At 68.6% G+C, this 46,924-nt stretch carries 42 protein-coding genes and 2 pseudogenes (1 of these 44 running past the window's edge); 13 read left to right on the top strand and 31 right to left on the bottom strand.

Annotated features, from left to right (window positions below; all coding sequences use genetic code 11):
• A pseudogene (locus AC5Y3P_RS06105) lies at positions 1 to 454 on the top strand (hypothetical protein); the annotation flags it as partial.
• Between the two features lie 33 nt (positions 455 to 487).
• On the opposite strand, the gene AC5Y3P_RS06100 reads toward AC5Y3P_RS06105, so the two are convergent.
• The 3 genes and pseudogenes from AC5Y3P_RS06100 to AC5Y3P_RS06090 form a co-directional block, all read right to left on the bottom strand.
• Positions 488 to 1,147, bottom strand: a complete 660-nt coding sequence (locus AC5Y3P_RS06100; protein ID WP_500044985.1) for a biliverdin-producing heme oxygenase — start codon at positions 1,145 to 1,147, stop codon at positions 488 to 490.
• A gap of 181 nt (positions 1,148 to 1,328) precedes the next feature.
• Positions 1,329 to 1,892, bottom strand: a pseudogene (locus tag AC5Y3P_RS06095) (TetR/AcrR family transcriptional regulator); the annotation flags it as partial.
• A gap of 34 nt (positions 1,893 to 1,926) precedes the next feature.
• Positions 1,927 to 2,937, bottom strand: a complete 1,011-nt coding sequence (locus tag AC5Y3P_RS06090) for an oxygenase MpaB family protein (RefSeq protein WP_500044984.1) — start codon at positions 2,935 to 2,937, stop codon at positions 1,927 to 1,929.
• Between the two features lie 61 nt (positions 2,938 to 2,998).
• Here AC5Y3P_RS06090 and AC5Y3P_RS06085 point away from each other — a divergent pair, with 61 nt between their 5' ends.
• The gene (locus tag AC5Y3P_RS06085; protein ID WP_500044983.1) at positions 2,999 to 3,610 is read left to right on the top strand and encodes a TetR/AcrR family transcriptional regulator; all 612 of its coding nucleotides are present in this window, start codon (positions 2,999 to 3,001) and stop codon (positions 3,608 to 3,610) included.
• Positions 3,611 to 3,641: 31 nt separating this feature from the next.
• A complete protein-coding gene (locus AC5Y3P_RS06080; protein ID WP_500044982.1) occupies positions 3,642 to 4,961 on the top strand; it encodes an adenylate/guanylate cyclase domain-containing protein in 1,320 nt (439 codons plus the stop codon).
• A 1-nt stretch (position 4,962) separates the two neighbouring features.
• Here AC5Y3P_RS06080 and AC5Y3P_RS06075 read toward each other — a convergent pair whose 3' ends face one another.
• From AC5Y3P_RS06075 to macS, 4 genes are all read right to left on the bottom strand, one after another.
• Positions 4,963 to 5,391 (bottom strand): Dps family protein, encoded by a 429-nt coding sequence (locus AC5Y3P_RS06075; protein WP_500045001.1) that lies wholly within the window; start codon positions 5,389 to 5,391, stop codon positions 4,963 to 4,965.
• 170 nt (positions 5,392 to 5,561) lie between these two features.
• Positions 5,562 to 7,424, bottom strand: coding sequence for a DUF2339 domain-containing protein (locus AC5Y3P_RS06070; RefSeq protein WP_500044981.1), 1,863 nt, complete (start codon positions 7,422 to 7,424; stop codon positions 5,562 to 5,564).
• A 57-nt stretch (positions 7,425 to 7,481) separates the two neighbouring features.
• A complete protein-coding gene (locus AC5Y3P_RS06065; RefSeq protein ID WP_500044980.1) occupies positions 7,482 to 8,150 on the bottom strand; it encodes a response regulator in 669 nt (222 codons plus the stop codon).
• The gene (gene macS, locus AC5Y3P_RS06060; protein ID WP_500044979.1) at positions 8,140 to 9,306 is read right to left on the bottom strand and encodes a MacS family sensor histidine kinase; all 1,167 of its coding nucleotides are present in this window, start codon (positions 9,304 to 9,306) and stop codon (positions 8,140 to 8,142) included. The genes AC5Y3P_RS06065 and macS overlap by 11 nt, the downstream gene beginning before the upstream one ends.
• A gap of 65 nt (positions 9,307 to 9,371) precedes the next feature.
• Here macS and AC5Y3P_RS06055 point away from each other — a divergent pair, with 65 nt between their 5' ends.
• From AC5Y3P_RS06055 to AC5Y3P_RS06030, 6 genes are all read left to right on the top strand, one after another.
• Complete coding sequence (locus AC5Y3P_RS06055; RefSeq protein ID WP_500044978.1) at positions 9,372 to 9,941, top strand: HdeD family acid-resistance protein; 570 nt, start codon at positions 9,372 to 9,374, stop codon at positions 9,939 to 9,941.
• An 80-nt stretch (positions 9,942 to 10,021) separates the two neighbouring features.
• Positions 10,022 to 11,572 (top strand): cytochrome ubiquinol oxidase subunit I, encoded by a 1,551-nt coding sequence (locus AC5Y3P_RS06050; RefSeq protein WP_500044977.1) that lies wholly within the window; start codon positions 10,022 to 10,024, stop codon positions 11,570 to 11,572.
• Positions 11,573 to 11,597: 25 nt separating this feature from the next.
• Positions 11,598 to 12,638 (top strand): cytochrome d ubiquinol oxidase subunit II, encoded by a 1,041-nt coding sequence (cydB, locus tag AC5Y3P_RS06045; protein ID WP_500044976.1) that lies wholly within the window; start codon positions 11,598 to 11,600, stop codon positions 12,636 to 12,638.
• 62 nt (positions 12,639 to 12,700) lie between these two features.
• A complete protein-coding gene (gene cydD / locus AC5Y3P_RS06040) occupies positions 12,701 to 14,299 on the top strand; it encodes a thiol reductant ABC exporter subunit CydD (RefSeq protein ID WP_500045000.1) in 1,599 nt (532 codons plus the stop codon).
• Positions 14,286 to 15,968, top strand: a complete 1,683-nt coding sequence (gene cydC / locus AC5Y3P_RS06035) for a thiol reductant ABC exporter subunit CydC (RefSeq protein WP_500044975.1) — start codon at positions 14,286 to 14,288, stop codon at positions 15,966 to 15,968. Before cydD ends, cydC begins: the two co-directional genes overlap by 14 nt.
• A gap of 11 nt (positions 15,969 to 15,979) precedes the next feature.
• Positions 15,980 to 16,489, top strand: a complete 510-nt coding sequence (locus AC5Y3P_RS06030; protein WP_500044974.1) for a DUF4190 domain-containing protein — start codon at positions 15,980 to 15,982, stop codon at positions 16,487 to 16,489.
• 4 nt (positions 16,490 to 16,493) lie between these two features.
• Here the strand turns inward: AC5Y3P_RS06030 and AC5Y3P_RS06025 are convergent, their stop codons facing one another.
• From AC5Y3P_RS06025 to AC5Y3P_RS05970, 12 genes are all read right to left on the bottom strand, one after another.
• Positions 16,494 to 17,381 carry an acyl-CoA thioesterase domain-containing protein gene (locus AC5Y3P_RS06025; protein WP_500044972.1) on the bottom strand — a complete coding sequence of 296 codons (888 nt, stop codon included), beginning with the start codon at positions 17,379 to 17,381 and terminating at the stop codon, positions 16,494 to 16,496.
• A 13-nt stretch (positions 17,382 to 17,394) separates the two neighbouring features.
• Entirely contained in the window at positions 17,395 to 18,813 is a 1,419-nt protein-coding gene (gene pyk / locus AC5Y3P_RS06020) for a pyruvate kinase (protein ID WP_500044971.1), read from the bottom strand.
• Between the two features lie 79 nt (positions 18,814 to 18,892).
• Complete coding sequence (locus tag AC5Y3P_RS06015; protein ID WP_500044970.1) at positions 18,893 to 20,395, bottom strand: glutamate synthase subunit beta; 1,503 nt, start codon at positions 20,393 to 20,395, stop codon at positions 18,893 to 18,895.
• Positions 20,388 to 24,971 (bottom strand): glutamate synthase large subunit, encoded by a 4,584-nt coding sequence (gltB, locus tag AC5Y3P_RS06010; protein WP_500044969.1) that lies wholly within the window; start codon positions 24,969 to 24,971, stop codon positions 20,388 to 20,390. Before gltB ends, AC5Y3P_RS06015 begins: the two co-directional genes overlap by 8 nt.
• A 188-nt stretch (positions 24,972 to 25,159) precedes the next feature.
• On the bottom strand, positions 25,160 to 25,582 hold the full coding sequence (locus AC5Y3P_RS06005; RefSeq protein WP_500044968.1) for a DUF2752 domain-containing protein: 423 nt from the start codon (positions 25,580 to 25,582) through the stop codon (positions 25,160 to 25,162).
• Complete coding sequence (locus tag AC5Y3P_RS06000) at positions 25,572 to 25,988, bottom strand: TM2 domain-containing protein (protein ID WP_500044967.1); 417 nt, start codon at positions 25,986 to 25,988, stop codon at positions 25,572 to 25,574. The genes AC5Y3P_RS06005 and AC5Y3P_RS06000 overlap by 11 nt, the downstream gene beginning before the upstream one ends.
• A 70-nt stretch (positions 25,989 to 26,058) precedes the next feature.
• Positions 26,059 to 28,299, bottom strand: coding sequence for a prolipoprotein diacylglyceryl transferase (lgt, locus tag AC5Y3P_RS05995; protein WP_500044966.1), 2,241 nt, complete (start codon positions 28,297 to 28,299; stop codon positions 26,059 to 26,061).
• Complete coding sequence (gene trpA / locus AC5Y3P_RS05990; RefSeq protein WP_500044965.1) at positions 28,296 to 29,105, bottom strand: tryptophan synthase subunit alpha; 810 nt, start codon at positions 29,103 to 29,105, stop codon at positions 28,296 to 28,298. Before trpA ends, lgt begins: the two co-directional genes overlap by 4 nt.
• Positions 29,102 to 30,364 (bottom strand): tryptophan synthase subunit beta, encoded by a 1,263-nt coding sequence (gene trpB, locus AC5Y3P_RS05985; RefSeq protein ID WP_500044964.1) that lies wholly within the window; start codon positions 30,362 to 30,364, stop codon positions 29,102 to 29,104. Before trpB ends, trpA begins: the two co-directional genes overlap by 4 nt.
• A 33-nt stretch (positions 30,365 to 30,397) precedes the next feature.
• Complete coding sequence (trpC, locus tag AC5Y3P_RS05980; RefSeq protein WP_500044963.1) at positions 30,398 to 31,216, bottom strand: indole-3-glycerol phosphate synthase TrpC; 819 nt, start codon at positions 31,214 to 31,216, stop codon at positions 30,398 to 30,400.
• 101 nt (positions 31,217 to 31,317) lie between these two features.
• Entirely contained in the window at positions 31,318 to 32,016 is a 699-nt protein-coding gene (locus AC5Y3P_RS05975) for a TIGR02234 family membrane protein (protein WP_500044962.1), read from the bottom strand.
• Positions 32,013 to 33,533: an anthranilate synthase component I gene (locus AC5Y3P_RS05970; RefSeq protein ID WP_500044999.1), complete on the bottom strand. Its 1,521-nt coding sequence runs from the start codon at positions 33,531 to 33,533 to the stop codon at positions 32,013 to 32,015. The genes AC5Y3P_RS05975 and AC5Y3P_RS05970 overlap by 4 nt, the downstream gene beginning before the upstream one ends.
• 106 nt (positions 33,534 to 33,639) lie before the next feature.
• On the opposite strand from AC5Y3P_RS05970, the gene AC5Y3P_RS05965 reads away from it, so the two are divergent.
• The 3 genes from AC5Y3P_RS05965 to AC5Y3P_RS05955 are packed head-to-tail and all read left to right on the top strand — an operon-like array spanning position 33,640 to position 35,459.
• Entirely contained in the window at positions 33,640 to 34,104 is a 465-nt protein-coding gene (locus AC5Y3P_RS05965) for a peroxiredoxin (RefSeq protein ID WP_500044961.1), read from the top strand.
• Positions 34,104 to 34,541, top strand: coding sequence for an SRPBCC family protein (locus AC5Y3P_RS05960; RefSeq protein WP_500044960.1), 438 nt, complete (start codon positions 34,104 to 34,106; stop codon positions 34,539 to 34,541). Before AC5Y3P_RS05965 ends, AC5Y3P_RS05960 begins: the two co-directional genes overlap by 1 nt.
• Before the next feature lie 6 nt (positions 34,542 to 34,547).
• Positions 34,548 to 35,459 (top strand): carbon-nitrogen hydrolase family protein, encoded by a 912-nt coding sequence (locus AC5Y3P_RS05955; protein ID WP_500044959.1) that lies wholly within the window; start codon positions 34,548 to 34,550, stop codon positions 35,457 to 35,459.
• A gap of 164 nt (positions 35,460 to 35,623) precedes the next feature.
• Here the strand turns inward: AC5Y3P_RS05955 and hisI are convergent, their stop codons facing one another.
• From hisI to nadA, 12 genes are all read right to left on the bottom strand, one after another.
• A complete protein-coding gene (gene hisI / locus AC5Y3P_RS05950) occupies positions 35,624 to 35,974 on the bottom strand; it encodes a phosphoribosyl-AMP cyclohydrolase (protein ID WP_500044958.1) in 351 nt (116 codons plus the stop codon).
• Positions 35,971 to 36,753: an imidazole glycerol phosphate synthase subunit HisF gene (gene hisF, locus AC5Y3P_RS05945; protein WP_500044957.1), complete on the bottom strand. Its 783-nt coding sequence runs from the start codon at positions 36,751 to 36,753 to the stop codon at positions 35,971 to 35,973. The genes hisI and hisF overlap by 4 nt, the downstream gene beginning before the upstream one ends.
• Positions 36,750 to 37,568, bottom strand: a complete 819-nt coding sequence (locus AC5Y3P_RS05940) for an inositol monophosphatase family protein (RefSeq protein ID WP_500044956.1) — start codon at positions 37,566 to 37,568, stop codon at positions 36,750 to 36,752. The genes hisF and AC5Y3P_RS05940 overlap by 4 nt, the downstream gene beginning before the upstream one ends.
• Before the next feature lie 4 nt (positions 37,569 to 37,572).
• Positions 37,573 to 38,316: a bifunctional 1-(5-phosphoribosyl)-5-((5-phosphoribosylamino)methylideneamino)imidazole-4-carboxamide isomerase/phosphoribosylanthranilate isomerase PriA gene (gene priA, locus AC5Y3P_RS05935; protein ID WP_500044955.1), complete on the bottom strand. Its 744-nt coding sequence runs from the start codon at positions 38,314 to 38,316 to the stop codon at positions 37,573 to 37,575.
• Positions 38,313 to 38,933, bottom strand: a complete 621-nt coding sequence (hisH, locus tag AC5Y3P_RS05930) for an imidazole glycerol phosphate synthase subunit HisH (protein ID WP_500044954.1) — start codon at positions 38,931 to 38,933, stop codon at positions 38,313 to 38,315. The genes priA and hisH overlap by 4 nt, the downstream gene beginning before the upstream one ends.
• The gene (gene hisB / locus AC5Y3P_RS05925) at positions 38,930 to 39,538 is read right to left on the bottom strand and encodes an imidazoleglycerol-phosphate dehydratase HisB (RefSeq protein WP_500044953.1); all 609 of its coding nucleotides are present in this window, start codon (positions 39,536 to 39,538) and stop codon (positions 38,930 to 38,932) included. The genes hisH and hisB overlap by 4 nt, the downstream gene beginning before the upstream one ends.
• Positions 39,535 to 40,680, bottom strand: a complete 1,146-nt coding sequence (locus AC5Y3P_RS05920; RefSeq protein ID WP_500044952.1) for a histidinol-phosphate transaminase — start codon at positions 40,678 to 40,680, stop codon at positions 39,535 to 39,537. The genes hisB and AC5Y3P_RS05920 overlap by 4 nt, the downstream gene beginning before the upstream one ends.
• Complete coding sequence (hisD, locus tag AC5Y3P_RS05915) at positions 40,677 to 42,005, bottom strand: histidinol dehydrogenase (protein WP_500044951.1); 1,329 nt, start codon at positions 42,003 to 42,005, stop codon at positions 40,677 to 40,679. Before hisD ends, AC5Y3P_RS05920 begins: the two co-directional genes overlap by 4 nt.
• 79 nt (positions 42,006 to 42,084) lie before the next feature.
• Entirely contained in the window at positions 42,085 to 43,032 is a 948-nt protein-coding gene (locus AC5Y3P_RS05910) for a sensor domain-containing protein (protein ID WP_500044950.1), read from the bottom strand.
• Positions 43,033 to 43,274: 242 nt separating this feature from the next.
• Positions 43,275 to 44,132 (bottom strand): carboxylating nicotinate-nucleotide diphosphorylase, encoded by an 858-nt coding sequence (nadC, locus tag AC5Y3P_RS05905; protein ID WP_500044998.1) that lies wholly within the window; start codon positions 44,130 to 44,132, stop codon positions 43,275 to 43,277.
• Positions 44,129 to 45,745 carry an L-aspartate oxidase gene (locus AC5Y3P_RS05900; RefSeq protein WP_500044949.1) on the bottom strand — a complete coding sequence of 539 codons (1,617 nt, stop codon included), beginning with the start codon at positions 45,743 to 45,745 and terminating at the stop codon, positions 44,129 to 44,131. The genes nadC and AC5Y3P_RS05900 overlap by 4 nt, the downstream gene beginning before the upstream one ends.
• On the bottom strand, positions 45,742 to 46,785 hold the full coding sequence (nadA, locus tag AC5Y3P_RS05895; RefSeq protein WP_500044948.1) for a quinolinate synthase NadA: 1,044 nt from the start codon (positions 46,783 to 46,785) through the stop codon (positions 45,742 to 45,744). The genes AC5Y3P_RS05900 and nadA overlap by 4 nt, the downstream gene beginning before the upstream one ends.
• A gap of 47 nt (positions 46,786 to 46,832) precedes the next feature.
• Here nadA and AC5Y3P_RS05890 point away from each other — a divergent pair, with 47 nt between their 5' ends.
• Positions 46,833 to 46,924, top strand: the start of a protein-coding gene (locus tag AC5Y3P_RS05890; RefSeq protein ID WP_500044947.1) for an NUDIX hydrolase. The gene runs 601 nt beyond the window's last position; 92 of the gene's 693 nt are visible here — the first part of the coding sequence; it begins with the start codon at positions 46,833 to 46,835; the stop codon falls past the right edge of the window.

Below are 46,924 nucleotides of genomic sequence, written 5' to 3'. Positions count from 1 at the left end.
GTTGCGCACCTTCTGGACCGACTGGACCGATCGCCAACTACCCGACGGCACCATCATCTGGACCAGCCCCACCGGCCACCAATACCGAACAATTCCGGGCTGCCGTCTGCCGCTGCCGGACTTCGACACCACCACCCCGGCGCCGACCAACTATCAGCCTCCGCCGACCACCCCCAGCCAGGGTGACCGCGGCCTCAGGATGCCCACGCGTCGACGCACCCGTGCCGCCGAAACCGCCCAACGCCGCAAAACCGAACGCGCCCACAACAACGCCACCCGCAAAAAACACCGAACACCACCGCCCAAAGAACCAACCCAAGACCAACGACCAGGACTGGAACAGGAAGCAGGACTGGAACAGGACCTGCCGGCTGAGCAGAACCCGAACACCCAGGCCGACAAAGACACCCGAAGCCCCAACGTCAGCAACGACCCCAACAAACCACCGTTCTAAACGAAGGCGTCCCGATGGAAGTGCGACGAAATATCAGCGCCGATAGGCAGGCAGCTTTTGGCCCAGTTCGGCGAACAGTGTGTGGTTCAACCGGAACGCAAGCTTCACTTCGTCGACCACCCGTGCGGTGTCGGCGGCGTCCAGATCGAGACCATCCAGTTTGGCGCGGTACGCGTCCTTGTAAGGCTTTGCCCGCAAGGGGAATTCATAGAAATTCAGCCCGGCACCACCGAGCTCGAAGGTGCGATCCAGAATGCGGCCGATGGCTTGCCCGCCGGACAGGTCACCCAGATACCGGGCGTAGTGATGAGCGATCAGATCGCCGCCCCAGCTGCGACCTGCAATACGGTCGCGATAGGCCGCCGCGGCCGGAGAATCGACTTCGCGCGACACCCCCGGTGCCCAATGGTCTAGATCCGCATCGATCGCCGCCACCCGCTCCAGCGCCGGGTCGTACACGGCCGCCACCAACGGGTCATTCCGATGATCGCGCACCGCCTCCTCCATGGCCGCATAGATCAGCCGCAACCGGAGCAGATAATCGACGTAACCCTGCTCGTTGACCCGGCCGTCGAGCAGCTCGGAAACGAACTTCGAATTCTCGGCATCGTCATGCTCGGCAGCCGAACCCGTCTTCATCGCCACCGACAGCGAGTCGGTCGCTTCCGGTACAGAGGTGGCAGCAACAGTCATACGCGCTCCGTGTCGTCTATCGAGGAACTTCGAGTGACAAAGCGTCAGAACGATACTGACAACTCGTCAAAACCTAACACGATTTCGTCGGCAACTGCTGCCTACCCTGGCGCGGCCGGACCTACACGCCGAGCCCGCCGGCAACCCGGCTTCGATTGAGTTCGGCACACTGAACCGCGCTCGGCGGAAGACCGACGGCACGCAGCACGAAGGCCTCGACGGCATCCGATGCCAAATGTCGCGGCGCCAAGCAGGCGTGGATCAACGACATGGTCACCGCGGGTTCGTCGACGACGAAATCCCCTGCCGCGACGCCATCGGCCAAGATCTCGCGCAGTACGGCTTCGATCGCCACCACATGATCGCGGATGGCCAGCCGGGTCTCCTCGGACAACGCGCTGTACAGCTGGTTCCCCAGTCCGATGTGGAACTGCTGGCCGGCACCGAGCTGATGGCGCACATAAACGGCCAGCCGGTCCGCGGGCGCCTGGACACCGGCCAGCGCGGCGCGTAGCCCGTCGATGTAGCGCGCGGTCTCATCCGAAGCGAACGCCACCACGACGGCCTCTTTGTCAGCGAAGTGGTGGTAGATCGCAGTGCGCCCGATCCCGGCCGCGGCCGCCAACTTGGCCATCGTGATGGCATCGAAGCTGTGCTCGGCCATCAGCGCCGCGAACGCGTCGAAAACACGACGCCGAACCTGCTCGCGGTGCTCCTCGACCGAGGAAGCGCTGATCCTGGGCACGCCGCGACTCTAGTCCGGCACCTCAGCGACGGCGTCAGGCCATCTGTTCGACCTGGGTCCGGCTACGCGCCGGGTCCGACCCGAGCACATAGCTCGGCGACGTCGGTTTGGCCAGCCGCCCCGCGCGGACCCGCTGCCGAGCCTGCTGGAACTCCGGCAGCGGTCCCATCGCCAGATGGACGCCGTTGATCACCGACCACACCGACGCCTGCCGCAAGGTCCGCTCGATCGGGTTGGGCGTGCGGTGCATGACCATCGCAGCAGCCCAACTGGGCATGGTGTCGCGGACCGCCCAGTCCAAGAAGTCACCCCCGGGCGGACCCGCCGGCCCGTTGGCTCCGCCCAGGTTGGAATTGGTGGCCATGGCGGCGCCGTAGGTGAGCGCCAGCTTGGGCAGATAGGACTTCAGGCAGTCCAGCGTGTCGGCCTTGGTCTCCGGCAGATCCGTCCCACCCAGGGCATGACCCACCTTGACGAACTCCCGGTAATACCGGTCGATCTTCTTGCCCCGCAACGGATTCGGATGGTAGTACTCATGCGCGGTGCCAATCCCCCACACCACCGTCGCGTAGTTCCAACGCAGCCATTCCGGGTCGTCGGCGTCGTAGCGCAAGCCGTCGGGCCGCTGCCCCTTGATGGTGTGATGCATGGCGCGCACGGTGCTGGTCACGCGTTCGGCGGTCTCGGTCGAGCCGTAGGCGGTGGCGATGAAGAAGGAGACCGAATGCCCCAACCGGACCGCCGCACCTTCCGGGTCGATGTGCAGATGCGTGACGCCGTCGGTGCCGTCGCCCACCAACCGCGAGTGCTGGATCCCCATCCAGAAGATGCTGGGGTCGAACCGCTCCAGGTAGGCCGCGCACTGCAGGCCGAAGATCAGCGCCGGAGTGTGCGAGTGCACATGCCAGACCGCACTGCCCGGACCGAACCAGCCCGGGTCGCCCTGCGGTCCGGCGAAGTCGAGTCCGCGGAAGTAACGACTGCGGATCTCGGCGTCGTAGAACGACGTGATGCGTTGCTGCAAGAGCTGATGGGGCAGGTGCATCTCCCAAGCCTACAATTTTGGATACGCATGTGGCCAGACCTTCGGCGGTTACGCTCATGCCATGTCGAGTCCCACCCGGTGGGCCGGCGTTCCGTTGACCGACCGGCGCGCCGAGCGCCGCACTCTGCTCACCGACGCCGCCTACTCGCTGTTCGGCGCTGGTGGCGAGGCCGCGGTCTCGGTCCGCTCCGTATGCCGGGAGTGCGCACTGCACACCCGCTACTTCTACGAGAGTTTCAGCGACATCAACGAGTTGCTCGGCGCGGTCTACGACAAGGTCTCGGCCGAACTCAACGCCGAGGTGACCGCCGCCATCGCTGACGCCGACGCAGCAGGTCACTCCGATGCTGCCCGGCTGGCGGCCGGGATCCGCACCGTGCTGGGCTTCAGCTCGGCAGATCCGCGCCGGGGCCGGGTGTTGTTCACCGACGCCCGCGCCAATCCGGTGCTGGCGGCCCGACGCGAGCAGGCCCAGGACGTGCTGCGGCAGATGCTGCTCGCGGCGCACCGGGAAGTGCACCCGCGCACCGCACCGGTCGCCACTCAGGTGGCCGCCGCGATGTACACCGGCGCGATGGCCGAGTTGGCTCATCAGTGGTTGTCCGGCAACCTCGGCGAGGATCTCGACGCCGTCGTCGGGCATGCCGTCCGGTTGGTCTTGGCGACTACCTGACCGGCGGCAACTGCGGCGCTACGCTGAAACCGTGGCGAACAAGTGGTGCGCCGCGGAAGCACTGACGAACGCCCAAGTACGCCAGTCGCACATGTGCGCCCCGGCCGCCGACGCGCACTATGCCGACCGCATTGACCGGCAGCACCGAGTGCTGATGATCACCACCAGGATCGCGGCCCTGGTGGCCGGCGGGTTCGGCATCTTCCAACTGCTGGTAACCGATAACCCGCGGGTGCTCGTGCTGTGCGTGCTCAACCTGGCCTCCGCGGCGGGCTTCCTGCTGATTCCGCTGCTGCGCCGGTTCGGCGAGTTGGTCGCGCCGCTGGCGTTCGTGGCGCTGGCCTACGGCTCGCTGGCCTTCATCACGGTGACCTCCGGCACCGGTGGGGGCCTGCTGCTCTACTACCCGGTGGCAGCGACGATCGTGGTGCTGGTGTTGGGCATCGAGCGCATCCGGTTGGCCGGTGCGCTCGCCGCCATCGGGGTGCTGACCGCCATCGCGTTGCGCCTGACCACTCCGTACAGCACTGGGCTGCAACCGGATTGGACGTTGTCGGTGGCGTTCACGACGTCGGTGATCACTGCGTCGGTGATGGCGTTCTCGGCGGTCTGGTACGCGCTGCGGGAGACGGCCCGCGCCGAACGAGCCATGCAGCAGGAGTACGAACGCTCAGAACGCTTGTTGGCCAACATCCTTCCGACCAGCGTGGCCGAACGCCTCAAAGACCCCGAGCACGCCATCATCGCCGATCGTTACGACGATGCCTCGATCCTGTTCGCCGACATCGCCGGCTACACCGAGCGGGCCAGTCACATGGCGCCGGCTGACCTGGTCGCGTTCCTGGATCAGCTGTACACCGAGTTCGACCGGATCGCCGACGCGCACGGATTGGAGAAGATCAAGACGACGGGTGATTCGTACATGGTGGTCAGTGGCGTACCCGACCAGCGGTCCGATCACCTCGAGGCGCTCGCCGCCTTCGCCTTGGACATCGCCCGAACGGTCGACACCATGCGCGACCCCACCGACGCTCCGGTGCCGATGCGGATCGGCATCGCCGCCGGGCCCGTGGTGGCCGGCGTGGTGGGTGCGCGAAAGTTCTTCTACGACGTGTGGGGCGACGCGGTCAACGTGGCTTCCCGGATGGAGAGCACCGATCAGGCCGGCCGCATCCAGGTCCCAGATGCGGTGCGCGCCAGGCTCGCCGACACCTTCGAGTTCGAGGAACGCGGCGAGATCAACGTGAAGGGCAAGGGTTTGATGCGGACCTGGTATCTGCTGGGACCGCGGAATACCCACCCGGAGACGACAAACCGCCGACCGGATGACCGGTCGGCGGCGCTGCCGTGAGTTAGACCTTGCGGTTCTCCGAAGCGATCAGCCAGGCCAGCTTCTCCAACTCGATGATGTGCTGGTGTAGCAGGTCGGCAGTACTCGGATCCTCGGCGTCGACGGCGTCGTGCACGTCGCGCATGGTCGCGACGGCGGCCTGAATCCGGGTGGTGATCATGTCGACCACCTCGGCGGTGTTCTGCTCGTGCGGCGGGAACTGCGGCAGCGTCGTGGTGGCTGCCACGGTGTCGGTCCGGCCGTCGGGCAGGCCGTAGAAGGCGCGCATCCGCTCGGCGATCTCGTCACTGGCTAGTCGTACCGCGTCGACTAATTCGTCGAGCTGCAAGTGCAAGTCGCGGAAGTTGGTGCCGACGACGTTCCAGTGCGCCTGCTTGCCCTGCAGCTGTAGTTCGATCAGGTCCACCAGGACCCGCTGCAGGCTGTCCATGAAGATGGGCGACGGCGCAAAGCCGGAAATCTCCGCGGCTTCGCGTCGGTTGTTCTTGACGATGGTGTTCGAAACAGACATGAACACATCTCCTTTCGTCCTGAGGGCTTATAAGGTGTAACGCCGAGTCACACCGAAACCTTCCGTCGCAGAAGGTGAGACTGGTCACTTCATGAGCTGTGGTTGCGGTCTTGGGCCGCCAGGCTGCGGGCGTAACCGGCACCCATGCCGAGCAGGATCAGACCGACCACGATGAAGGCCGCCACCCGGAACATACCGTCGAGCGTGCCCAGATCGAACAGGAACAGTTTGGCAGTGGCCGCCGCCGTCAGCGCCAGACCACCGAGCAGCGGCACGGTGCGCGCTTCTCGATCCGGAACCCGCAACGCCACCACGAAAAGTGCTGCCGCAGCGCCGATCCAGCAGATCGTCGCGGCCATGTGGCCGGCCAGGAAACCAGCTCCGGTGCCGCCGAGCAGCACCCCCGCGGTGACCGTGAAGGTCGTCACCGCATAACCGCCGACGATCGCGAGGGTGGCCCAGATCCATTGCGTGGCTTCCGAACTCCGAGACCGTTCCAGCAACGCCCAGGCGATCGTCGCGGCAGCGGTCACGGCCAACACCGAGCTGGTCAAGATGGTGGCCGCCAGCGCGCCGGAGGGTTGCCAGGGGCGGAGCAGCGCCTCCGGCGACGCATAGCTCAGATAGCCCAGGCCACCCAGGACCGCGTACCCCGACGCCGCCCACAACGCAGCAGCATGCCGACGGGCGCCCAGCCCGATGACGGTCGCCATGCCGAGCAGCACCGGAACCACCACCGGCCCGTCGAAGGCGACGGTCACCGCGACCACACCCGCGACGGCCGCCAGACCGGACCAGACTCGAGCCACCGGACCCGTCGTTCCGGGCAGATTGGGCCCTGCCGCGACGACACCGAGCAGCGCAACGGCGATCGCCGCCGCGATCGACGCGGCCGGCACCGCTGGCACTGCGATTCCGGTCAGCAACGCCGGGCCCACACCGCCGGCACCGATCAGTGCCAGCATCACTCGCTTGCCGGGTGCCGCACTCGGCAACAGCACCACGGTGGAGACCACCGCCAGGATCGCGGCGACGACGGCGGCGCCGGCCAGCAACCCGGCGCTCTCGGTCGAACCCCACGCCGCTGAGGCCAAGGCACCCGCCACCGGCAACGTCACCGCGACGGTCCGGGCCGCGTGCATCCAGACCCAGTCCTTGCCCACCTGCACCGGCAGCGCGGCGGCCGACAGCACGATCATGAACCCCACCGCCAGCAGGGTGACTCCGCCGGTGATCACCGGTGCCAGCACGATCAGCGGGACGATCACCAACAGCGCCAACTGCTGGGAATCCCAAACCCGGGCCAGCAGCAGACCACCGCCACCGATCAGCGATGCCAGCAGCAGACCCGGAACCGGCGGCAGCCACTCGTAGATCGTGGTGAGCGCCAAGACGTCCAGGTAGGCCGCGGCCAATCCGGTGGCGGCCAAGGCGATGGCACCGGTGCGACCGCCGGGCCGGCGATTCCACCAGACCGCGGCTCCCACCAGCGCACCCGCGAACAGCGCGCCACCCGCGACCCGGATCTCCGGGCGCAGCAGGCCGGCCTGCGCGGCGAGCACGAGCAACAACACGACGCCGACCAGCGTGACGGCGACCCCGGCCACCGCGAGCAACTTCCCGATCCAGCCCTGATCGGTGTCCCCGCGCAGACGTTCGGTGATCGGCGGGCGCGGCGGTGCGGGTCGCGTGGGCCGCACCGGAGGGTACGCCGACGGCGGCGGCGGAAACGTCGGCTGGGGATAGGGGTAGGGCATCGGGGCGGCCGCCGCGACCGGGGGTGGCGGCTGGGTTGGCATCGGCATCGGGGCGGCGGTGTGCAGCGGGTCCGGCGTCACGACGAAACTCTGTTGCAGTTCGGTGAGTTTGGCGCCCATCCGCGCCAGGTGCGTGGAGATCGCGCTGAACTCTTCGGACAGTGCCTGAACGGCGGCCTGCTGTTGCACAGTCATACCGAAATGGTCGCGCGGCACCGCGCACCGGCGAATGAGTAGGACTACCGGACCGGGCTAGGTAGTTCCCGGATCTTTGTCCAGGCCGTGCTCGATCGCGTATCGGGTGAGTTCGACGCGGTTGGCCAGCTGCAGCTTTCGGAACGTGGCCTGCACGTGGTTCTCCACGGTGCGGTGGCTGACCGAGAGTTTGGCCGCGATCTGCTTGGCGGTCAAACCCTTGGCGACGTGGCGCAGCACCTCGGTTTCGCGCTCGGTCAGGGTGGGCCCGTCCTTCTTGGGTTTCTGCGCGATGCGCCGGTACTCGCCGAGCACCAACCCGGCCAGCCCGGGGGTGAACACCGCCCGACTCGCCGCCGTGGCAGTCACTGCTTCGGCCAACTCGGCCCGGGAGGCGCTCTTGACCAGATAGCCGGTCGCACCGGCCTTGACCGCCTGCAGCACGTCGTCGCGTTCACCGGAGGCCGACAGCACCAGCACCCGCGACGTCGGCGAGACCTCGAGCACCTGCGCGGTGGCGCTGACACCGTCGCCGTCGGCCAGGTTCATGTCCATCACGACCACGTCGGGGCGCACCACGGCGGCGCGGCGGCGGGCCGCGGCGGCGCCGTCGGCCGTCGCGACCACCTTGAAACCATCGGCTTCCAGATCTCGGGCCACCGCATCACGCCAAATCGGGTGGTCGTCGACCACCATGACGGTCAGCGGCTTGGGTTCATCGGTCATCGTGGACTCCGTCCTCCGTCCGCTGCCGGGGCACCGTGAGTTCCCATTCGGTGCCGTCACCGACTTCGGAATGTAGTGCAGCCGTTCCGCCCAGGGCTTCCAACCGGCCGACGATCGATTTCGTGATCCCCATCCGTCCGTCGGCGGCGGCCTGGGCCACCCGGCCGGCCGGAATACCGACGCCGTCGTCGCGCACGCTGACCGTCACCGCGTCGCCGAGATCTTCGACCAGTAGATAAGCGCGTGCATCCGGACCGGCGTGCAGGCGGACGTTGTCCAGGATGTTGCCGACCGCGGCGTCCACTTCCTCGGCCACCGGCCCGGGCAGGCGCACCGCAGTGCCGGGGACGCTGACCGTGACGCGCTCTCCGGAGCGACGGTTCATCGCCGCGCGCAGATCCACCCACTCGGCGCTGGCGGACAGCTGATGATCGGCGGGCACGTCGGCGGCGCTGACCAAGCGTCGCAGCGCACGTTCCTGCTCACCGGCCAGCACGGCGAGTTCGGCTGCCGGACCCCCGATTTCGCGTCCGCGCTTGGCGACCAGGGCGAGTACCTGGATGACGCCGTCGTGCACCTGCCGGGCGAGTCGCTCGCGTTCGGCCACCGCAGCCGAAATCCGCACGGCGCGTTCCAGTTCGGCGTGCACCCGGCGCGCGGTCTGCGCGGCCATGCCGACCGCCAGACCGACGGCCAACTGCAGCACGATCGTCGCGTTGCGCGCCAAGTCCACATTGATGTGGCCTTTGAGCAGTGCGATCACGGCCATCACGCCGATCCCGGCGGCCATCCCGGGCAGCGGCCCGGCCAGGATGGCGGCCGACACCGTCACGTTGGTGGCCCACAGCGTGGTCGGCCAGGCTTGGTTGTCGGCGATCCACTGCGGCGACGCCACCACGGCAGTGGAACCGACCAGCGCGGCCACCACGGCGAACTCGGCCAGCACCCAGCTCCAGCGGCGGCCGAAGCCCTGTAGATAGGCCACCCCGCAGACCAACGTCCACGCCGAGAGCAGTCCGAACAGCACCCAGGCCAACACCGGTCGCTCGAACTCGTCGTTGCTGACGATCTGAAACCCGGTGGCGTAGGCGAAGCTGAGCAAGCGGAAGACTTGGGCCGCGCGCCACAGCGGAGTGGTGGGATCGGGCGCCGCCATTTCCACAGCATAGAGCGATGGGCCAATTCGCCGATTCCGTCGGCGCTCTATGTCACACTGCGTGCATGGAGACCACTTTCGTACCAAGCCTGCTGCCCCACTTGTGGAAAACGACGCTGCTGTCCGGATTGTTGGCAGTCATCCTCGGGGGTTTGCTGCTGGCCTGGCCCGGCAAATCGATCGTGGTGGCAGCGGTGCTGTTTGGCCTCTATCTGTTGATCAGCGGCGTCGCGCAGGTGGTGTTCGCGTTCAGTCTGCACGTCAGTGCGGGCGGGCGCGTCTTGCTGTTCGTCAGCGGCGCGGCCGCGCTGATCCTTGCGGTGCTGGCGTTCCGGCACTTCGGTGAAGGCTATGCCGTACTGCTGATGGCGATCTGGATTGCGGTGGGCTTCATCTTCCGTGGCGTGGCCACCACGGTGTCGGCGGTCAGCGATCCGGACCTGCCGGGTCGCGGCCTGTCGATCTTCTTCGGGTTGGTGAGTCTGGCGGCCGGGATCGTGATGTTGGCGTGGCCGGACATCTCGATCGTCACGCTGTTCTGGGTGGCCGGCATCTGGCTGGTTGTGATCGGCGTGTTGGAGATCGTGACCGCGTTCGGTATCCGTCGCGCCGGCAAGGAGCTGAACATCACCTAGTCCACCCGACCGACAACTACTACACTCCGTCGTAGTCTTGCTGACCCCGCAGCCCCGGAGATGATGCAAATGGACCTGAAATGGACGTAGTAGACGTTTCCCGGTGGCAGTTCGGTATCACCACCGTCTACCACTTCATCTTCGTACCGCTCACCATCGGATTGGCTCCGCTGATCGCGGTGATGCAGACCATCTGGCATGTCACGGGGCGCGACGAGTGGTACCGGCTGACCCGGTTCTTCGGCAAGTTGTTCCTGATCAACTTCGCGATCGGGGTGGCCACCGGGATCGTGCAGGAATTCCAGTTCGGGATGAACTGGAGCGAATACTCGCGGTTCGTCGGCGACGTCTTCGGCGCACCGCTGGCCATGGAGGGTCTGGCCGCCTTCTTCTTCGAGTCGACGTTCATCGGGTTGTGGTTGTTCGGCTGGACCCGACTACCGCGACTGATACACCTGGCCTGTATCTGGATCGTCGCGATAGCGGTGAACATGTCGGCGTTCTTCATCATCGCGGCCAACTCGTTCATGCAGCATCCGGTCGGCACTCGCTACAACCCGGAGACCGGCCGCGCCGAATTGCAGAGCATCGTCGAGTTGTTCACCAACAACACCGCGATCTGGGCGTTCCTGCATGCGGTGGCTGGTGCGTTCCTGACCGCGGCCACCTTCGTCGCGGCGGTCAGCGCATGGTGGATGGTGCGCAGCCGTCGGGCCCAGACCAGACCCGCCGCCGCAGTGCCCGCCACAGCGTCCGCGGCCGCTGACACTGACGGTGATGCCGACGCCGATACCGAGCACAAGCCCACCGACCCGGCGGTCACGGCCGGTCTGTACCGGCCGGCCTGCATCCTGGGGTGTTGGGTGGCGTTGGTCGCCGCGATCGCGCTCTTCTTCACCGGCGACATCCAGGCCAAGCTGATGTTCGAACAGCAGCCGATGAAGATGGCGTCGGCGGAATCGTTGTGCCACACCGAAACCGATCCGAACTTCTCCATCCTGACCGTCGGCACGCACAACAACTGCGACGGCATCATCCGGGTGATCGACGTGCCCTTCGTGTTGCCGTTCCTCGCCGAGGGCCGATTGTCCGGGGTCACGCTGGAGGGCGTCGAGGACCTGCAGCGCGACTTCGAGGAGCGGTTCGGCCCGGGCAACTACCGGCCCAACCTGTTCGTCACCTACTGGGCGTTCCGCGCGATGATCGGCCTGCTGGCGGTCCCGGTGCTGTTCGCCCTGGTGGCACTGTGGCTCACCCGCGGCGGGCGGATCCCGGACCAACGCTGGTTCTCCAAGTTCGCGCTGATCACCATCCCCACACCGTTCCTGGCCAACAGCGCCGGGTGGATCTTCACCGAGATGGGTCGACAACCCTGGGTGGTGGTACCGAATCCCACTGGCGACCAAATGGTCCGGCTCACCGTGCAAGACGGGGTGTCCAACCATTCGGTGGGCATGGTGTGGCTGTCGCTGACGGTGTTCACGCTGACCTACGCGGTACTGGCGGTCATCTGGTTCTACCTGATGCGCCGCTACGTGGCGATCGGGCCGCAGGAACACGATGCCGAGCCCGCGGCGCCGGAGAAACCCAGCGACGACGACGAACCGACCCCGCTGTCGTTCGCGTACTGAGTCGACGCGCAGAAGGGACACTGGAATGGGACTTCAGGAACTGTGGTTCATCCTGGTCGCGGTGCTGTTCATCGGCTTCTTCGTGCTGGAGGGATTCGACTTCGGCGTCGGCATGCTGATGGCCCCGCTCGGCCGGATGGCCCATGTCGACCGCGACAACCATCAGCGCGCGGCGCTGCACACCATCGGACCGGTGTGGGACGGCAACGAGGTGTGGCTGATCACCGCGGCCGGTGCCATGTTCGCGGCCTTCCCCGGCTGGTATGCCACGGTGTTCTCCGGGCTGTACCTGCCGCTGCTGGTGATCCTGTTCGGGATGATCGTGCGGGTGGTGGCGATCGAATGGCGCGGCAAGATCGACGACCCGGTGTGGCGGCGACGCGCCGACCTGGCCATCGCGATCGGCTCCTGGCTGCCCGCGGTGCTGTGGGGCACGGTGTTCGCGATCCTGCTGCGCGGTCTGCCGGTGGATGCCAACCACCAGGTGCATCTGTCGGTGACCGACGTGCTCAACCCATACACCGTGCTCGGCGGGGTGGCCACCGGCGGACTGTTCGCGCTGCACGGCGCGGCCTATCTGGCCCTCAAGACCGCGGGTGAGGTTCGCGACAACGCCCTGAAGATCGGCCGCATCATCGCCGGCCCGGTGGTCGTGATCGTCGGCGGTTTCGGACTGTGGACCCAGCTGGCCTACGGCGAGGTGTGGACCTGGGTGGTGTTCGGGATCGCCGTGGCGGCGCTGTTGGGCGCGGTGGGGTTGCTGTTCGGCGGCGCCCGCGACGGCTGGACGTTCGTGCTGACGTCGCTGACCGTGTTGGCGGTGATCCTGATGCTGTTCGGCGACCTCTACCCGAACCTGGTGCCCTCGACGCTGAACCCGGAGTGGAGTCTGACCATCTACAACGCCTCGTCGACGCCATACACGCTGAAGATCATGACCTGGGCCGCAGCCATCTTCGCCCCGCTGGTGATGGTCTATCAGGGCTGGACGTATTGGGTGTTCCGGCAACGGATCTCGGCTGATCGGATACCCGCGTCGATCGGCCTCAAGATCGATCAGTCCTGAGTCGGGAGACGCACTTGGCCCGCGGACCTCTCGACCCCCGGTTGTGGCAGGCCTCGCTGGCGGTGCGCCACTACCTGACCGCCACGGTGTGCTGCGGTGTGCTGATCGCGGGGTGTGCCATCGCCGGCGCGGTGCTGACCGCCCGGATCGTGGCCGGCGTGATCACCGACCCGGCCAGCCGCACACTGAGCCACTGGGCACCGACGCTGCTGGCCTTGGCGGCGGTGTGGACGGTGCGCAGTGTGGTGGCCTGGTGGCAGGCCAGAATCGGGCAACGCGATGCCAGCGCAGCGATCTCGGAACTGTCCGGCCAGGTGTTGACCGCGGTCACCGCCGCCGATCCGCGCACTGCGGCCGAACATCGCGATGACGCCGCCGCGGTGGTGGTGCGCGGTTTGGATGGTCTGCGCGGGTACTTCACCGGGTATCTGCCGGCGCTGATCCTGGCGGTGCTGCTCACCCCGACCGCGCTGATCGCGATGGCGTACTTCGACTTTCAGGCTGCATTGGTGGTGTTGGTGGCGCTGCCGCTGATTCCGATCTTCATGGTGCTGATCGGGTTGGCCACCGCAGCCCGCTCGGCGGCCAGCCTGGCGGCGATGACCACGTTGCAGTCCCGGATGCTGGACCTGGTCGCCGGGCTACCCACGCTGCGGGCGTTGGGCCGGGCCCGCGGCCCGGAGACCCGGATCGCCGAATTGAGTACCGCACACCGGCGTTCGACGATGTCGACGCTGCGCATCGCGTTCCTGTCCAGTTTCGTGCTGGAACTGCTGGCCACCCTCGGGGTGGCCATCGTGGCGGTCAGCGTCGGCCTGCGACTGGTGTACGGGTACGTCGAACTGCTGCCCGCGCTGACCGTGCTGCTGCTGGCGCCCGACGTATTCTGGCCGCTGCGCCGGGTGGGGGTGGAATTCCATGCCGCCCAGGACGGTAAGGCGGCAGCCGATGCGGCGTTCCGGTTGATCGAGACCGCCCCGGTGCACCGGCCGGGTACCCGCGTCATCACTGCCGACCGCGCCGAGATCAGAGTCGCGGAACTGGCCGTGGCCGGACGCGACGGCAACCGACCCGATCGCCTGAGCTTCACCGCGCCGCCCGGGGCGGTGACGGTGCTCACCGGCGCCAACGGCGCCGGCAAGTCGACCACGTTGGCAGTGCTCGCCGGCCTGATCCCGGCCACGTCCGGGCGGGTCACGGTGGCCGGGGTGGACATCGCCGAACTCGAGCCGGCCGGCTGGTGGCGACAGCTGTCCTGGCTACCGCAGCGGCCAGTGCTGGTGTCTGGCACCTTGATCGAGAACCTGCAGTTGTTCGGCCCGCTGGCGGACCTCGATGCGGCCTGTGCGGCAGCGGGTTTCGATGACGTGATCGGCCAGCTGCCGCAGGGTTTGGCCACCCGGATCGGGCGCGGCGGGATCGGGCTGTCGCTGGGACAGCGGCAACGGCTCGGCTTGGCCCGCAGCCTCGGCAGCGCGGCACCGGTGCTGCTGCTCGACGAACCCACGGCACATCTGGATGCCGACACCGAGGCGCGCGCCCTGCAGGCGATCACCGGCCGCGCCGCGGCCGGATGCACGGTGGTGCTGGTCGGCCACCGGCAACCGGTCCGGAGCATCGCCGATCAGATCGTCGAGGTGGGTGGCCATGTCCTACTCTGATCCGCTGCTGCAGGCGTTGGCGTTGCTGAAGCCGCGCTGGCCGCGACTGCTGCTGGCGGTCACCTGCGGTGTGCTGTCGCTGGGCAGTGCACTCGCGCTGGCCGGTGTGTCGGCGTGGCTGATCACGCGGGCCTGGGAGATGCCCCCCATCCTGGACTTGTCGGTGGCCGTGGTCGCGGTGCGCGCGTTCGGCATTTCGCGTGGCGTGCTGCACTACTGCGAACGCCTGGCCACGCACGACACGGCGCTGCGCGCTGCGGGTACCGCCCGCGAGCAGATCTACCGCAGACTGGCCGAGGGTCCGTCGGAGAACGTGGTGGCGCTGCCGCGCGGTGAGTTGGTCGGCCGGGTCGGCACCGACGTCGACGATCTGGCCGACGTGCTGGTGCGCGCCGTGCTGCCGATCGCGGTGGCCGCCGTGCTGTCGGTGGCCGCGGTGACGGTGATCGCGATCATCTCCCCCGGCGCCGCAGCCGTGTTGGCGCTGTGCCTGCTGATCGCCGGGGTGGCCGCACCGTGGCTGTCGGCCCGCGCCACCATCGCCCAGCAGGAGGCCGCACGCACCGAACTGGCTGCGCGCGACGTCGCCGCGATGACTGCACTCGATCACGCCGCCGAGCTGCGCATCGCCGGTCGACTGTCCGGGTTGATCGAGGAATCCGCGGCGCGGCAACGGAATTGGGCACTCGCCGTGGACCGCGCGGCCGTCCCCGCCGCGGTGGCGGCAGCCATGCCGACCGCGGCGATCGGAGCCAGTGTGCTGGGTGCGGTGATCGCCGGGATCGGCATCGCATCGTCGGTGGCGCCGACGACGGTCGCGATCCTGATGCTGTTGCCACTGTCATCGTTCGAGGCCACCACTGCGCTGCCGGCCGCGGCCATGCAGTTGACCAAGTCCCGGATCGCGGCGCGCCGGCTGTTCGAGATGACCGGGCCCGAACGCGATCCGCACGGCGAACCTGGTCCGCAGCAACCTGCCGGCGGGCCGGCCGATCTCACCATGGAGGCGGCGGTGCTGGCGGGTTATCCGGGCACCGCATCCGGGGTCGAGTTCGAGGCGCAACTGCTCCCCGGTACCCGGCTGGCGGTGCTGGGCGCCAGCGGCTCGGGCAAGTCCTCGTTGCTGATGACCCTGGCCGGCCTGATCGAACCGCTGAACGGTCAGGTCAGCATCGGCGGTCGACGACTCGATGAGCTGCCGGACACCGAGGTGCGGCAGCGGATCGGCTACTTCGCCGAGGACGCCCACGTCTTCGACACCACGGTGCGGGACAACCTGCTGGTGGTACGCGGGGATTGCGGTGACGACGAACTGACCGAAGCGCTGTCCCGGGTCGGCCTGGGCGACTGGCTGTCCAGCCAATCCGCGGGGTTGTCGACGGTGTTGTCCGGCGGTGCGGCGGCGCTGTCTGCCGGGCAGCGGCGGCGGCTGCTGTTGGCCCGGGTGCTGTTGTCCCGTGCTCCGGTCATCTTGCTCGACGAGCCCACCGAGCATCTCGACGAAGCCGACTCCGATGCCGTGCTCCGTGAATTGTTGAGCCCAGCAGCGGGTTTGATCGGACCAGAGCGCACCGTCGTGGTGGCCACCCATCATCTGCCGGCCGACACCGACGTCAAGGTAATCGGGTTGGCGGGCAGAACGCCGGTGCCGGTGCGAATTCGCAGGTAGCGTTCGAAGACATGACTGAGCCACCTGCCCCGGAGCCCGCAGACAGTTACCCACCGCCCCCTTCGCAGCCGCCCCCGTACGGCCAGTCCGTACCGCCACCACCGCAGCCCTACGGCGACTACGCGGCGCCCCAACCGATGCGCAACGGACTGGGCGTCGCGGCCCTGGTGATCGGTCTGCTGTCGCTGCCCGCGGTGCTGCTGTTGGTCGGCGGCTTCGTCGCCGGTGCGGTGGCCATCATCCTCGGCGTCGCCGGGTACCTGCGGGTGCGCAAGGGCCAGGCCAACAACGGCGGTATGGCGATCGCCGGCATCGTGCTGGGTCTGCTGGGCATCCTCGTCAACGTCGCGGTCGTGGCCATGGGCATCTGGGGTTTCAACCAATTCGGCGGCGGGGACCTGGTTACCTGCCTGCGCGATGCCGGCGCCGATCAGGCCGCACAGCAGGAGTGTCAGGAACAGTTCCAGCAGCGGCTCGAGGATCAGCTCAGCGTCACGCTCACCCCGACGCCCGGACCGTAACGCGTCAGCGCCGCGCCGGGAAGTGCTTGACCACGCCTTCTTGCACCACGGTGGCCACCAAAGTGCCTGTGCTGTCGAAGAAGTGGCCGGTGCCCAGCCCGCGCGAGTCGGCGGCCACCGGCGAGTTCGTCGAGTACAGCAACCATTCACCGAAGTCGATCGGCCGGTGAAACCACACCGAGTGGTTGATGGTGACCGCGAAGATCCGGTCATGCCCCCAGGACAGCCCGTGCGTGGTGATGATCGAATCCAGCACGGTGGTGTCCGACGAGTACACCAGGGCCGCGTTGTGCAGCACCGGATCGTCGGGCATGGTGCCCATCGCGGTCATCCAGACCCGGTTGTGCTCAAGTTTGCCGCCCTTGTCCCGCATCACCCAGGCCGGGTCGTTGGTGTAGCGCCACTCGATAGGCCGCAGCGCCTCGACGAACAGCGGCACGGTCTGCTCGTAACCCACCAGGTAGTCATCGATCCGCAGCAGGTTGTCCGGCCCGGGCACGTCGGGTGCGGCGATGTTGTGCTCCAGGCCGCGGCCGCCGGACAAGTACGAAATCAGCGCGGTGGCCAACAACTGGTCGCCCTGCACGACGTCGACGCGCCGGTTGGCGAACCGGCGTTCGTCGCGCAGCCGGACCACCCGGAACTCCAGGTCGGCGGCCGGGTCGCCGCCGGCGATGAAGTGCACCGACAGCGCGCTGGGCGGCACCTTGGCGTCGACCGTGCGGCTGCCCGCGACGAACGCCTGCGCCATCATCTGACCACCGAAGGTGCGGATCGGGTTCTTGCTGGGATGCACCCCGAAGAAGCGTTCCTGGCCGTCGACCGGGTCGGCCGGCCGCAGATCCAGCACGGTGAGCAGTTCGGCGAAGTCGGCACCGGCCGGCCTGGGCATGGGCTCTCCTGGTTTAGAGGTCGTCCTCCCCTATCCGGTGGACGTGGATCAGGTTCGTCGAGCCTACTGTGCCAGGCGGCGCACCCGCGACGATGACCACCATGTCACCGCGCCGGTAGCGGCCCAGGTCCAGCAGTTCGCGGTCGGCGCGGCGGATCATTTCGTCGGTGTTCTCCATCTGGTCGACGATGAAGGTCTCCACCCCCCAGGTCAGCGCCAGCTGGCTGCGGATCTCCGGCAACGCGGTGAACGCCAGCAGCGGCAGCGGGGTGTGCAGCCGGGCCAGCCGGCGCACGGTGTCACCGGACTGGGTGAACGCCACCAGCGCCTTGGCGTCCAGTCGCTCACCGATATCGCGTGCGGCATAAGAGATCACGCCGCGTTTGGTGCGCGGCACGTGGGTCAGCGGCGGCACCGCGATCGAATTGTCCTCGACCGCCTTGATGATCCTGGCCATGGTGCGCACCGACTCCAGCGCGTGTTTGCCCACCGAGGTCTCACCCGAGAGCATCACCGCGTCGGCGCCGTCGAGCACGGCGTTGGCCACGTCGGAGGCCTCGGCGCGGGTCGGTCGGGAGTTCTCGATCATCGAGTCCAGCATCTGGGTGGCGACGATCACCGGTTTGGCGTTCTCCCTGGCCATCTGGATCGCGCGCTTCTGCACCAGCGGGACCTCTTCGAGCGGCAACTCCACACCCAGGTCACCGCGCGCCACCATGACCGCGTCGAAGGCCAGCACGATGGCCTCCAGATTGTCGATGGCCTCGGGCTTCTCCAGCTTGGCGATCACCGGCACCCGGCGACCCACCCGGTCCATCACGGCGTGTACCAGTTCGACGTCAGCCGGGGAACGCACGAACGACAGCGCGATCAGGTCGACGCCGAGCCGCAGCGCGAACTCCAGGTCCTCGATGTCCTTGTCCGAGAGCGCCGGCACCGAGACGTTCATGCCGGGCAGGCTCAGTCCCTTGTTGTTGCTGACCGGGCCGCCCTCGGTGACCGTGCACACCACGTCGTTGCCGTCGACGTGTTCGACCACCAGGCCGACCTTGCCGTCGTCGATCAGCATCCGGTCCCCCGGCTCGGCGTCGTTGGCCAGGTCCCGGTAGGTGGTGGAGACCCGGTCATGGCTGCCCAAGCAGTCCTCGACGGTGATCCGGACGGTTTCGCCGGTGTCCCACTGCACCGGGCCGTCCTCGAACCGGCCCAACCGGATCTTGGGACCCTGCAGATCGGCCAGCACGCCGACCGCGCGTGCGGTCTGGTCCGAGGCGAGTCGAACCCGCTTGTAGGCGGCCTCATGGTCGGCGTGTTCGCCGTGGCTGAAGTTCAGCCGGGCCACGTCCATGCCGGCCTCGACCAGCGCCCGTACCCGTTCATCGGAGCTCGTCGCCGGGCCGAGCGTACAAACGATCTTCGCGCGCCTAGTCACGACGTCTCAGCATAGCCGCGGTACATCGGCATCTCGAACGATCCAGATCAGGGCGCATCAGGGTTCGCTGGATAGTCATCTAGACGACCGCCAATGGCAACGCTGAAGGCCGCACCGGAGCCGGCAGGTCCGACTCCCCCATCAGGTAGGTGTCCACCGCGTGCGCGGCGCTGCGACCCTCGGCGATCGCCCACACCACCAGCGAGGCGCCACGGTGCGCATCACCGCAGACGAACACCCCGGGCGCGTCGGTCTGCCAATCCGAGCCGCAGGCCAGCGAACCGCGCCGGTTGAGCTCCAGGCCCAGACCGTCCAGCAGCGGCATCTGCTCGACGCCTTCGAAGCCGATCGCCAGCAGAGCCAGGTCGCACGGCAGCCGCTGCGTCTGGCCGACCGGGGTGATGCTGCGTCGGCCGTCGGCGTCGCGGCTCACTTCCACCTCGGCGATGTCGATCGCGACCAGGTTGCCGTCGTCGTCGCCGACGAACCGCTGCACCGCGACCTGGTAGCGCCGGGTGCCGCCCTCGGCGTGCGCCGAGGAGGTGCGCAACACCAGCGGCCAGGCCGGCCACGGCGAACGGTCGGCGTCGCGGACCCCGGGTGGCTCCGGGTTGTAGTCCAGCTGGGTGACCGAAGCCGCGCCCTGGCGGTGCGCGGTGCCCAGGCAGTCGGCGCCGGTGTCGCCGCCGCCGATGATCACCACGTGCTTGCCTGCCGCGGACAGCGGCGAGGGCCCGTCGCCCTCGCACTGCCGGTTGGCCGGCACCAGGTGCTCCATCGCCAGGTGCACCCCGGCGAGGTGGCGGCCTTCGACGTCGTGGTCACGGGCCCGCAGCGCCCCGACGGCCAGCACCACGGCGTCGAACCGGTTGCGCAGCTCGTCGACCGAAAGGTCCACACCGACTTCGCAGTCGGTCACGAAACGTGTTCCCTCCGCGCGCATCTGAGCCAGCCGCTGGTTGAGCACATCCTTCTCCAGCTTGAACTCCGGGATGCCGTAGCGCAGCAGCCCGCCGAGGCGGTCGTCGCGTTCGTAGACCGTGACATGATGGCCGGCGCGGGTGAGTTGTTGTGCGGCAGCCAATCCGGCCGGGCCCGAGCCCACCACCGCGACGTGGCGACCGGTCATGATCGCCGGCGGCTGCGGCTGCACCGTGCCGTCCAACCAGGCCTGGTCGGCGATGGTCTGTTCGATGCGTTTGATCGTGACGCTGCCCCCGGTCTGGTCCTCGGCGATCGACAGCACGCAGGCCGATTCGCACGGGGCCGGGCAGACCCGACCGGTGAACTCCGGGAAGTTGTTGGTGGCGTGCAGCCGGTCGGCGGCGGCATCCCAGCGGCCGCGCCGCACCAGATCGTTCCATTCCGGGATCAGGTTGCCCAGCGGGCAGCCCGCAGTTCCGGAGTGGCAGAACGGGATACCGCAGTCCATGCAGCGCCGGGCCTGCCGGCTGACCTGCGCGGCCCGCTGTTGCGGGGGCTGCGACTGGTGCACATCACGCCAATCCTGCACGCGTTCGTCGACCGGCCGCTTGGCCGCCTCGACCTTGGGTACGTACAAGAAACCTTGCGGGTCAGCCACGGGTCGCCTCCATGATTGCGGTGTCCACGTCTCGTCCTTCGGCCTTGGCCATCCGGGTGGCTTGCAGCACCCGCTGGTAGTCGACCGGCATGATCTTGGTGAATTGCGCACTGCGCCTGGGCCAATCGGCCAGCACGGAGCCGGCCACCGTGCTGCCGGTCAGCTGCGCATGCCGGGCGATGGTTTCGCGCAGCCAGGCCAGGTCTTCGCTTTCCAGTTCCTGCAGTTCGACCATCGCGGTGTTGACCGTGGCCGGGTCCAGGCCCAGCACATAGGCGACCCCGCCGGACATGCCTGCGGCCATGTTGCGCCCGGTCGGTCCGAGCACCACCACCCGGCCGCCGGTCATGTACTCACAGGCGTGGTCACCGACACCTTCGGTGACCGCGAGCGCACCGGAATTGCGGGCTGCGAACCGTTCGCCCACCTGACCGCGCAGGAACACCTCACCGGAAGTGGCGCCGTAGAGCAGGGTGTTGCCGGCGATCACGTTGTCCTCGGCCAGGAACAGCACATCCTCGGGCGGTCGGACGATGATCTGGCCGCCGGAAAGCCCCTTGCCGACATAGTCGTTGGCGTCGCCGGTCAGGTCCAGCGTGATACCCGGCGGCAGGAAGGCCCCCAGTGACTGGCCGGCCGAACCGGTCAGTTTCACCGTGATGGTGCCGTCCGGCAGACCCTGGGCGCCGTAGCGGCGGGTGACTTCCGAGCCGAGCAGTGTGCCGACGGTGCGGTTGACGTTGCGCACCGGCAGTTCCAGCACCACCCGGTGCGCGTCCTCGAGGGCGCCGTCGGCCAGTGCCACCAGAGTCTGGTCCAGCGCCTGATCCAGACCGTGATCCTGCTCGCGCAGTCTGCGCCGCTGCACGTCGCCGGGCCCGTGGCCCGCGGTGGGCACCACGAACAGCTTGGCCAGATCCAGGCCCTGGCTCTTCCAATGGGCCACACCGGCTGCGGTGTCGAGCAGTTCGGCATGCCCGACGGCTTCGTCAATGCTGCGGAAACCGAGCTCGGCCAGATAGCGGCGGATGTCCTCGGCGACGAACCGGAAGAAGTTCTCCACGAACTCCGGTTTGCCGGTGAACCGGGCCCGCAGTTCCGGATTCTGGGTGGCCACGCCAACCGGGCAGGTGTCCAGGTGGCAGACCCGCATCATGATGCAGCCGGACACCACCAGCGGCGCGGTGGCGAAACCGTACTCTTCGGCGCCGAGCAGCATGGCCACCATGACGTCGCGCGCGGTACGCAGACCGCCGTCGCACTGCACGGTGATCCGGTCCCGCAGCCCGTTGAGCACCAGTGTCTGCTGGGTGTCGGCCAGGCCGATTTCCCACGGCGCACCGGCGTGTTTGAGCGAGGTCAGCGGCGCGGCACCGGTGCCGCCGTCGTATCCGCTGATCAACACCACGTCGGCGTGCGCCTTGGAGACCCCGGCGGCCACCGTACCCACGCCGACCGAACTGACCAGCTTGACGTGGATGCGCGCGGCCGAGTTGGCGTTCTTCAGGTCGTGGATCAGCTGGGCCAGATCCTCGATCGAATAGATGTCGTGGTGCGGCGGCGGTGAGATCAGTCCGACACCCGGCGTGCTGTGCCGGGTCTTGGCGATGTTCGGATACACCTTGTAGCCCGGAAGTTGGCCGCCCTCACCGGGTTTGGCGCCCTGGGCCATCTTGATCTGGATGTCGGTGGCGTTCAGCAGGTAGTCGCTGGTGACCCCGAACCGGCCGGAGGCCACCTGCTTGACCGCGCTGCGCCGCCGCCGGTCGTGCAGCCGTTCGGCGTCCTCGCCGCCCTCACCGGAGTTCGACCGGCCTCCGATGTTGTTCATCGCGATCGCCATGGTCTCGTGCGCTTCGGCCGAGATCGAACCGTAGCTCATCGCACCGGTGTTGAACCTTGTGCAGATCGAGTCCACCGACTCCACCTCGGACAGTGGAACCGGCGGTCGCACACCGGTCTTGAACTCGAACAGGCCGCGCAGCGTGCCGCCCTCCCGGGTCAGCCGGTCGACCTCCTCGGAGTAGCGGGCGAACACGTCGTACCGCCCGGTGCGGGTGGAATGCTGCAGCAGGAACACGGTTTCCGGGGTGAACAGGTGCAGTTCGCCTTCGCGCCGGAACTGGTATTCGCCGCCCACCTCGAGCCTGCGGTGCACCCGCTCGGTCGGATTCTCCGGGTAGGCCCGACGGTGTCGCAGCTTGACCTCTTCGGCGATCTGAGCGAGGCCGACGCCACCGAGCTGACTCACGGTGCCGCACAGGTATTCGTCGACCACGTCGGTGTGCAAACCGATTGCCTCGAAGGCCTGCGCGGCGGTGTAGGACGCGACGGTGGAGATGCCCATCTTGCTCATCACCTTCATCACGCCCTTGCCCAGACCCTTGAGGTAGTTGCGCACCGCGGTGGCGGGTTCGATCCCGGTGAGCTCGCCCTCGCGGATCAGGTCTTCGATCGACTCGAAAGCCAGATACGGGTTGACCGCGGCCGCGCCGTACCCGATCAGCAGCGCGATGTGGTGCACTTCGCGGGCGTCCCCGGTCTCGACCACCAGTCCCACCTTCGTCCGTTCCTTGGTGGCCACCAGGTGGTGGTGCACGGCTGCAACCGCCAGCAGCGACGGAATCGGCGCCTTGGTGTGGTCGGAGTCACGATCCGAGATCACCAGCGTGCGAGCACCTTTGGCGATCACCGCCGAAGCCCGGGCACGCAGCTCGTCGAGCGCTTCAGCCAGTCCTTCGGCACCGCGCTCGACGTCGTAGAGCCCGCGCAGTACCGCGGTCCGCAGTCCGGGATGCTCGCCGTCGTCATTGATGTGCACGATCTTGTCGAGCTCGGCATTGTCGATCACCGGCCACGACAGCTGGATCTGCCGGCACGACGCGGCGCTGGCCTCCAGCAGGTTCTGTTCCGGTCCCATCACCCGGGTCATCGAGGTGACGATCTCTTCCCGGATGGCGTCCAGCGGCGGGTTGGTCACCTGAGCGAACAGCTGAACGAAGTAGTCGTAGAACAACTTCGGTCGTTTCGAGAGCACAGCGACCGGGGTGTCGGTGCCCATCGAGCCGATCGGCTCGGCCCCGCTGGACGCCATCGGGGTGATGATCAGGCGCAGGTCCTCTTCGGTGTAGCCGAAGGAGATCTGACGCCGCTGCACGGATTCGTGGTTGGGTTGCACGCGGGTGCGGTCCGGCAGCGAGTTCAAGTCGAGCAGTCCTGCGTGCAGCCATTCGCCGTACGGCGCCTCGGCCGCCAACTGGTCCTTGATCTCGTCGTCGGAGATGATCCGGCCGGCCTCGGTGTCGATCAGGAACATCTTGCCCGGTTCCAGCCGACCCTTGGCGACGACGTCGCACGACGGTACGTCCAGTACACCGCTCTCGCTGGCCAGGACCACCTTGTCATCGAGGGTGCGCCACCAGCGGCCGGGCCGTAAACCGTTGCGGTCCAACACCGCACCCACCACTGTGCCGTCGGTGAAGGTGACACAGGCCGGGCCGTCCCAGGGCTCCATGATCGAGGCATGGAACTGGCAGAACGCTCGCCGGGCCGGACTCAGCGTGGAATCGTTCTCCCAGGCTTCCGGGATCATCATCATGACCGCGTGCGGCAGGCTGCGCCCGCCCAGGTGCAGCAACTCCAGCGTCTGGTCGAACGAGGCCGAGTCGGAGGCATCCGGGGTGCAGATCGGCCGCAGCCGGGACAGGTCGCCGCCGATCACCGAGCTCTCCAGCATGGCTTCCCGGGCATGCATCCGGTTGCGGTTGCCGCGCACCGTGTTGATCTCGCCGTTGTGCGCGACAAACCGGAACGGGTGTGCCAGCGGCCAGGACGGAAAGGTGTTGGTGGAGAACCGACTGTGCACGATCGCGATGGCACTCGAACATCGTTCGTCGCGCAGGTCCGGGAAGAACCGGGGCAGCTGCATCGTGGTCAGCATGCCCTTGTAGGTCATGGTGCGCGAGGACAATGAGCAGAAGTAGATGCCGCTGCCCTCGGCTTCGATCTGTGCGGTGTTGTGCCCGGCGCGTTTACGTAGCGGATAGACGAGCCGGTCCAGCTCCAGCCCGGCCGGCCGGCTGCCGTCCCGTTCTGGCGCGGCGACGAACAGCTGCGCCATATAGGGCATGCAGTTGCGCGCGGTCTGGCCGATGTCGGCACCGTCCGGATCGACCGGAACCTCGCGCCATCCCAGCAGTTCGAGACCTTCGTCGGCGGCGATCTCCTCGATCCGCCGGATAGCGCCGGCGCGGGCATCCAGATCATGCGGCAGGAAGCAGATGCCGGCCGCGAAGGTGTTCGCGCCGGACGCACCGGGTTCCGGCAGGGCGAAGTCGACCTCGTCGCGCAACAGTTCGACCGGCAACTGCAGCAGGATGCCGGCGCCGTCGCCGCTGTTGGGTTCGGCTCCGGCCGCGCCGCGGTGCTCGAGGTGTTCGAGCGCGGTGAGTCCGTCGACGACGATGCCGTGCGAACGACGGCCCTTGATGTCGGCGACCATTGCCACACCGCAGGAATCGGATTCCTGCGCCGGGTCATAGAGGCCCTGGGCCTCCGGCAGCGCGGAAAAGAGCATGTCCAACACACCTCCGCTGGCGCGGGCGGGTTTGGGACGCGACGCCTCCAGAGGGGGCGTCGTCCAGGCCGGCCGCAGTCTTGACGTGTGACAACCGGGACTGCATCGGCCCGACATGAATGGGTACCGCACGCCGGTTCGGCGCTGGTTGGGTACCGCCGGGCAAGTGTAGCAGCGCGGCGGCGGCGCTAACCAGCCAGAAGCGTTGGGACGAGCGGGAAACCGGGAAGATTGCGGGTCACGGTCCAGGTCAGCAACGCGACTGTGACGAGCGCGACACTCATCCGGGTGAGCAGCGGGCGACGTTGGCGGTAACGCATCAGCAGCCACAGCGCCAGCAATGGCAGTCCGATCAGCAACATGACGTTGTCGGCGACGGCGGCGGCGAGGTCGCCGTGCAGCAGGTCATGCGTCATCCGCAGGCCACCGCAGAAGGGGCAGTCCCAACCGGTCAGCGCCTTGAACGTGCAGCCGGGGTACAGCGACCCCGGCCGGTGCGGGTCGTTGAATCCGATGTAGGTCAGCGCGCCGACGACGGCCGCGCCCGTCCCGAGGGCGACCCAGCCATGCAGGTGCCGGTCCGGTGGCGCTGAGGGCGGTTCAGGTGCCATCGCGCAGTGGGCGGCCCTGCGGATCGCGGACCTTGTCGGTGAGGATCAGGATGGCATCGACGACGCCCCAGATCGCGGCGCCGAGGAAACACGTGAGGATGCCGACGACCATCTGGATGATCCCCAGCGTGACGTCACCGGTGTAGATCCGGCCGATACCGACCACACCGAACAGCCCGATCAATTGCAGCAGTGCGGCGACCACCTTGGACTTGTCCGACAGCGGCTCACCGGTGACCGGGTGGCGACCCCATGGCGCCGCCGGATCGTGGTAGGCGCCTGGTGGGTACGGATAGCCGCCCACGGTGTACGGCGGGGGCATCGGTGGGACGTGTGGTGGTGGCTGGGGTGCTCCGCCGGGCGAGGAGCCGTCGCCCGGGGAGAAGTCGGGGTGCGGATCCGTCATGAGCCCAGCATGCCAGATCAGGCCGTTTGCGCAGGTCCGCTAAGCAAACTCGGTGCTCGGCCGAGCGGTTTCAGCTCTTGCGGCGGCGGAACCAACGACGGCGGCCGGGACGCTCGGGCTCGGGGGTCTCTGGTTCACTTTCGGACCGGGCAGCATCAGCTTCGGCCTCAGATTCCGAATCAGGCGCGGCGTCAGCGGTTTCTGCCTCAACTGCTGTCTCAGGCTCTGCTGCTGCCACCGGCTCGGACTCGGAGTCGGCGGTTTCTGACTGCGACTCAGCGGTCTCCGACTCAGCGTCAGCCCCGGCGTCTACCGTCTCGGCGTCTACCGTCTCGACATCTTCAGTCGCAACATCTTCCTCGGGTTGAACATCTGCTTCAGCCTCGGCATCCGCGTCCGCCTCGGCTTCCTGTTGCTCCGAGACCGGTTCGGCCGGAGTCTCGGTTGCATCCGCCTCGGCTTCGGCAGTCGAATCCGCTTCAGCATCAGCAGTTTCCGACTCGACTACTGCTTCGGACTCGGGTTCGGACTCGGGTTCGGTCTCGGGTTCGGCGACCAGTTCTGGCTCTGCAGCCTCCGACTCAGCATCAGCCCCGACGTCTACGGTCTCGACGTCTTCAGTCTCGACATCTTCCTCGGGCTGAACATCTGCTTCAGCCTCGGCATCCGCGTCCACCTCGGCCTCGGCCTCGGCAAGTTCTTCCTGTTGCTCCGAGGCCGGTTCGACCGGAGCCTCCGTTACATCCGACTCGTCTTCAGCAGTCGAATCCGCTTCAGCATCAGCAGCTTCCGACTCGGTCACCTGTTCCTCGGAAGCGGGAACGACGGTCGCGATGGTGTCATCCAGGCTTTCCACGTCGTCGGCGTCGACCGGGTCGTGCTCCTCGTCGATGATCTCGGCTTCGAGCTCGTCGTCGGCTTCCACGTCGATGCCGGTTCCGGCGACCTCGGCCTCGAGGATCGCCTCGTCCTCGCCGGAGTCTTCGTCAGCGGTTTCCTCGGCGCTCGACTCTTCGGACTCGGCATCTTCGACGGCTTCGCCGGCGATGGCGTTAGCAACTTCGTCCGCCTGAGCCTCAGCGTCCTCGGCTTCGGCCTCTTCGGTTTCGGCGTCGGTGATCTCGACCTCGGCCGCGTCGGCCTCCTCGGCGTCGGCTTCCTCGGCGACGGATTCGGCCTCCTGCTCCTCATCCTCCGCGGCAGCTTCCGTTTCCTGCTCGGCCTCCACGACTTCGGCGGCATCAGCCACGTCGCCTTCGTCGGCTTCAGCCTCGTCAGCCGCTTCAGCCTCATCAGCTTCGGTCTCGGCACCCGCGGCCGCCGCTACCGCAGCCGCAGCACCTGCGGCCGCGAGTTCACTGCCCTCACCGGTCGATTCCGCCTCGGCTGCGGCCTCCTCGTCGGCAGGCTCGGCCTCGTCAGCCCGTCCCCGCAGCGTCGTCGGGTCCTCACGCCCCTTGGTGGCCAGGATGAAGTACACGATGGCGCCGATGAGGACGAACGTCGCGGTGAACAAGTTGATCCGCATCCCGGCGAGCTGTGTGGCGGGGTCGCTCCGCAGCAGCTCCACGCCGAATCGGCCGATGCAGTAGCCGGCCACATACAGCGCGAACAGCCGGCCGTGCCCGATCCGGAACCTGCGGTCGACGTAGATCAACATGAGGAAGACCAGGACGTTCCACAGCAGTTCGTAGAGGAACGTCGGATGCACGACGGAGCACACCTGGCCCGTCGACACCCCCTCCAGTGGCTGTTGCAGAGCGTTGCACCCGGCGCCCCGGTCGAAGATCTGCAGCCCCCACGGCAGGTCGGTGGGGCGCCCGAAGAGCTCCTGGTTGAAGTAGTTGCCGAGCCGACCGATGGCCTGAGCCAAGATGATGCCCGGCGCGATGGCGTCACCGAACGCCGGCAGCGGGATGCCGCGCAGCCGGCAGCCGATCCAGGCGCCCACGGCGCCAAGCGCCACCGCGCCCCAGATGCCGAGGCCGCCCTCCCAGATCATCAGGGCGGCACCGAATCCCTTGCCGCCCGGTCCGAAATAGGTGGACCAGTCGGTGAGCACGTGGTAGAGCCGGCCACCGACCAAGCCGAACGGCACCGCCCACAACGCGATGTCGTAGACCACGCCGCGTTCGCCGCCGCGAGCCACCCAGCGGCGGTCCGAGAGCACCGCAGCCACGAAGATGCCGACGATGATGCACAGCGCATAGGCCCGGATCGGAATGGACAGCGCGTGGCCGAACAGGCTGAAGTCGAGGTGCCAGACACCCTGCGACGGACTCGGAATGTAGGCCAGCGTCGTCGTGATCACCCAGTAACCCCAGAAACTCTCTCTCGTACCCCGATCACCAGTTCTTCGGTCAACGCGCGCAGCGCGGGCAAGCCTTCGCTCAGTGCGGACACCAGGGCCGAACCCACGATGACGCCGTCGGCGTAGGAACCGATCTCGGCGGCCTGCTGCCGGTCGCGCACCCCCAACCCGACGCCCACCGGGATGTCGGAGATCGCGTTGACCCGGGACACCAACTCCGGTGCCGCATTCGACACCGCGTCGCGCGCCCCGGTGACACCCATGGTCGACGCCGCATAGACGAAGCCGCGCGAGGCCGCCACGGTCTTGGCCAGCCGCTCCGGCGTCGACGACGGCGCCACCAGGAAGATCCGATCCAGCTGGTGCGCATCAGATGCCGCGAACCAGTCGTCGGCCTCCTCCGGGATCAGGTCCGGCGTGATGATGCCGGCCCCGCCGGCCGCAGCCAAGTCACGGGCGTAGGCGTCAACGCCGTAGCGCAGCACCAGGTTCCAGTAGCTCATCACCACGGCCTGGCCGCCGGCATTGCTGATCGCCTCGACCGCGCGCAGTGAATCGCGCACCCGCACGCCGCCGCGCAGCGCGGCCTCGGTGGCCGCGGCGATGGTCGGGCCGTCCATACCGGGATCCGAATACGCCACGCCCACTTCGATCAGGTCGCAGCCTGCGTCGACCAGTGTGGTCATCGCGTCGAACGAGCCGGTCACGTCCGGGTAGCCGCACGGCAGATACCCGATCAGCGCCGCACGGTCCTGACGCCGGCAGGTCTCGAACAGCGGCCCGAGCCGGCTTGGCACCGCGCTCACGAGTCGGCTCCGTCCAACAGGCCGAACCACTTGGCCGCGGTCTCGACGTCCTTGTCACCGCGGCCGGACAGGTTCACCACGATCACCGAACCCGGACCCAGCTCGACGCCCAACTTCAGCGCGCCGGCCACAGCATGCGCCGATTCGATCGCCGGGATGATGCCCTCGGTGCGACACAGCAGCCGGAACGCGTCCATGGCTTCCGCGTCGGTGATCGGAAGGTATTCGGCGCGGCCGATGTCGAGCAGGTGGGCATGCTCGGGACCGACGCCGGGATAGTCCAAACCCGCTGAAATGGAATGCGATTCGATGGTTTGGCCGTCCTCGTCCTGCAGCAGGTAGGAGAACGAACCCTGGAACGCGCCGGGCGAGCCGCCGGTGAAGGTGGCGGCGTGCCGGCCGGTTTCGACGCCGTCGCCGGCGGCTTCGTACCCGACCAACCGCACCCCGGGGTCATCGATGAAGGCGTGGAAGATGCCGATCGCGTTGGATCCGCCGCCCACGCACGCGGTGACGGCGTCGGGCAGCCGACCGGCCTGCGCCTGGATCTGGACCCGCGCCTCCAGACCGATGACGCGCTGGAAGTCGCGCACCATGGTCGGGAACGGGTGCGGACCCGCCGCGGTGCCGAAGCAGTAGTAGGTGTCCTCGGCGTTGGTCACCCAGTCCCGGAACGCTTCGTTGATGGCGTCCTTGAGGGTTGCCGATCCGGCCTCCACCGAGACCACTTCGGCGCCCAGCAGTCGCATCCGGGCCACGTTGAGCGCCTGCCGAGCGGTGTCGACCGCACCCATGTAGACGACGCACTCCAACCCCAGCAGCGCGCACGCGGTTGCCGTCGCCACGCCGTGCTGGCCGGCACCGGTCTCGGCGATCACCCGCTTCTTGCCCATCTGGCGGGCCAGCAGCGCCTGTCCCAACACATTGTTGATCTTGTGAGATCCGGTGTGGTTCAGGTCTTCTCGCTTGAGGAACAGTCGTGCGCCACCGGCATGTGCGGACAACCGCTCGGCTTCGTACAGCGGTGACGGCCGGCCGGCGTAGTGCGCCTGCAGCCGGTCCAACTCGTCGAGGAACTCCCGGTCGGCGCGCACCTTCTCATAGGCGGCGGTCACCTCTTCGATCACCGCCATCAGCGCCTCGGCCACCAGCCGACCGCCGAAGCGACCGAAGTGCCCGCGCTGATCGGGTTCGTGTCCGCTGGGTTCGGCCACCGAAGCGCTGGCTCGGGGCAGGTCGGGAAGCGTGAAATCAGCCATGACGCAAGATCTTCGGGCTCGAACCCATCCCGGCTAGCGGGCCGGCTTGGGGCAGGACGGGTGGGCGCCGGCGGTCACCAGATCGGACACCGCGGTGCGGGGATCACCGCTGGTCACCAGGCCCTCGCCGACCAGCACGGCGTCCGCGCCGGCGCCGGCGTAGGCCAGCAGGTCAGCCGGACCACGCACGCCGGATTCGGCGATCTTGATGACGTTGCTGGGCAGCCCGGGTGCGATCCGCGCGAAGCAGTCCCGGTCCACATCGAGGGTCTTCAGATTTCGGGCGTTGATGCCGATCACCTTGGCCCCGGCCTGCAGGGCGCGGTCGGCTTCTTCCTCGGTGTGCGCCTCGACCAACGCGGTCATGCCCAACGATTCGGTGCGATCCAGCATCGACACCAACGCTTGTTGTTCCAGCGCCGCCACGATCAGCAGCAGCATGTCGGCGCCGTGCGCGCGCGCCTCGTGAATTTGGTACGGCCGAACGATGAAGTCCTTGCGCAGCACCGGGATGGTCACCGCGGCGCGCACCGCGTCCAGGTCGGCCAGCGACCCGTGGAACCGGCGCTCCTCGGTCAGCACGCTGATCACCCGGGCGCCACCGCTCTGGTAGGCCTGCGCCAACTCGGCCGGATCGGCGATCTGCGCGAGTTCGCCGCGCGACGGGCTGGCTCGCTTGACCTCGGCGATCACCCCGATGCCCGGTTCACGCAGCGCTGCCAGCACATCCAGCGGCGGCGGTGCCGCGTTGGCGCGGGCCTTGATCTCGTCGAGGCTTACAACCGCTTCTCGAGCGGCAACATCAGCCCGAACTCCCTCGATGATGGAGTCGAGCACGGTCGCCGAACTCATGGCTGTCGTTCCTTCCTGAGAGGTGTTCTCGAGTTCCAGAACGCCTGTTGGGGGTCCCGCAGTGCGTCCAGAAAGGGTAGCCGCCCGGCCCCCTGTCGGATTCACCGGGCCTCTCGCGGTGACCCGGGGTCGAGGTCGGTGGGGTCGCGGCCGTCGTCGAAGGCGTCCCACAACACCCGTTCGGACACCTCCTGGTCGGCGTCGGGACCGGCCGCCGCAGCCGGGTCCGGGACCTCGGGACCGCCGGGTGCGACGACGTCGTCGTCGTGCTCGGCGGCCTGGGCGCGGCGCCGCGACCGGGCGGTGTAGCGGCCCGACGACGACGGCGCCGCCGCAGCCGCACGCATCAACAGCGTGGCCGCGACCAGCGTCATCACCGCGGCCACCAAGGTGACCGCCGAACCCAGATAGCGCTGGTGGCTGTCCACCAGGAAGAGCACCGGGATCTCGGCCCGGTCGGCGGCCCGTCGGGAAACGTCGGGTGCCACCCAATGCTCGATCACCAGGTAGCCGATCGCGGCACTGGTCACGGCGAGCAGCAGCGCCAGCAGCCGCAGCGGCCAGCCCCGCACCGCCAGCACCGCGACCGCGGCGGCCGCCAGCAGCAGCGCGAGCGGGACCAGCGCACTTGACCAGGTGGCCCCGGAGAGCACGATGGTCTTGGGTTGGCCCAGCCCGTCGGCGCTGACCAACTCGACCCAGGCCAGCCGCGAAGCCAACCACAGCCCCAGCGCCGCCAGCACCAGCAGCAGCTGCGCGATCCGCAGCAGCCGGGTGGCCGAACGGGCGGCGTCGGTCATGCTCCGCCCGTCTGCGGAGTGGACAGCGTCTCGGCGGCCGCGATCGCGTTGAGCACGGCCTTGGCCTTGTTGGCCGATTCGTTGTACTCATAGGGGCCGTTGGAGTCGGCCACCACACCCCCGCCGGACTGCACATAGGCCACCCCGGAGCGCAGCAGCGCGGTGCGGATCGCGATCGCGAAATCGGCGTTGCCGGCGAAGTCGAGATAACCGAGCACGCCGCCGTAGAGCCCGCGCCGGGTCAGCTCCACCTCTTCGATGAGCTCCATCGCGCGCACCTTGGGCGCCCCGGTCAAGGTGCCGGCCGGGAAGCATGCGGTGACCGCGTCCAGCGCGGTGCGGTGCCCGGCCAGCAGACCCTTGACCGTCGAGACCAGGTGCATGACGTGGCTGTAGCGCTCGATGTGGCTGTAGTCCTCGACCCGCACGGTGCCGGGCACGCACACCCGGCCCAGGTCGTTGCGGCCCAGGTCGACCAGCATCAGGTGCTCGGCGCGTTCCTTCTCGTCGGCCAGCAGCTCCTTTTCCAGCAGCTGATCTTCTTCCTCGGTGCCGCCACGCCACCGGGTACCGGCAATCGGGTGCGTGGTGGCCCAGCCGTCCTGCACGGTGACCAGGGCTTCCGGGCTGGAGCCGACGATCGAGAACGCGGTGTCGCCGTCATCGCTGGGGACCTGCAGCAGGTACATGTACGGACTGGGGTTGGACACCCGCAGCATCCGGTAGACATCGATCGGGTCGACGTCGGTGTCCATCTCGAACCGTTGTGAGGGCACCACCTGGAAGGCTTCACCGGCTTCGATGTCGTTGACCAGCTTCTCCACGATCGCGCCGTACTCCTCGACGGTGCGCTGCCCGCGGGTCCGCGGCTCCGGGCGGCTGAACGTCGCCACGGTCGAGGGCAGCGGCTCGCCGAGCGCAGCGGTCATCACATCCAGGCGCGCGACGGCGTCGTCGTAGGCCTCGTCGACCCGCTCGTCGGTGCCGTTCCAGTTGACCGCGTTGGCCACCAACGTGATGGTGCCCTCGTGGTGGTCGACCGCGGCGATGTCGGTGGCCAGCAGCATCAGCATGTCGGGCAGCTGCAGGTCGTCGGTGGTCAGCTCGGGCAGCCGCTCCAGTCGGCGCACCAGGTCGTAGGCGAAGAACCCGACCATGCCGCCGGACAGCGGCGGCAGATCGGGCAGCTTGGCGGTGGCCAACAGATCCAGCGTGGCCTGCAGCGCGAGCAGCGGGTCACCGCCGGCCGGCGCGTCCTGCGGCACGGTGCCCAACCAGGCCGCCTGCCCGTCACGCACGGTCAGCGCCGACGGCGCACCGGCCCCGATGAACGACCAGCGCGACCAGGACCGACCGTTCTCCGCGGATTCCAGCAAGAAGGTGCCGGGCCGGCTGGCGGCCAGCTTGCGGTAGGCCGACAGCGGGGTCTCGGCATCGGCGAGCACCTTGCGGGTCACCGGGACGACGCGGTGCTCGGCGGCCAACGCGCGGAAGTCCTCGCGCGAGGTGGTGGTCATGTGGTTGACGGGCACCTGGTCATCCTCCCAGACCATGGCGGCGACGACGGAATCCCGGCCTGGCGCCGGGCCCCGCCGGCGTGGCTGCGCGGGTAGCGTGGTGCGAATGCAACGTGGTGATCTCGTCGACGACTTCGCATTGCCCGACCAAACCGGCGCCACCCGCCGGCTGTCCGAACTGCTCGCCGACGGCCCCGTGGTGCTGTTCTTCTATCCGGCCGCGATGACGCCGGGCTGCACCAAGGAGGCCTGCCACTTCCGGGATCTGGCAGCCGAATTCGCCGCCGTCGGTGCGCAGCGGGTGGGCATCAGCACCGACGCCGTCGACAAGCAGGCCCAGTTCGCCGACGCTCAGGGCTTCGACTATCCGCTGCTCTCGGACGCCGACGGTGCGGTGGCCACTCGGTTTGGCGTCAAACGCGGATTGCTCGGCAAGTTCCTGCCGGTCAAGCGCACCACCTTCGTGATCGACACCGACCGCCGGGTGCTCGACGTGATCGCCAGCGAACTGTCCATGGACACCCACGCCGACAAGGCACTCGAGACGCTGCGGGCGCGTCAGGTGAGCTGATGCCGACCATCACGGCCGAACGCACCATCGCTGCACCCCCGGAAGCGGTGTTCGACTGGCTGGCCGATCCAGCCAATCTGAAGTCCGCGCGGCTGATCCTGAAAGCCGGTTGGCGCGAAGGCAGTTCGGCCAGCGGTGCGGGCGCGGTGCGCGACGCGCTGGCGGCCGGCATGTGGTTCCGTGAGGAGATCACCGCTTACGACCGGCCGCACAGCTACTCCTATCTGATCGTGCGGGTCTTCCCGCCGCTGAACCATCGGGGCGGTGTGCTGACGTTCACCCCGACCGGAGACGGAACGCACGTGGACTGGCAGTCCAGCTACACCCATCCGGTGTGGGTCGGTGGCCGGGTGGCCGAAGCCTTGACGTCGCGGCTGCTCCGGCAGGGCTTCGAGCAGATCCTCGCGGGTTGCGCTGCCGCGCTGGAGCAGGGCTGACCGACCATGGTGCTGGCGGCAGCGGTGCAACTGGTGGCGGTGCCCGGCGACGTCGAGGCCAACCTCGCCGCTTGTGAACGGCTGGCCGATCAGGCTGGTGCGGCCGGCGCCAAGATCATCGCGCTGCCGGAGTTCTTCCCCAGCGGCATCGGATTTCTGGACCGGATCGCCGAGGCCGTGCTGCCGTTCGACGGCCCGGCGTCTGCGCTGTTGACCCGGTTGGCGTCGCGCCATCAGGCGCTGGTGGGCGGGTCGTTTCTGTGCCGCGATCCCGACGGGCAGGTGCGCAACGTCTATCTGTTGGCCGACCCCACCGCTGTGGTGGGCCGGCACGACAAGGACCTGCCGACCATGTGGGAGAACTCATTCTACGTCGGCGGGCACGACGACGGCCTGCTCACCGCCGGTGACCTACGGGTCGGCGCGGCGGTCTGCTGGGAACTGATGCGCACTCAGACCGCACGCCGGTTGCGCGGCCAGGTCGATCTGATGATGACCGGCTCAGGGTGGTGGTCGATCCCGGCCTGGCCGCCGCGGGCGCTGTTCGACCGGATGGAACGACGCAATGCGGCCACCGCACGTGCCGCAGCCGCGTCGTTCGGGCAGTACGTGGGCGCGCCGGTGGTGCACGCCGCGCACGCCGGTGAGCTGGAATGTCCGATGCCGTGGCTGCCGCTGCGCTACCGCGGCCACTTCGAGGCCGCGACGTTGATCGCCGACGCCGACGGCACCGTGTTGGCCGAGCGTCGCTACGACCAGGGTGAAGGCGTGGTGCTCGCCGAGATCACCTCTGGCGCAACTGAACCCACACTGGAAGTGCCCGACCGGTTCTGGTTGCATCGACGCGGGGCGTTGGCCGCCGCGACATGGCATTACCAGCGCTGGCACGGTCGACGGTGGTACCGCCGCAACATGTGAGGACCCGCGATGATCGTCAAACAGGGACGCACGCCGCGCCTGATGCCGTTCGACATGTCGGATGTGACCCGCGGCGCGGACGGTGTACTGAATTCAGGCGTTGACTTAGAACGTAGGTAGGCACATTGCGCCCGATCAGCTACACCAGGTCTAACTCAACGCGGTTATTCGTCGCCCAGCAGCAGGTCGGCGTCGAAGCAGCTGTGATCCCCGGTGTGACATGCCCCGCCCACCTGGTCGACCATCAGCAACACGGCGTCGCCGTCGCAGTCCAGTCGCACCGAATGCACGTGCTGGGTGTGCCCGGAGGTGGCGCCCTTGATCCACTGCTCGCCGCGCGAGCGGGAGAAGTAGGTGGCCTCGCGGGTGGCCAGGGTGCGGGCCAGCGCGGCGTCGTCCATCCAGGCCAGCATCAGCACGTCGCCACTGCCGTGCTCCTGCACCACCGCGGTGAACAGGCCCTCGGCGTTGCGTTTGAGCCGCTGTGCGATGGCGGGGTCCAGAGAGTAGCTCACCGCACCGTGATCCCCTCCGCGGCCATCGCCGCCTTAACCTCACCGATGGTCAGCTCACCGAAGTGAAAGACGCTGGCGGCCAACACCGCATCGGCGCCGGCCTGCACCGCCGGCGCGAAGTGCTCGACCGCGCCGGCACCACCGGAGGCGATCACCGGCACCGTCACCGCGGCCCGCACGGCCCGCAGCATCGGCAGGTCGAAGCCGGCCTTGGTGCCGTCGGCGTCCATCGAGTTCAGCAGGATCTCCCCGACCCCGAGTTCGGCTCCGCGGGTGGCCCATTGCACCGCGTCGATGCCGGTGCCGCGGCGGCCTCCGTGTGTGGTGACCTCCCAGCCCGAAGGTGTCGGCGTGCCGTCGGCCGGCACGGTGCGGGCATCGACGGACAGCACGATGCACTGCGAGCCGAACTGCCGGGACAGTTCGGCGAGCAACTCGGGCCGCGCGATCGCCGCGGTGTTCACCGAGACCTTGTCGGCGCCGGCCCGCAGCAGCACGTCGACGTCCTCGACCGAGCGCACTCCCCCGCCCACGGTCAACGGGATGAACACCTGCTCGGCGGTGCGGCGCACCACGTCGAGCATGGTGGCCCGCCCCGACGACGATGCGGTGACGTCCAGGAAGGTCAGTTCGTCGGCGCCCTCGGCGTCATAGACCGCTGCCAATTCGACCGGATCGCCGGCGTCGCGCAGGTTTTCGAAGTTGACGCCCTTGACCACCCGGCCGGCGTCGACGTCCAGGCACGGGATGACCCGGGTCGCCACATCACTGTTGGTCACAGATAGTCCTCCGGCACACCGACTGCTTGCACGATCTCCAACATCTCCTGATGCACACCGGGCGCACCGGCCAGCGCCGAGCGGGATTCCGGGGTCCAGTCCTGACCGGCCAAATCGGTGACTATGCCCCCGGCCGCCCGGATCAGCGCCACCCCGGCCGCATGATCCCAGATGTGGTGGCCGAAACTGATGGCCCCGCCCAAGATCCCGGCCGACACGTAGGCCAGGTCGATCCCGGTGGCGCCGTGCATCCGCACCCGCGAGCAACGCCGACTCAAACCGTCCAACACCGCCGAGCGGTACCGGCCCGGGAACACGCCGCGCGATTCGATGTTGAAGGTGCCGATCCCGACGATCGATTCGGCCAGCGTGGACGCCGAAAGCGGTTCCAGCGGCACGCCGCTCTCGCGCACCGGACCGGTCGGCAACGTGCTGTAACGCTGCCCGACGAACGGCAACCAGGTCAGCCCCAGCAGTGGCTCACCATCGGCCAGCAGCCCGAGCAGCGTCGCGGCCATCGGCGAACCCGCCGCATAGTTGAACGTGCCGTCGATCGGGTCCAGTACCCAGACCAGTTCGGAATCCAGTGGGGCCCCACCGAACTCCTCGCCGTGCACCCCGATCCCGGTGCGTTCGGTGAGCTCGGCGACCACCCGGCGCTCGATCGCCAGGTCGATCTCGGTGGCGAAGTCGTTGCCCTTCTTGGCCACTGCGGATTCGGCCCGGTGCCCGTCGACGAATTGCTCGGCCACGCCGTCGAGGATCTCGGCGGCGGTGTCCAGCCAGCCGGCCAACTGCTCGGGAGTCGGGCTCATCGGATCACTGGCGGACCGCAGCCAGGGCTTGCGGCAGCGTGAAACGCTCTGCGTAGAGCGCCTTTCCGACGATCGCACCCTCGACGCCGCGACCGGTCAGGGTGGCGATCGCGGTCAGGTCGTCCAGGCTGGACACGCCACCGGAGGCGATCACCGGCGCATCGGTGCGGTCGGCCACCGAGCCCAGCAGCTCCAGGTTGGGCCCGGTCAGGGTGCCGTCCTTGGTGACATCGGTGACCACGTAGCGCGAACACCCTTCGGCGTCGAGGCGGTCCAGCACCTCCCAGAGGTCGCCGCCGTCGGTTTCCCAGCCGCGGCCGCGCAACCGGTAGGAGTCACCCTCGATCAGCACGTCCAGCCCGACGGCGACCTTGTCACCGTGCTTGGCGATGGCCGCCTTGCACCACTGCGGGTCCTCGAGCGCCGCGGTGCCGATGTTGACCCGCGCGCAGCCGGTGGCCAGCGCGGCGTCCAGCGAGTCGTCGTCGCGGATACCGCCGGACAACTCGACGGCCACGTCGAGCCGGCCGACCACGTCGGCAAGCAACTCCCGGTTGGAACCGCGGCCGAATGCGGCGTCCAGATCGACCAGGTGGATCCACTCGGCACCGTCGCGCTGCCAGGTCAGCGCGGCTTCCAGCGCCGAGCCGTAGTCGGTTTCGCTGCCGGCCTTGCCCTGGACCAGGCGCACCGCTTTGCCGTCCACCACGTCGACGGCGGGCAGCAGAATCAATGGTTTCGAACTCACAGTCCCTCAACCCAATTCGCGAGTAGCGTCGCACCGGCGTCGCCACTCTTTTCCGGATGGAATTGTGTCGCTGCCAGCGCACCGTCTTCGACGGCGGCCAGGAACGGCACGTGATGCGTTGCCCAGGTGAGCATCGCCTCGGGGTTACCCTCCCAGTTCTGCGCGGCGTAGGAGTGCACGAAGTAGAACCGGGTGTCGGCGTCCAGGCCCTTGAACAGCGCGCTGCCCGGCGCAGCCTGCACCACGTTCCAGCCCATGTGCGGGATCACCGGTGCGTCCAGCCGGGTCACCGCGCCGGGCCACTGGGCGCAGCCGCGGGACTCGACACCGAACTCCACACCGCGGGCGAACAGGATCTGCATACCCACGCACACGCCCAGCACCGGGCGACCGGCGGCCACCCGCTCGGCGATGATCTGCTCACCCGAAATACCGCGCAGCCCGGCCATGCACGCCTCGAAGGCACCCACGCCGGGCACCACCAAGCCGTCGGCCCGGGCGGCCACGGCCGGATCGGCGGTCACCTCGACCTGGGCACCGGTGCGCTCCAGGGCGCGCTGAGCTGAGCGCAGGTTGCCCGATCCGTAGTCCAGTACGACAACCGAACGTCTTGTCACAGGCTGCCTTTGGTCGACGGCACCCCGGTCACCCGCGGGTCGGCTTCCACGGCCTGGCGCAGCGCCCGGGCCACCGCCTTGTACTGCGCCTCGGTGATGTGGTGCGGGTCGCGCCCGTAGAGCGTGCGGACGTGCAGTGCGATCCGCGCGTTGAGCGCCAGCGATTCGAACACGTGCCGATTGATCACGGTGTGGTACGGCGCCGACGAACCGGCAATCGTGAAGTCCACCAGGTATTCCGGTTCGCCGGTGTGCACGAAGTAGGGCCGGCCGGACACGTCGACCGCGGCGTGCGCCAGGGCCTCGTCCATCGGGATGAAGGCATCACCGAACCGGCGGATGCCCTTCTTGTCGCCGAGGGCCTGACCCAGCGCGGTGCCCAACACGATCGCGGTGTCCTCGACGGTGTGGTGCGCCTCGATCTCGATGTCGCCCTTGGCGTGCACGGTCAGGTCGAAGCTGGCGTGGCTGCCCAGCGCGGTCAGCATGTGGTCGAAAAACGGTACTCCGGTGGAGATGTCGGTCCGGCCGGTCCCGTCGAGGTTGAGTTCGACGACGATGTCGGATTCCCGGGTCTTGCGTTCGACCTTGGCGACGCGGCTCACTGTGTTCCCACTTTCGTCGGTTCGGATCCCAGGGCGCCCAGTTCGGTGCCGACCAACTCGGCGCTGGCTGCCAGGAACGCATCGTTTTCGGTGGCCAAGCCGATGGTGACCCGCAGATGGCCGGGAATACCGACGTCGCGGATCAGCACGCCGGCGTCCAGGTAGCGCTGCCAGGTGGCCGGGGCGTCGGCGAACCGGCCGAACAGCACGAAGTTGGCGTCGCTCGGGATCACCCCGAACCCCATGTCGGACAAGGCCGCACTGACCCGCTCGCGTTGCGCGATCAGGGTGGCCACGCTGCCCAGGGTGTCGTCGGCGTGCCGCAGGGCGGCGCGCGCGGCGGCCTGGGTGAGCACCGACAGGTGATAGGGCAACCGGACCAGCAGCAGCGCGTCGATCACGGCCGGGTCGGCGATCAGGTAACCGAGCCGGCCGCCGGCGAACGCGAACGCCTTGCTCATGGTGCGGCTGATGACCAGTTTGGCCGGGTAGTCGGCCAGCAGGCGTACAGCGCTGGGCTGCGAGGAGAACTCGCCGTAGGCCTCGTCCACGATCAGCACGCCGCCGGGCATCGCGTCGAGCACGCGGCGCAGGTCGTCGAGCGGAACGCTTTGTCCGGACGGGTTGTTCGGGCTGGCCAGGAACACCACGTCGGGGCGCTGTTCGGCGACCGCAGCCACCGCGACGTCGACGTCGAGGCCGAAGTCGTCGGCGCGGGCCGCCTCGATCCACCGGGTCTGGGTGCCGTCGGAGATGATCGGGTGCATCGAGTAGGACGGCACGAAACCCAGCGCGCTGCGGCCCGGTCCGCCGAAGGCCTGCAGCAGCTGCTGCAGAATCTCGTTGGAACCGTTGGCCGCCCAAAGGTTTTCGACACCGACCGGCACGCCGGTGGCGGAGCTGACGTAGGCCGCGAGGTCGGTGCGCAGCGCGACGGCGTCGCGGTCCGGGTAGCGGTGCAACTCTTCAGCGGCGGCCCGCACCGAGGCGGCGACGTCGTCGATCAGCGCGGCGGTCGGCGGGTGCGGGTTCTCGTTGGTGTTCAACCGCACCGGAACATCCAATTGCGGTGCGCCGTATGGATTCTTACCACGCAGATCGTCGCGCAGCGGCAGGTCGGCCAGGGTGATGCGCTCGGTCACTTCTCGAACCTCCGGCGCACCGCTTCGCCGTGCGCGGGCAAGTTCTCGGCCTTGGCCAGCACGATCACATCGCCGGCCACGTCCTTGAGTGCGGCCTCGCTGTAGTCGACGACGTGGATGCCCTTGAGGAAGGTCTGCACCGAAAGCCCGCTGGAGTGCCGCGCGCAGCCGGCGGTGGGTAGCACGTGGTTGGAGCCCGCGCAGTAGTCACCGAGGCTCACCGGCGAGTAGGCGCCGACGAAGATCGCTCCGGCAGAACGGATTCGGTTGGCCACCGCGGCGGCCTCGACGGTCTGGATCTCCAGGTGTTCGGCGGCATAGGCGTTGACCACCCGCACCCCGGCGTCCAGGTCATCGACCAGCACGATGGCCGACTGCCGGCCGCACAGTGCGGCGGTCACCCGGTCCCGGTGCAGCGTGGTCGCCACCTGCGCGGCCAGTTCCCGGTCGCAGGCGTCGGCCAGTGCGGGGCTGTCGGTGACCAGCACGCTGGCCGCCATCTCGTCGTGTTCGGCCTGGCTGATCAGGTCGGCTGCGACATGCGCCGGGTCGGCGGTGTGGTCGGCCAGGATTGCGATCTCGGTGGGCCCGGCCTCGGCGTCGATACCGACCTGGCTGCGGCAGATCCGCTTGGCGGCGGTGACGTAGATGTTGCCCGGTCCGGTGATCATGTCGACCGGCGCCAGGTCGGTGCCGTCGGTGTCGGTGCCGCCATAGGCCAGCAGCGCGACGGCCTGCGCACCGCCGACCGCCCACACGTCCTCGACGCCGAGCAGCGCGGCCGCGGCCAAGATGGTCGGATGCGGCAGGCCCCCGAACTCGGCCTGCGGCGGGCTGGCGATCACCAGCGAGTCGACACCGGCGGTCTGGGCCGGCACCACGTTCATCACCACCGACGACGGGTAGACCGCATTGCCGCCCGGCACGTAGAGCCCGACCCGCTCGACCGGCACCCAGCGTTCGGTGACGGTGGCGCCCGGCGCCAGTTCAGTTGTGGTGTTGGTGCGTCGCTGGTCGGCGTGCACTGCGCGGGTGCGTTCGATGGCCACCTCGAGCGCCCCGCGGACGGCGGGGTCGAGGTCGTCGAGCGCGCGCCCCAGTTCGGTCAGCGGGACCCGCACGGTCTCCGGACGGATGCCGTCGAACGACGCGCCGTAGTCCAGCGCGACCGGCGCGCCCCCGGCCGCGACCGCGTCGACGATCGGACGCACCTTGGGGACCACGGCGTCGACGTCGACGCCGCCGCGCGGTAGCGCAGCACGCAGTTGCGCGGCCGACAGGTCGCGGTTGCGCAAATCGATTCGGGTCATGTCGAAGCTGGCCATCTCTTCGATTGTCCCTGATCAGTCCACCCGAATAAAAATCAGCGTGGCGTGGGCCACCGCGACGGGTCGGCGCCCGCGGTCAGGTGGCTTCGATGCCGACGTTTTCCGAGATCGCTTCGGCGATGTCGGCGGCCTCGCCGGTCGGGTCACCGGCACACGACATCACGTCGATGACGGCGTTGCCCTGGGCGCCGAGCGCGCGCTCACAGCTGAAGCTCGTGGTACCGACCGGTTCGTGTGCCAGCGTGATCAGCGCACCGCCGGCCGTCTTGACATTGCCCGTCCGCCACGGCAGCACGTCACCGTCGTTGCTCTCCACGATGATCGTGGTGTCAGCGCATAGCTGCCAGTCCGACTTGGTGGTGCTGACGTAGGCCTCGGCGTCGGCGGCACTGGGGAAGGTGACCGCGGCCTGCACCACCATGTGCAGATCGGCGTCGGCGGTGTGAGCCTGCAGTGCGGCGTCGTCGTAGCCCGAATCGCGGTAGGACTCCTGCTCGAACGGACTCCAGGCGCTGACGCATTCGGTGCGGCTGATCCGGTCGCTGCTGTCGATGAACTCCGAGTGTTCACCGTCCAACGTGAGCTGGTCGCCGACCAGCTTGTTCAGCGCCGAGCGGCTCAGCAGCACCGCGCCCGGGTCGCTGACCAGGGTCTCGGCCGGCGGCTCTGCGTCCTCGGCGGTGTCCGCCGCGTCCTCGGACTGGGTCGTCGACGACGCCGTGGTGTCGTCGGCATCGTCGGAGCCGGTGCCGACCACGGCCCAGGTCACCCCGACCGCGGTCAGCGCGACGGCCGCCACACCGGCCAGCGCGAGCCACTTCTTGGTGTTGTTCGGGCGCTGTGGCTGTGGTGGCAGGCCCGGTTGCGGACCCCAGGCGGGCGGGTAGGACGGCTGCGGGTAGTACGGCGCGGGCTGCGACCATCCGCCGAAGCCGGCCTGCCGGGGCGGACCGTACTGCGGGCGGGCGCCGGGCAGAACCTGGGTGTCGCCGTCGGGGAAGGGCGGAAGCTGGGTGCTCGTCACGGTGACTCCTTCGGGTCTGCCAGACCCATCCGGGTCATGCGCTACAGAGTAACCATAAAACCGTAGCGATGCAACAGTTCAGCCAAACGGACGCGTACCCGGCCCGCTGACCCCACCTTGAACTGCTCGTGAACCGTGAATTGTGTACGCCCCCACCCGGGAAATGCGTCCACAATTCACGGTTCACGACGGGAACCCGCCGGGCCACCCGACAATTCCGTAGCGTCTGCTACGGCTTGGGCTCAGAAGTCGAGGCCGACGTCCAGCACACCCACCGAATGCGTCAGCGCCCCGATCGCCAGGTAGTCCACCCCGGTCCCGGCGTAGCCGGCCGCGACGTCCAAGGTCAGCCCGCCCGAGGATTCCAACTGCACGCCGGGCGCGCGGGCGTCGCGGCGCTGCACCGCGATCTGGGTCTCCCAGATTGCGAAGTTGTCCAGCAGCACCAGCTGCACGTCCTCTTCCAGCACATCGTCGAGCTGATCCAGCGAGTCCACCTCGACCTCGCAGGACACCTCGGGTGCGGCTTCCCGCACCGCGCGCAGCGCCGCCACCACCGAACCGGCCGCCGCGACGTGGTTGTCCTTGATCAGCGCGGCATCGCCCAACCCCATCCGGTGGTTCACGCCGCCGCCGACCCGGACCGCGTACTTCTGCAGCGCGCGCAGGCCGGGCAGGGTCTTGCGGGTGTCGCGGATCTTGGCCGACGTACCGTCCACCGCGTCCACCCAGGCCGCGGTCGCCGTCGCGATCCCGGACAGGTGACAGACCAGGTTCAGCATGGTGCGCTCGGCGGTCAGCAGGCCGCGGGTCTGGGCTTCCAGGCTCAGCAGCGCATCGCCGGGACGCAACCGGTCGCCGTCGTCGGCGCGGCCCAGCACCCGGTAGCCGTCCGGGCCCAGCACCTCGTCGAGCACCAGCAACGCGATGTCGATGCCGGCCACCACACCTTCGGCGCGAGTCACCATGGCCGCGGTGGCCACGGCGTCGGCCGGCACGGTAGCCACCGTGGTGATGTCCGGTCCGTAGCGCAGATCCTCGTCCAGCCCGCGCGCGATCACGGCGCGGGCTTCGGCCAGTTCGGTGTCGTCGAGCATCAGCACACCACCGCCGCGCCGACCTCGGACACCGGCGCCGGCACGCCGCCGGTCAGCCGCAGTTCGACGGTGTGGGCCTGGGCCGGATCGGTGGCCGGGAAGTCCGAACGGTGATGGCAGCCGCGGCTTTCGGTGCGCGCCGCGGCGGCAGCCACCACGGCCTGCGCGGTCACGGTCAGTGCGGCGTCCTCGAACCGGGAGACGGTGGACAGTTCGGCTGCCCGGGTGTCGTCGAGCAGTTCGGTCAGCCGGACCAGCCCGGGACCGTCGCGCAGCACCGAGGCCTCGGTCGACATCGCGGCCTGCAGCCGGTCGCGGGTCAGCACCGGCCGGCGCGGCGGGTCGAACACACCGACCCCGGTCGGACCCGCGGTGCGGGCGTGCTCGGCGGCGGCCAGCCCGGCCCGCTCGCCGACCACCAGCCCTTCCAGCAGGCTGTTGGACGCCAACCGGTTGGCGCCGTGCATTCCGGTGCGGGCCACCTCACCGGCGGCGAACACCCCGGCCAGCGCGGTGCGGCCGTGCACGTCGGTGACTACACCGCCGCAACTGTAATGCGCACCCGGCAGCACTGGAATCGGTTGCCGCGCCGGGTCGATGCCGATCGCACGGCAGGACGCGGTGACCGTCGGGAACCGCTGCGCGACGTCGACGACGGCGCGCGCGTCGAGGTAGACGCACTGATCGCCGGTGGCGCGCAACCGCGCGTCGATCGCGGCGGCCACCACGTCACGTGGGGCCAGATCGGCCATCGGATGCACGCCGGCCAGCACCGACTCGCCGCGCGCGTCGACCAGCACCGCACCCTCACCGCGCAGCGCCTCGGTGATCAGCGGGCGTCGTCCGCCGGTGCGTCCGTCGTAGAGCATGGTCGGGTGGAACTGGATGAACTCCAGGTCGCTGACCGGCAGACCGGCCCACAGCGCCAACGCGATACCGTCGCCGGTCGAACCGTCCGGGTTGGTGGTGGCGCGATAGAGCTGGCCCAGCCCACCGGTGGCCAGGATCACCGACGGCGTATGGATGACACCCGGGCCGTCCGGGCTGAGCACCGCCACCCCGCACAGCGCGCCGTCGTCCTGCAGCAGTTGCACCGCGGTGTGCCGGTATCGCACGTCGAGGTGCCCGACGGCCGCGTCCAGGGTGCGCTGCACCTCGGCCCCGGTCGCGTCCCCGCCGGCGTGGATGATCCGGCGCCGGGTGTGCCCACCCTCCCGGGTCAGCGCGAGTTCGGTTCCGCTGCGGTCGAATTCGGCGCCTGCGCCCACCAGCCGGGCTACTGCGACGTGACCGTCGGCGACGATCGAGGCCACCGCGTCCGGGTCCACCAGGCCACCGCCGGCCGCCACCGTGTCGGCGACGTGCGCGGCCACCGAGTCATCGGTGTCCGGCAGTACCACCGCGATGCCGCCCTGCGCGTAGGCCGTCGCGGTGCCGGCCGACCCGGCCGGCGCCTTGGACAGCACCACCGTCTTGGCTCCGGTGCGCGCGGCGGCCAACCCGGCCGCCAGCCCCGCCACCCCGGTGCCGACCACGACGACGTCGGCGCGCTGTTGCCAGCGGCCCGCGCCGCCGCAGGCCGCGGTCACCGCGCGGGTGAGCCGGGTCCCGGTCATTCCCCGCCGCCGGGCTGTCCGATCTCGATCATCCGCTGCACGCTGCGGCGGGCCGCCGCGGCGGTGTCCGGATCGACGTGCACCTCGTCGGCCCCGTCGAGCAGGCAGCGCAGCATCGCGGCCGGGGTGATCATCTTCATGAACTTGCAGGAGGCCCGGTCGTTGACCGCCTGGAAGTCGATCTCCGGTGCAGCACGGCGCAGTTGGTGCAGCATGCCGACCTCGGTGGCGACCAGGACCTGGCGGGCCTTGGATTCCCGGGCGGCGTCCAGCATGCCGCCGGTGGACAGGATCTTGACCCGCTCTTCCGGGAAAGCGCCGTCGGCGGCCAGGTACAGCGCCGAGGTGGCACAACCACATTCGGGGTGCACGAACAGTTCAGCATCCGGGTGGCTGCGGGCCTGATCGGCCAGTTCGTCCCCGTTGATGCCGGCGTGCACGTGGCATTCGCCGGCCCAGACGTGGATGTTGTCGCGACCGGTGACCCGGCGGACGTGCGCGCCCAAGAACTGGTCCGGGCAGAACAGCACTTCGCGGTCGGGGTCGATCGAGGCCACCACGTCCACGGCGTTGCTCGACGTGCAGCAGATGTCGGTCAGCGCCTTCACCGCGGCGGTGGTGTTGACGTAGGAGACCACCACGGCGTCCGGAAATTCGGCCTTCCAGGCGCGCAGTTCGTCGGCGGTGATCGAGTCGGCCAACGAGCAGCCGGCCCGCTGGTCGGGGATCAACACGGTCTTGTCCGGGGACAGGATCTTGGCGGTCTCGGCCATGAAGTGCACGCCGGCGAACACGATGGTGTCCTCGGGCGCCTCGGCGGCAATCCGGGACAGCGCCAGCGAGTCACCCACGTGGTCGGCCACGTCCTGGATCGCCGGCAGCTGGTAGTTGTGCGCCAGCAAAGTGGCGCCGCGCAACTTGGCCAGCCGACGGATCTGATCGGCCCAGGCCTCGTCGCCCTCGACGCCGGTATACCCTGCCGGACCGTCGACGATCTGGCTCGCCAGCGAAGTCTCCATGTCGCGGTCGGTGATGGTCATGACCGCTCCTTTCGGCTTTTCGAGGTTTTCGACTTACAATCGAAAACGTGGTTCATACTAGCACTGCCCATGAGGTCCTCGCCGTCGTGTTCCAGGTTCGCGAGCTGGAAAGCCGCGAGCCGCAGCTCAGCGTGCTGCT

This window comes from Mycobacterium sp. NGS45, from assembly GCF_059812645.1.
Note: the sequence above shows the minus strand (reverse complement) of the source record. Positions and strands in the feature narration are given on the sequence as shown.

Coding starts and splice junctions, on each gene's coding strand:
- AC5Y3P_RS06100 (WP_500044985.1), bottom strand. CDS start 1,147: ATGACTGTTGCTGCCACCTCTGTACCGGAAGCGACCGACTCGCTGTCG.
- AC5Y3P_RS05940 (WP_500044956.1), bottom strand. CDS start 37,568: ATGAGCCCGACTCCCGAGCAGTTGGCCGGCTGGCTGGACACCGCCGCC.
- cydC (WP_500044975.1), top strand. CDS start 14,286: ATGTCCTACTCTGATCCGCTGCTGCAGGCGTTGGCGTTGCTGAAGCCG.
- AC5Y3P_RS06075 (WP_500045001.1), bottom strand. CDS start 5,391: ATGGACAGCCTGCAGCGGGTCCTGGTGGACCTGATCGAACTACAGCTG.
- macS (WP_500044979.1), bottom strand. CDS start 9,306: ATGGCGGCGCCCGATCCCACCACTCCGCTGTGGCGCGCGGCCCAAGTC.
- AC5Y3P_RS06025 (WP_500044972.1), bottom strand. CDS start 17,381: ATGCCCAGGCCGGCCGGTGCCGACTTCGCCGAACTGCTCACCGTGCTG.
- AC5Y3P_RS06090 (WP_500044984.1), bottom strand. CDS start 2,937: ATGCACCTGCCCCATCAGCTCTTGCAGCAACGCATCACGTCGTTCTAC.
- AC5Y3P_RS05975 (WP_500044962.1), bottom strand. CDS start 32,016: ATGACCGACGCCGCCCGTTCGGCCACCCGGCTGCTGCGGATCGCGCAG.
- nadA (WP_500044948.1), bottom strand. CDS start 46,785: ATGACCATCACCGACCGCGACATGGAGACTTCGCTGGCGAGCCAGATC.
- AC5Y3P_RS05960 (WP_500044960.1), top strand. CDS start 34,104: ATGCCGACCATCACGGCCGAACGCACCATCGCTGCACCCCCGGAAGCG.
- AC5Y3P_RS06005 (WP_500044968.1), bottom strand. CDS start 25,582: ATGGCACCTGAACCGCCCTCAGCGCCACCGGACCGGCACCTGCATGGC.
- gltB (WP_500044969.1), bottom strand. CDS start 24,971: ATGCTCTTTTCCGCGCTGCCGGAGGCCCAGGGCCTCTATGACCCGGCG.
- AC5Y3P_RS06030 (WP_500044974.1), top strand. CDS start 15,980: ATGACTGAGCCACCTGCCCCGGAGCCCGCAGACAGTTACCCACCGCCC.
- AC5Y3P_RS05900 (WP_500044949.1), bottom strand. CDS start 45,745: ATGACCGGGACCCGGCTCACCCGCGCGGTGACCGCGGCCTGCGGCGGC.
- AC5Y3P_RS05970 (WP_500044999.1), bottom strand. CDS start 33,533: ATGACCACCACCTCGCGCGAGGACTTCCGCGCGTTGGCCGCCGAGCAC.
- cydB (WP_500044976.1), top strand. CDS start 11,598: ATGGGACTTCAGGAACTGTGGTTCATCCTGGTCGCGGTGCTGTTCATC.
- AC5Y3P_RS06070 (WP_500044981.1), bottom strand. CDS start 7,424: ATGACTGTGCAACAGCAGGCCGCCGTTCAGGCACTGTCCGAAGAGTTC.
- AC5Y3P_RS06000 (WP_500044967.1), bottom strand. CDS start 25,988: ATGACGGATCCGCACCCCGACTTCTCCCCGGGCGACGGCTCCTCGCCC.
- AC5Y3P_RS06085 (WP_500044983.1), top strand. CDS start 2,999: ATGTCGAGTCCCACCCGGTGGGCCGGCGTTCCGTTGACCGACCGGCGC.
- hisD (WP_500044951.1), bottom strand. CDS start 42,005: ATGGCCAGCTTCGACATGACCCGAATCGATTTGCGCAACCGCGACCTG.
- trpC (WP_500044963.1), bottom strand. CDS start 31,216: ATGAGTTCGGCGACCGTGCTCGACTCCATCATCGAGGGAGTTCGGGCT.
- trpB (WP_500044964.1), bottom strand. CDS start 30,364: ATGGCTGATTTCACGCTTCCCGACCTGCCCCGAGCCAGCGCTTCGGTG.
- AC5Y3P_RS06050 (WP_500044977.1), top strand. CDS start 10,022: ATGGACGTAGTAGACGTTTCCCGGTGGCAGTTCGGTATCACCACCGTC.
- AC5Y3P_RS05965 (WP_500044961.1), top strand. CDS start 33,640: ATGCAACGTGGTGATCTCGTCGACGACTTCGCATTGCCCGACCAAACC.
- AC5Y3P_RS06065 (WP_500044980.1), bottom strand. CDS start 8,150: ATGACCGATGAACCCAAGCCGCTGACCGTCATGGTGGTCGACGACCAC.
- AC5Y3P_RS05955 (WP_500044959.1), top strand. CDS start 34,548: ATGGTGCTGGCGGCAGCGGTGCAACTGGTGGCGGTGCCCGGCGACGTC.
- AC5Y3P_RS06055 (WP_500044978.1), top strand. CDS start 9,372: ATGGAGACCACTTTCGTACCAAGCCTGCTGCCCCACTTGTGGAAAACG.